Genomic DNA, 57389 nt, shown 5'->3' on the forward strand with positions numbered 1-57389 from the left:
CCATCAACATCGAGAACGCCGTCAGCGCGGCATTCCAGGCAATCGCGTCGGCGGCGGCGCTGCTGGCGACGGCGTCGACCAGCCGGCCGGAATAGAGCGGCGTCAGCACATCGGCCAGCGTCGACAGCAGGAAGCTGGCCATGATGAGCGAAAGCCGCCACGGCTGGCGCCGCCAATGGGTAAGCGTGAAGCCAAGAACGCTGCGAAAGGCGCTCGCGCGCAAATCGATCTTGAAACGAGCCATGATGTCATTCGGGCACAAACGAGCCCGATCCCAGTAGGTCGAAAATTGAAGAAGCCGCGCAAGGGCCAATGATTGCCCGGAAGCGGAGTGGCATATTTGGCGTATCGCCCATAACCGGGCGGCGATCGGCATCGGCATAAGCCTGTGCTCGATCCGGCATCGGCACGAAGGGCAAACCTTCGCGGAGCGCCGGATGAGACCTAGGCTTCGCGGCCTCGCATTACCATGTGAAATACTGCCATTCGGACCTCCCGCAAGACAATTGCGGAGCGGTTCTTATAGAGACGCTCCGATGCACCGCCAAGACGGGCTGACGCCAAAAGCGTATCTGGTCCAACCACTGCGATTATTTTGCAACAATGGCGGGCAAGCCGCGCCTCATTCAGGAACGCGATCCAAGCGCATGTAGCGGCCATCGGTCGATGGCTTGAACCCGAGCTTTTCATACATGCCATGGGCATCGCTGGTCGACAGGCTCCAATGGAAAACGGTCCTGACCTCCGGATGATCGATCAGGGCCTGGACGAGCCGGCTTCCTATGCCCTGCCCGCGATTCTCCGGCCAGATGATGATATCGGCGAGATAGGCGAATACGGTGCGGTCGGTGATCGCCCGGCCGAAGCCGACTTGCCTGCCATCGACATAGGCGCCGACGCAAAGCGAGTTGGCAAAGGCGCGGCGATGGACTTCGTCAGTGCGTCCGGCGCCCCAATAGCTTGCCATCAACAGGTCCGATGTCGCACGGAAATCGATCCGTGACATGTCGAAGCTGATCTCACAATCGGGCATGGTTGTCTCCGGCCGCGCCGCGTGCGCTTTCGGTACCTAGCTGCGATCCCTGAAACGATTGGTGATGGGGTAGCGGCGGTCGCGGCCAAAATTCTTTTTCGTGATCTTCACGCCTGGCGCCGCCTGCCGTCGCTTGTATTCTGCGATGTAGAGCAGGTGCTCGATGCGCGTCACCGTCGCCCGGTCATGGCCGCGCGCTACGATGTCGTCGACACCCATCTCATTCTCGACCAGGCATTCGAGGATATCGTCCAGCACCGGATAGGGCGGCAGCGAATCCTGATCGGTCTGGTTCTCGCGCAATTCCGCCGACGGTGCCTTGTCGATGATGTTCTTCGGGATCACCTCGCCCGAGGGGCCCAGCGCACCCGGCGGCACGTGGCTGTTGCGCCAGCGCGACAGCGCGTAGACCTGCATCTTGTAGAGGTCCTTGATCGGATTGAAGCCGCCATTCATGTCGCCATAGAGCGTGGCATAACCGACCGACATCTCGCTCTTGTTGCCGGTGGTGACGACCATTGAGCCGAACTTGTTGGAGATCGCCATCAGGATGGTGCCGCGTGCGCGGCTCTGCAAATTCTCCTCGGTGATACCTTCCTTGGTGCCTTCGAACATCTGCGTCAGCGCGTGCAGGAAGCCCTCGACCGGCTCGAAGATGGGCACGATGTCATAGCGGCAGCCGAGAGCGCGGGCGCAATCCTCGGCATCTTTGAGCGAATCCTTCGAGGTATAGCGGTAGGGCATCATCACCGCGCGCAGCCGTTCCTCGCCGAGCGCATCGACGGCCAGCGCCGCGCAGATCGCCGAATCGATGCCGCCGGACAGACCAAGCACGACGTTCTTGAAGCCGTTCTTGTTGACGTAGTCGCGCAGGCCCAGCATGCAGGCGCGATAGTCAGCCTCCTCCCGGTCCGGGATTTTCGACATCGGCCCTTCCGAGCAGACCCAGTGATCGCCTTGTCTCTTCCAGGTGGTGACGTCGACCGCTTCCTCGAACTGGCTCATCTGGAAGGCAAGCGTCTTGTCGGCGCCAATGGCAAACGAAGCGCCGTCGAAGATCAGCTCGTCCTGGCCGCCGAGCTGGTTGGCATAGATCATCGGCAGCCCGCATTCGATGACCTGGCGGATGACGACCTGGTGGCGGACATCGATCTTGGCGCGATAATAGGGTGAGCCGTTCGGCACCAGCAGGATTTCCGCCCCGCTTTCGGCCAGCGTCTCGCAGATATCGACATCGCCCCAGATGTCCTCGCAGATCGGAATTCCGATGCGCACGCCGCGGAAATTGACCGGCCCCTGGATCTCGGGTCCGGCCTGGAAGACGCGCTTCTCGTCGAACTCGCCGTAGTTCGGCAGATCGAGCTTGTAGCGTTCGGCGATGATCTTGCCGCCGTCGGCGAAGATGATCGAATTGTGCGTGCCGCTCTTGCGCTTCAACGGCGTGCCGATGATGACGCCGGGACCGCCATCCGCGGTGTCGGCGGCAAAGTCCTGTGCCGCCTTTTCGCAGGCTTTCAAAAAGGCCGGCTTCAGCACCAGATCCTCCGGCGGGTAGCCGGCGAGGAAAAGCTCGGTATAGAGCACGAGATCGGCGCCCTGACGTGCGGCATCCGCCCTCGCCTCGCGGGCTTTGGCGAGATTGCCTGATATGTCGCCGACAGTCGGATTGAGCTGGGCGACGGCGATGCGCAGGATGTCGAGCTTCTTGGTCATGCCTGCTGACTTAGCGCGGCAAAATTGCTCGGGCAATGGCGTTCGTTTGGACCAATTCGGAGCAAATGACGAATGTCATTCGTGTCCGGACCGATCGATTCGATCGTGTTGACCGATCGACGAATGCCGATCGTGGCAAGCGACCACGTTTCAGTCGTCGCCCATATATTCGCGCAGCGCTTGCGGCGAATGGTTCTCGCCGATCGACATCGCCAGGATGCGTGAAATATGGCGGCGCGGCAGATGCGTCTCCGCTGCCCATTGATTGATTTGCCTCTGGATCTTGTCCAGGTCCTTCTTCGAAGTCGGGCTTTCGGCGATGTCGAGGCCGGCGTCGCGCAACGCCGCGGCCATATCGCCCGAGATGACGAACGCATCCCACCCCAGCCAGCGCAGGAAATACTGGCCCGTGTTGCCGCCCAGCCGGCTGCCATGCTTGCCGAGCCAGGCCATCAGCCCGACCTGGTCATCATCAGGCCATTCCGCAAGGAATTTGCCGAAACCGCCATATTCCTTCGACACACGCTCGACAAAGGCAGCATTGTCGCGAACGGATCTGATCTTCTGCGGGTTGCGTACGATGCGCTGGTCGGCCGTCAGATCGTGCCAGAAATCATCGGGCTGGAACAACAGCCGCTTCGGCTCGAAGCGCAGAAACGCCTCCTCGAAGCCAGGCCATTTCTGCTCGATGACGCGCCAGACGAAACCGGCGGCGAAGACGCGCTCAGCCATAATGGAGAGAATGCGGTCATCGGGGATGTCAGCCACGGCGGCATTGTCAGGCGCCGGACCAAGCAGCGACGTCAGTTCCTCTTCGCCGCCCTTACGTTTTGCGGCGCGAGCGCGAATTTTCTTGAAATCGGCCATTGGTCCCTCGGCAACTGGAATCAATCTAACACTTCCCGTGTGAGCCGGCAGCCTCTACCTCTTACGGCAAGCCTAAGACCCTGGAGATGGCCATGAACAAGACGATCGACGATCTGGCGAACCGCTGGCTCAAGCGGCGGCCGGACGGCCTCAGCCAGCTCGAAAGCCGGGTGCTGCAATCGACGCTCGAACGCACCACCATCTCGCGCGACACCAACAAGGCCGTTGCCTTCCACCAGACCTTCGGCGACCGGCTTGCCGATACGATCGCCCGCATCGGCGGGTCATGGTCCTTCATCCTGACCTTCATCGCCTTTCTGGTCTTATGGACGGCGGGCAATGTCTGGCTGCTGTCGCGTGACGCCTTCGATCCCTACCCGTTCATCTTCCTCAATCTCGTTTTGTCGATGGTAGCCGCCTTGCAGGCGCCTGTGATCATGATGGCGCAGAACCGCCAGACCGAACGCGACCGCATCGACGCCGCCCACGATTACGAGGTCAACCTGAAAGCCGAGATCGAGATCATGGCGCTGCATGAAAAGCTGGATGAACTGCGCCACGGCCAGATTCTCGGCATGCGCGACGAGATCGTGCAACTGACCGAGATGATCAAGCGGATCGACGAAAGGCTGTCTTCGCAGCAGTCGGCTTCATGACCGACGCGATCCACCATTTCATCGAACAATACGGGCTGCTCGCGGTCTTTGTCGGTTGCATCGCGGAGGGCGAAAGTGCTGCCATTCTCGGCGGCTTCTTCGCCCACCAGCAGGTCTTCGTGCTGTGGCACGCCGTCCTTGCGGCCGGCCTCGGCGCCTTTGTCGGCGACACTTTCTTCTTCATCCTCGGACGAAGCTTTGCCGACCATCCCTATGTCGTCAGATTGCGCAAGCGGCCCGGCTTTCGCCGCGCCTTTCGCCTGCTCAACACCCATCCCGACATTTTCGTGCTGTCGAACCGCTATATCTACGGCATGCGTCTCGTCGGCGGCATTGCAGCCGGGCTCTCCAATATCACAGCGCCGCGCTTCGTCATCCTCAACGCGCTTTCATCGGCGGTCTGGGCGGTGCTGTTCGGTACGATCGGTTATGTCTTTGGACTTGGCGCAGAGCACTTCATCGGCCAGGCGCTGATGCATCACGAACGGTTGCTGATCGGTCTTGGCATCGGCCTGACCGTGGCCGTTGTGGCATGGCTCGTCGCCCGTCACATCGCCAGGAGGGAACGCGCCAGGGAAGGCTGATCGTCAATCCACGCCGAGCGCCTGATCCCCCCGATCGAGGATAAGCGGGACGATCAGGTCTTCCTCGTCGGCAAGATGTCTTGTCAGCATGGCGATCAGCCGGCTGTTTTCGTCGGCATAGGCGTCGGCTGCAAAGCGCTGTCTGTCCTCGCTCTCCTGAAGCGTCTTAATGAAGGCATTGGCCGCCTCGGCATTGCGCTCCAGCCCTTCATGGATGGTGTGGTGGTCGGCATCGAGAATCTCGAAGCCGCGCTTCAAACGGGGCTCGGCCTTGGCGAAGATCGGGAAATATTGATAATCCTCGACATTGTGGTGACCGTCGAGATGCCCAAGAAAATGATTGAGGCGCGGCGCGAACCAGCGCGCGAAATCAGGCGCCGTCAGCCGTCCCTCACGGAAGTCGTCAATGCCGTTGGCCAGCATGCCGCCAAGTTCGCGGAACATGTCGTGCCGCTGCAGCCACATATTGGCGATGCCGTGGACGTTGGCATGGTCCTGCCAGTTTTCACGCGGGTATTTTTCGACGAGCCAGCGCAGATCGTCTGGCAGGCCCACGCGTTCGAGAAGCAGAAAATTGGCGGCCCCGGCCATGACAGTCTCCTTTGGTGACTGCCATATAGGCATCGAAAGGCTAGATCGGTAGCCCAGTGATCCGCTCGATAATGGCGATGCCCCAGACACCGGCGACGATGAGCACCGAAATCAGCACCGCCAGCGAACCGCAATCCTTGGCCAACTGGATGTCGACATTGAACTCGCGGCTGAAAGCGTCGCATGCCGCCTCGATGCCGGTGTTAAGCACCTCGACCATGATCAAGAGCAGCACCGCGCCGATCAGCAAGGCATAACCGCGCCACGAGATCGAAACGAACCAGCCGAGCGGCAGTGCCAGCGCCAGCAGCATCAGCTCCTGCTGGAAAGCCTTCTCGCTGGCGGCCAGCTTGCGAAACGCCCGCACCGAATTGAAATAAGCGTCGATCAGCCGCTGCATGCCAAACCCCTTTGCGAATCACCGGCACGGGATAATGCAATGGCTGGCCAGATCAATGGAATAAGGTGACTTGTCCAAGATTCATTCAGCAACCGGTATGGACGGTGTCGACTTTTCAAACTGCGGCAGCCCGTCGTCGATCGAATAATAGTCGCCCTTGTCACCAACGAAGATATGGCATTCCCCCTCAAGACCTGTCGGCTTGTCGAACGATCCCGCCATGACTGAAACGTAGTCCTGGTCTCGCGGCTTCCAGAACAGCACCGACCCGCATGCCTTGCAGAACCCACGCCTGGCGAAGGTAGAGGCTTCGTACCAGGTGATACTTTCCACGCCATCGATCACGATGTCGACATTGGCAACATTGGTCGCGGCATAGAAATGTCCGCTCTGCTTGCGGCATTGCGAGCAATGACAATAGACGACGCCACGCAACGCTCCGTTCGTTCTGAAGCGGACGGCTCCACACAGACACGATCCCTGGTGACCACCACTCACGTCGATCCTCCTTGAAAGAAAAGTGCCTGGCATCGCCTTCAGGATTCCAGCTTTGCGGCGCACGCACGCAAGCAAATGCGACATGTACTGGCGTGGAGAATGGAGCCGCGGACCTGGCGCATCCGGCTTGGTGCGTTCGGCGTGCAGGCGATCTGCGAGTTTCCGGAAAAGCGCATCGAGTTTTCAAGGGCGGCGTTTGCTGACCCCAGACTCGCCGGCCTGCGCTGGGAACGCGGGCACTGAACCAACCAAAAGAAAAGCGCCGGATTTCTCCAGCGCTTTTTCCGTCAGCCGTTCAGGCCGAAATCGAGCTTAACCGTTCGCAACCTGCTTGTGCTGCACCGGGTGGCTCTTCTTGAGCAGGTCTGACACCAGGAACGCCAGTTCGATCGCCTGGTCGGCGTTGAGGCGCGGGTCGCAATGGGTGTGGTAGCGGTCCTGCAACTCCTCGGCGGTGATGGCGCGCGCGCCACCGGTGCATTCGGTGACGTTCTTACCGGTCATCTCGACATGGATGCCGCCCGGATGCGTGCCTTCGGCGCGGTGCACTTCGAAGAAGGTCTGAACCTCCTTCAGGATGCGGTCGAACGGCCGCGTCTTGTAGCCGGCGGCCTCGATCGTGTTGCCGTGCATCGGGTCCGACGACCACACCACGGAGCGGCCTTCCTTCTGCACCGCGCGAACCAGCTTCGGCAGATGGTCGGCGACCTTGTCGGAGCCGAAACGTGCAATCAGCGTCAGCCGGCCGGGTTCATTTTCGGGGTTGAGCAAGTCGATCAGCTCCAGCAAGCCGTCCGGCGTCAGCGACGGACCGCATTTCAGGCCGAGCGGGTTCTTGATGCCGCGGCAATATTCGACATGCGCATGGTCCGGCTGGCGGGTGCGGTCGCCGATCCAGATCATATGGCCCGAGGTAGCGTACCAGTCGCCGGAGGTCGAATCGACACGCGTCAGCGCCTCCTCGTAGCCGAGCAGCAGCGCCTCATGGCTGGTATAGAAATCGGTCTCGCGCAGCGCGTAGTTGGTTTCCGAAGTGATGCCGACGGCCTTCATGAAGTCCATCGTCTCGGTGATGCGGTTGGCGAGCGACTCGTATTTCTCGCCCTGCGGGCTGTCGGACACGAAGCCGAGCATCCAGCGGTGCACATTCTCCAGGCTGGCATAGCCGCCTTGCGCGAAGGCGCGCAGAAGGTTGAGCGTCGCCGCCGACTGGCGGTACGCCATCTCCTGGCGAGCGGGATCCGGAATGCGCGACTTCGGGTCGAATTCGATGCCGTTGATGATGTCGCCGCGATAGCTGGGCAACGTCACCTCGCCCTTGGTCTCGTTGTCGGACGAGCGCGGCTTGGCGAACTGGCCGGCAACGCGGCCGACCTTGACCACCGGCTGCGCGCCGGCGAAGGTCAGCACCACCGACATCTGCAGGAAGACGCGGAAGAAGTCGCGGATGTTGTCTGCGCCATGCTCGGCGAAGCTCTCGGCGCAATCGCCCCCCTGAAGGAGGAATGCGTCACCGGCAGCGACCGAAGCGAGCTGCTTCTTGAGCTTGCGCGCCTCACCGGCAAAAACCAGCGGCGGAAAGGTTGCGAGCTGGGCCTCCGTGTTCTTCAGCGCTGCAAGGTCCGGATAAGCAGGAACCTGCTTGATCGGCTTTGCTCTCCACGAATTCGGCGACCATTTCGTCATCGCTGCACCCAACGCTCTTTCCAGCGGCCTATACTCCGCCATTCCCGGCCCCAATTGGGGATCGCGGCTCCATACACGAAGCCAATTTCCTATTCTAGACCGGAATTTCAGCGCTGGCGAATGGTCCGAGGCTAGCTACGCCGCCTTCTCCACCAGCCGTGCCAACTGCGTCATGACGACCGCCGAGCCCGCCAGCCTCTTCTCGGCTGTCGGCCAGTCGCGCACGAAGACGACACTGTGGTCCGGCCGGATCTTGGCCAACGATCCCTGTTCGCCAATGAACTTGACCAGCCCGACCGGGTTGGAGAATTCGCGCTTGCGGAAATGGATGACGACGCCCTTCGGCCCGGCGTCGAGTTTTTCGACATTGGCCTTGCGGCAGAGCGCCTTGATGAAGACGATCTTCAACAGATGCTTCACCTCCTCCGGCAGCGGGCCGAAGCGGTCGATCAGCTCGGCGCCGAAAGCGTCGATTTCCTCGGTGTTTTCGAGATCGCCGAGACGGCGATAAAGCGCCAGCCGGAGCTGCAGGTCCGGAACATAGCTTTCCGGGATCATCACCGCCGTGCCGACGGCAATCTGCGGCGACCAGCCGCCATCCTGCACCTCGCCCGAATCCTTCACCTCGGCGACGGCTTCTTCCAGCATCTGCTGGTAGAGTTCGAAGCCGACCTCCTTGATGTGTCCGGACTGCTCCTCGCCGAGAAGATTGCCGGCGCCTCTGATATCGAGGTCGTGGCTGGCCAGTTGGAAGCCGGCGCCCAGAGTGTCGAGCGATTGCAGCACCTTGAGCCTCCGCTCGGCGGTGTCGGTCAGCTTGCGGTTGGCCGGCAGCGTGAACAGCGCGTAGGCCCGCACCTTCGAACGGCCGACGCGGCCGCGCAATTGGTAGAGCTGCGACAGGCCGAACATGTCGGCGCGGTGGATGATCAGCGTGTTGGCGGTCGGAATATCAAGGCCGGATTCGACGATGGTGGTCGACAACAGCACGTCGTACTGGCCGTCATAAAAGGCATTCATGATGTCGTCGAGTTCGCCCGGCGGCATCTGGCCATGAGCCACCGCCACCTTCAACTCCGGCACGGATTCCTTCAGGAAATCATGTATTTCCGAGAGATCGCTTATGCGCGGCACCACATAGAAGGAATGGCCACCGCGATAGCGTTCGCGCAGCAGCGTCTCGCGGATCACCAGCGGATCGAAGGGCGATATGAAGGTGCGCACCGCCATCCGATCGACCGGCGGCGTGGCGATCAGCGACAGCTCGCGCACCCCGGTCAACGCCAGTTGCAGCGTTCGCGGGATCGGCGTCGCCGACAGCGTCAGCACGTGCACGTCGGTCTTCAGGTCCTTCAGCCGTTCCTTGTGCTTGACGCCAAAATGCTGCTCTTCGTCGATGATCAGCAGACCAAGGTTCTTGAACGAGATCGCGGAACCGAGCAGCGCGTGCGTGCCGATGACGATGTCGACCTGGCCTTCGGCGATGCCTTTCTTGGTCTCGGCCAGTTCCTTGGCGCCGACCAGCCGCGACGCCTGGGCGACGCGGATCGGCAGGCCGGAAAACCGCTGCGAAAACGTCTTGAAATGCTGGCGTGACAGCAATGTCGTCGGCACCACCACCGCCACCTGAAAACCTTCCATCGCCGCGATGAAGGCGGCACGCAGCGCCACTTCGGTCTTGCCGAAACCGACATCGCCGCAGATCAGCCGGTCCATCGGCTTGCCGGCAGCAAGATCGTCGCGCACCGAATCGATGGCCGTCTGTTGGTCGTCGGTCTCTTCATAGGGAAAGCGGGCGGCGAACTCGCCATAGAGGCCTTCTGCCGGCACCAGTGGCGGCGCCGAGCGCATCTGCCGCTCGGCGGCGATGCGGATCAACTGACCGGCCATGTCGAGCAGGCGCTTCCTCAGCCGCGCTTTGCGCGACTGCCAGGCGCCGCCGCCAAGCTTGTCCAGCGTCGCCTCGGCCGTGTCAGAACCGTAGCGCGACAGGAGTTCGATGTTTTCCACCGGCAGGAACAGCCGGTCGTCGCCGGCATAGTGGATTTCCAGGCAGTCATGCGGCGCGCCGACCGCTTCGATGGTGCGCAGGCCAATGAAACGGCCAATGCCGTGGTCGGCATGGACGACAATGTCGCCGGCCGACAGCGCCGAGGCCTCGGCAATGAAATCCGAGGGACGTTTCTTGCGTTTCGAGCGCCGGATCAGCCGGTCGCCCAAAATGTCCTGTTCGGCGACGACGACCAGTTTTTCGGTCTCGAAGCCGGATTCGAGCGGCAGCACGGCCAGGGCCGCCTGCCCCGGCTCGAGCTTTTCGGCTTCCGCCAGCGTCACGACCTGCTTGAGGTTGCCGAGATGGTGTTCGGCGAGGATCTGGCCAAGCCGGTCGAGCGAGCCTTCGGTCCAGCCGGCGATGACGACGCGGCGGCGCGCCGCGCGCTCATCGGCGATGTGTTTGACGACGACATCGAACACGTTGGCGTTCGGATCGGCGCGCTCCTCGACGAAGCTGCGGCCGTGGCGCGAACCGGCGTGATAGACCTTCTTGGCGCCAATGTCGGGCGCGTCGAATGGCGTAAAGTCGATCGCTTCGCGCGGCCCGAGCGAGGTGATCAGGTTTTCCGGGGAGAGATAGAGCAGGTCCGGCGCGACTGGCTTATAGGGCACCGCATCCTTCAGCGCGCCATCGGCCTGCTTCCTGCGCGCCTCGTAGTGATCGAGGATCAGCGTGTGGCGCTCGGCCAGCGCCTCATGCGCCAGATGGTCGAAGATGACGGGCGTGTCAGGCAGATAGTCGAACACCGTCTCCAGCCGTTCGTAAAAGAACGGCAGCCAGTGCTCCATGCCAGCGAAGCGACGCCCTTCGCTGACCGCCGCATAGAGCCCGTCGTCGCGCTGCGGTGCGCCGAAGGCTTCGATATAGGAGCGGCGGAAGCGGCTGATGGTTTCCGGCGTCAGCGCCACTTCGCTCATCGCTTGCAGCGCCATCGACTTGCGTTGACCGGTGGTGCGCTGCGTGGCGGCGTCGAACACACGGATCGATTCCAGCGTGTCGCCGAAGAAATCGAGCCTGAGCGCCTCGGTCCAGCCGGGGGCGAACAGGTCGAGAATGCCGCCGCGCACCGCGAACTCGCCGATGCCGCGCACTGTCGGCACACGCTCGAAACCGGACGTTTCCAGCCGCGAGACCAGTGCGTTCATGTCGATCTGGTTGCCGGGCCTGGCATGAAAAGTCTGCGCCTCGACCAACTCGGACGGCGGAATGCGCTGCAGCAGCGCATTGGCGGTGGTGAGGATGACGGCGCGGTGCGGCTTCTTCGCCAGAGCGATCATGGCGGTCAGCGCATCGAGGCGCTTGGCGGCCGCATCGGAGCCGGGCGAGACGCGGTCGTAGGGCAAGCAATCCCAGGCCGGCAGTTCCAGCACCGGCAGGCCGGGGGCCGCGAAGGACAATGCCTCGATGATCGCCGGCAGGCGCTGACCGTCGCGCGCGACGAACAGAACCGGCTTGTCGGGCGCGATCTCGAGCGCCGCCTGCACCAGCGCAAAGGCTTCGTAGCCGTCGGCGACGCCATCGACGATGAACTGACCGGCGCGGCCTTTCGGCAGACCGATGGTGGGAATGAGGCTCATGAAATCACGGTCTTGTTTCATCGCAATTCCGAACGGAAAACCGCTTCGTTACTTTTCCTGGAATTGCTTGTGTTCAGAATGTCAGAGAGCGGCGGAAAGCCAGGATCTTTCGCAGGACGGCACAATCGATATCGGCCGGAACCGGGCGTTCGCCGGTGACCATGGGCAGGAATTCGGTATCGGGAATGTCGAGGAGCCTCTCATATTGGTCGATTTCCTCGTTGGTCAAGACGCCGATCTCAGCGTCGGCGAAAGTGCCGAGGATCAGGTCCATCTCGCGCATGCCGCGATGCCAGGAGCGAAACAGAAGCTTGCGGCGGCGCACGTCCAGCCCCTCGCTTGATCTCGTCGTTCCGGTCATCGTACCGCATCCTTGCTTGCTGCGGCGCATATAGCGTGGATAGAAGGGGCTGTCAGCCTTGCGCTGCCGCCGTCGCAACATAAGCTGACATCATGCGCCCGACCATCCTCGATCCCTTGTTTGTCCCGATTACGTCGCTTGCAGGCGTCGGACCGAAAGTCGGCGCGCTGATCGAGAAGGTTGTTCCGGCCGATCTCGGCGACCGCGCGGCGCGTGCCGGCGATCTTCTGTTCGTGCTGCCGCACACCGTCATCGACCGGCGCAGTCGGCCTGGTATCGCGGGATCCGCGGAAGGCCAGATCGTCACGCTCGATGTGCGCATCGACCGCCACCAGCCGCCACCGCGTGGCAACAGGTCGGTGCCCTACCGGGTCTTCGCCCATGACGATACCGGAGAGATCGCGCTGACCTTCTTCCATGCTCACGCCTCCTATCTCGAAAAGGCGATGCCCGAGGGCGAGCATGTCGTGGTCTCGGGCCGCATGGAATGGTTCAACGGCCGCCCGAGCATGGTCCACCCCGACCATATTGCGCTGGCCAGCGAAGCGGAAAACCTGCCGCTGGTCGAACCGGTCTATCCTCTGACAGCCGGGCTCTCGGGCAAGGTGCTGCGCCGGGCGATCGGCCAGGCGCTGACGCGCGTGCCTGAATTTCCCGAATGGCAGGACGGCGCCTTCATGCGGCGGCACACCTTTGCGGCCTTTGGCGATGCGCTTGCCCGCATCCACAATCCGGCCGACCCGATTGACGTCTCCATCGATGGTGCCGCCTGGCGGCGGCTCGCCTATGACGAGTTGCTGGCGGGCCAGGTCTCGCTGGCGCTGGTGCGAGCGAAAGTCCGCAGGCTGTCCGGGCGACCCCTGGTCGGCGACGGCCGCATCGTCGAAAAACTGCGGGCCGCACTGTCCTATTCGCTGACATCAAGCCAGGAGTTTGCGCTGGCCGAAATCAATGCCGACCTCGCCGACCCAGAGCGCATGCTGCGGCTTCTGCAGGGCGATGTCGGTTCCGGCAAGACTGTCGTCGCGCTGCTGGCCATGGCGCGTGCCGTCGAGGCCGGCGGCCAGGCAGCCTTGATGGCACCGACCGAAATCCTGGCGCGCCAGCATCTTGCGACCATCACGCCGCTTGCCGCCAAGGTAGGGCTTCGCATCGCCATCCTCACCGGTCGCGAGAAGGGCCGCGAACGCGCGGATACGCTGGTCGGCCTGGCAACCGGCGAGATCGACATCGTCGTCGGCACCCACGCGCTGTTCCAGGAGACCGTCACCTTCAAAGACCTCGTCTTCGCCGTCATCGACGAGCAGCATCGTTTCGGCGTCCATCAGCGGCTTGCCATCACCGCCAAGGGCGACGCGCCAGACATGTTGGTGATGACGGCCACTCCTATCCCGCGCACCCTGGTGCTGACCGCTTTCGGTGACATGGACGTGTCGAAACTGACGGAAAAACCGGCCGGCCGCCAGCCGATCCGTACCGTTACGCTGCCGCTCGAGCGGCTCGACGAACTGGTCGCCCGCATGGTGGACGCCGTCGCCGGCGGCCAGAAGATCTACTGGATCTGTCCGCTGGTCGAGGAATCCGAAGAGATCAAACTGATGTCGGCCGAAGACCGCTTCGCCTCGCTGAAACCATTGTTCGGCGATCGCATCGGTCTCGTTCACGGCCGCATGAAGGGTGCCGAGAAGGACGAGGCGATGCGCGCCTTCAAGCAGGGCGAGACACGCATCCTGATCGCCACCACCGTCATCGAGGTCGGCGTCGATGTGCCGGACGCCACCGTCATGGTCATCGAGCATGCAGAGCGCTTCGGCCTGGCCCAGTTGCACCAGCTGCGCGGCCGGGTCGGACGCGGTGACAAGCCCTCCTCATGCGTGCTGCTCTACAAGGACCCGCTCGGCGAGACCGCAAAACGCCGGCTGTCGGTGATGCGCGAGACCGAGGATGGGTTCCTGATCGCCGAGGAGGACCTGAAGCTGCGCGGCGAAGGCGAATTGCTGGGCACCCGCCAGTCGGGCACGCCGGGCTTCCAGGTGGCTCGCATCGAGGCGCATGCCGACCTTCTGGAGGCCGCCCGCGACGATGCCAGGCTGATCCTGTCACGCGATCCGGAGCTGCAATCGCAGCGTGGTGAGGCGTTGCGCCTGCTGCTTTACTTGTTCGGTCGCGACGAAGCCGTGCGGCTTCTGCGCGCCGGCTGAGCCAGGGCGGCAACCGAAGGGTTGGCGAGCATCCCTTCGATCGGCTCGCCATTCACGACAACCATTTGCTTTACTTCGGGCGCCACCAGACCGGCGGAGACGATCAGCTTGGCGCCATCCTCGATCGTCATGTCGAGCGGCACGATGTCCGACTTCGGCACATACATCAGGAAGCCCGTGGTCGGGTTTGGCGTGCACGGCATGAATACGGCGATCAGCGGATCGCCTTCCTGGTCGAGCTTCTGGTTGATCTCGGTTTCCTTTTCACTGGCGACGAACACCAGCGACCACACGCCCTTGCGCGGATATTCGACCAGCCCGACCTGGCGGAACATGTCACCCTTGTTCGACAGCACGGTCTCGAAAATCTGTTTCAGCGAGCCGTAGATGCCGCGCACCAGCGGCATGCGGCCAAGCAGGCGCTCGCCGAAATTGACGATGGCGCGGCCGACGATGTTTGCCGTCAGGAAACCGATCAGCGTGATCAGGATAAGCGCCACGATCAGTCCGAACCCCGGCACCGGAAACGACAGGTAGGTGTCAGGGCTGTAGCGGGCCGGAATATAAGGCTTCACCCAGGAATCGACCCAGCCGATGAACGACCAGGCAATGTAGGCGGTGATCGCCAAGGGCGCGCAGACGATGAAGCCCGTGAGGAAATAGTTCCTCAGCCGGGTCATGCCGGAGGTCTTGGGAGCGTCGGACATGGTTCACCGGAGCGCGGGTTGCAGCGCAACATTAGTGAACCGGACGAAGCTTTGGAACTGCGAAGTTTTTAAAGAGCCGATTATGCCGCTACTTCCAACGGCTCAATCTTCTCGAGCTCCGGCGCCAGCTTTCTGGCTTCGGTTTCAAGCTCATAGGCCTGTTGAAAATTCATCCAGAATTCGGGCGTGGTGTTGAAAAATCTGGCGAGGCGAAGAGCGGTATCGGGAGTCAGGCCGATCTCTTCCTTGGCAATGCGTTCGATACGGGTGCGCGGAAGGTTGAGCTTTTTCGCCAGCGCGCCTGCACTCATGCCGAGCGGGACGAGATATTCTTCACGCAGGAATTCTCCAGGATGAACTGGACGTGCGAACTTCGATGCCATTCGGCCCAACCTCCGGTCTGGAAGGCAAAACCTATTCCACCGTCACCGATTTCGCCAGATTGCGTGGCTGGTCGACGTCGGTGCCCATGAACACGGCGGTGAAATAGGCCAGCATCTGGATCGGCAGCGCATAGATGATCGGCGAGATGATTTCGGGCACATCCGGCAGCACGATTGTTTCCATCGTCTTCACGCTCACCTGCGCCGCGCCCTTGCTGTCGGTGATCAGGATGATCTTGCCGCCGCGCGCCGCCACTTCCTGCATGTTGGAAACGGTTTTCTCGAAGATCCGGTCATGCGGCGCGATGACGATGACAGGCATGTTCTCGTCGATCAGCGCGATCGGCCCATGCTTCAGTTCGCCGGCTGCATAGCCTTCGGCGTGGATGTAGGAGATTTCCTTGAGTTTCAACGCGCCTTCCATGGCCAGCGGGAAATTGGTGTCGCGGCCGAGATAGAGCACGTCCTTGTAGCGCGAGAGTTCGCGCGCGATCCGCTCGATCTGCTCTTCAAGCTTGAGCACCTGGTTGGCGTAGCGCGGCGCTTCCGAAAGCGCGCGCACCAGGGTTTTCTCCTGTTCCTTCGAAATCATACCGCGCGCCACGCCGGCGCGCACCGCAAGCGCGGCCAGCACGGAAAGCTGGCAGGTGAAGGCCTTGGTCGAGGCGACGCCGATCTCGGGTCCGGCAAGCGTCGGCAGCACGACGTCGGATTCGCGCGCCATGGTCGATTCGCGCACATTGACGATCGCGCCGATCTTCATGCCGGCTTTGCGGCAATAACGCAGCGAGGCCAGCGTGTCGGCGGTCTCGCCCGATTGCGAGATGAAAAACGCCGCATCGTTCTTCGACAGCGGCATTTCGCGGTAACGGAATTCGGAGGCGACATCGATGTCGACGGGCAGGCGCGCGTAGCGCTCGAACCAGTACTTGCCGATCAGGCCGGCCAGATACGCCGTGCCGCAGGCCGAGATCGCCAGCCGACCAATTTTGGCGAAGTCGAACGGCAGGTCGAGCGGCTTCGACACTCCGGAGACGAAATCCACGTAATGCGCCAAGGTGTGCGAGATCACCTCGGGCTGCTCATGGATTTCCTTTTCCATGAAATGGCGTCGGTTGCCCTTGTCGACCATGAAGCTGGTCGACAGCGACTGCTGGCGTTTGCGGTCGACCTTTGTGCCGTCAATGTCGAAGATGGTGACACCGCCACGGCGCACCACCGCCCAGTCGCCATCTTCCAGATAGGTGATCGAATTGGTGAACGGGGCGAGCGCGATGGCGTCGGAGCCCAGGAACATCTCGCCATCGCCATGGCCGACGGCCAAAGGCGGACCGTTGCGGGCGCCGACGATCAAATCCTCGTCGCCTTTGAACATGATCGCCAGCGCAAAGGCGCCTTCCAGCCGCTTCAGCGCCTGGTGCGCGGCTTCGACCGGCTTCAGCCCCTTGGCGAGTTCGCGGGCCACCAGATGCGCCACGACCTCGGTGTCGGTCTGCGACGAAAAAGAATAGCCGTCGCGGACCAGTTCGTCGCGCAGTTCGGCGAAATTCTCGATGATGCCGTTGTGGACGATGGCGACGCCGTCGGAAAAATGCGGATGCGCATTGCTCTCGTTGGGCACGCCATGCGTCGCCCAGCGCGTGTGGCCGATGCCGATCGTGCCATCGAGCGGCTCGTCCTTGAGCCGGCGCTCCAGGTTGATCAACTTGCCTTCGGCGCGGCGGCGGGCGAGTTCGCCACGCTCGATGGTCGCGACGCCGGCCGAATCATAGCCACGGTACTCCAACCGCTTCAGCGCATCGACGATGAGCGGCGCAACCTGCGAGTGGCCGACGATTCCAACGATACCGCACATGCAGAAAGCCCCCGATTCCCCGGAAAACCAGCGCTATTTAGGGATGGCCAGCCTGCCGTGGAAAGTCACATTGCATTTCGTCCCGTATAACGGAACGCTCATTCTGTCGATGCACCATGACAGGCCGCTCTTGCAATCCGGTTACTGCAATCGTTCGGTTTGCGGGCTGGTCTTACTTTTTCTTCGCCGCCGCCGCCGAAGCAAAGCGCTCGCGCAACTCCTTGCCCTTGCCTGGAATGGTCTTCTGGCGGGCGCGGCCGAAGGCCAGCGCGTCGTCGGGCACGCTTTCGGTGATCACGCTGCCTGAGGCGATGTAGCCGCCCTTGCCGATGGTGACAGGCGCCACCAGCGACGAATTGGAGCCGACAAAAGCGCCCTCGCCGATGTCGGTGAAGAATTTCGAATAGCCGTCATAATTGCAGGTAATGGTGCCGGCGCCGATATTGGCCCCAGCACCGACACGGGCGTCGCCGATATAGGTCAAATGGTTGACCTTGGCGCCCTCTTCGATAACCGCCTGCTTGACCTCGCAGAAATTGCCGACCTTGGCCTTGTTCCTGAGATCGGCGCCCGGCCGCAGCCGCGCGTACGGCCCGACATCGCAATTGGACGCAATGGTGGCGCCCTCGATATGGCTAAAGGCATGGACCTTGGCGCCCGTGGCAATCTTCACGCCCGGACCGAACCAGACATGGGGCTCGACGATCGTGTCAGTGCCGATCTCGGTGTCGTGCGAGAAATACACCGTCTCCGGCGCGATCAGCGTCACGCCCGACAGCATCGCCTCATGCCGCCGGCGCGCCTGCCAGATGGCTTCGGCTTGCGCCAGTTCGGCGCGGTTGTTGATGCCGAGCGCGCTTTCGAAACTGGCTTCGGTGGCCACGACATCGAGGCCTCGCGCACTGGCGATCTCGACAATGTCGGTGAGATAATACTCGCCCTTGGCATTCTTGTTGCCGACCTGATCGAGCAGCGCCAGCGCATGGGCGCCGGCCACCGCCATCATGCCGGCATTGCAGAAGGTTATTTTCCTCTCCTCCTCGGAGCAGTCCTTCTCCTCGCGGATGGCAATCAGCTTGCCGTCCTTTTCGATCAACCGGCCATAACCAGTCGGACTGGGCGGACGGAATCCGATCACGACGACGGCAGCGCCTTCAGCCAGTTTCAGCCGCGCCACGGTCAGCGCATCTGCGTCGATCAGCGGCGTGTCCCCAAACATCACGAGAATATCGTCATAACCCTTTGATATCGCATCGCGCGCGGCAAGCACGGCGTGCGCGGTGCCAAGGCGCTTTTCCTGCACGAAAGTCTCGGCCTTGGGCGCGAACTTTGCCGCCGCCTTGCGCATCTCGTCGGCGCCATGGCCGATCACCAGCGCCTGGCTGCCGGCACCCGCCTCTTCCGCTGCCTTCACCACATGGGCGACCATCGGCAGCCCGGCAATCTGGTGCAGCACCTTCGGCAGCACGCTCTTCATGCGCGTGCCTTCGCCGGCGGCGAGGATGACGGACAGGCAGGATCTCTGGCTCATGGAAAGGACAACCATATGAAAAGGGATCAGGAATCGAAGATAGGTAGCATCTGGCGCCATGCTGCACCAATGCGGTTAAATTCCGGTGAGGTGGGTCGAGCAGCTGGTCGATATTGCCACTAGCGAGACGTAAGATAGTCCGGATCCTTGGCTGCGAGCAGTCGTTCGACCGAGGCTTGGAAAGCGGCCACGTCGCTTCCTTGTTTGGCAAGCAGACTCTCCATGTGCTTAATCCCGCCCTCATAATAGGGCCCGAACACCTTGGACAGTGCGATCGACTTAGCCTTGGCAGTCACGTCCGCATGTAGCAGCTCTATCATGGTTGGGGGGACCGTGCTGCTCGCCACGCCCGTCCGAAATGCCCCCCATCTCGGCCTTGCGTCGGCGCAATCTGATTCCATTCGATCAAGAATGGATCGCCCTTTCAATTTGAGGCCTTCCCGATCCGTCTCGCGGTCGGCCACCTCTGACCCTGCAGCACTTAGGTAGACGTAGACCTGCCACATTGCCTGTATGGTATCGGGAACCCCCGCTCCGCGAGGTTGCGGCATTTCAAGGTGAACTCGCTCGTCCAGGAAGCAAGCCAATAATTCTTCCTGCCGGCGATGGTCCGAAAACAGGAAAGCATCCGATTGCCCAAAGTTGAACAGTTTGTGGATCGCCTCTATCCGCAAGTCGGCCCATATCTCGACAACGCTTGCGCCCTCTCTGCGATGGGCAGGATAGGACAACTTCCCCGCTTTCACTGCATTGACGTAGTCGCGCACAGATGCGGCCAACGCTACAGCGAGCGATTGTGGCCGGACAAATTGCTCAGCCAGGGCCTTGAGTTCATGGTCAGGCTGGCTCGATTTCTTCCTCAACCAATTCCACATAGGCTGCCTCCCCAATTGCCTAAGTCGATTTCGCGTTTGCAACGACAGCGCTAGCTGTCAGGAGAGGGCAGAGCTGGCGGCTCCTGATAGGCCTCTAGCTGCCACGGCCCTTGATAGTCGGCAATCACGCCTTCGTCGGCCATTGGCATCTTGGCAATCGTAGCGATCTGCCCAAGGCACCGGTTCAGGTGCCCGCGGAGCACCTCCAGTGCATCAAAATAAGCCTGCCGGGTGTCAGGCGGTCGATAGAATTCTCCAAAGCGTGGATGCAGCGGGGCGTTCTCGTCGCGCCGGAGCAGTTCCTCGAACGTCATAAATTGGCGAATACCCAGAGCCATCGCGTCAAGCAGTAAGTACAGCGGCCCATCCTGCAAGTCGGCAAGCTCTACCCGTTTGTCCACGAGCGTTTGCCTGATTTCCCCAAGCGACTTGAGCGCATTGTCAATGCAGCCATCGCAGCACTCCCAAGCGGACAGAATCCTGCGATCCCGGAGCCGAATTACGAGCTCGCGGGCAACCTTACGCTCTCGATCATTCGGGCTGACAGCGATACTGATAAATGGGAGGTTAATCGTCACGTCACCCAAGCGACCATCCACTTGCCTCCGCGCTCGCGCCAGCAAGTCGGCAATATCGAATCTAAAAGGAATTTTTCCACTTCTCATGCTGCACAATATCAAGCTTTGAATTGATTGTGCGAGCTTTTGCAGGCTCACGTCAATATTGCAGTGTAAGACCAAATGGAGCGGGGAAATTCCGATCCGGAACTTACTACGCAAGTGAAACAATATCCGTAAGCCCGCTTGAGCTCGAACGCCTACCCCAACCGCCCCAGCAGCGGAAAATTCTCCAGCAGCCAGTAAGACACCGTCTGAACGCCGCCGGTGAGGAAAAACACGCCAGCGACAACCAGCAGCGCGCCTATTGCTTTTTCAACCCGGCCGAGATGAACGCGGAATTTGCCGAGGAAGCGCATGAAGGCGCCGGAAAACAGCGCTGCGATCAGGAACGGGATGCCCAGCCCCAGCGAATAGGCGGCGAGCAGCAGCGCGCCCTCGCCCACCGTTTCACGGCCGCCGGCCAGCGTCAGGATCGGTCCCAGAACCGGGCCGATGCACGGCGTCCAGCCGAAGGCGAAAGCCAGCCCCATGACATAGGCCGCGATTGCACTTGCCGGCTTCCCTTGCGACTGGAAGCGTGCCTCGCGTGACAGCAGCGGAATGCGCAGGACGCCGAGGAAATTCAGGCCCATGAGGATGATCAGCACGCCTGCGCCCATGGCCAGCGGCTCCTGCCAGACGCGCAGCAGCCGGCCGATGGTCGAGGCGCCGGCGCCGAGCGCGACAAAGACGGTCGAGAAGCCGAGCACGAAGGCGATCGAAGAATAGATCAGCGCGCCGCGTGCGCCTTCACGCGCTGTCGCACCCGCATTGCCACGGAAATCGTCGACCGAGACGCCGGCCATATAACAGAGATAAGGCGGCACCAGCGGCAGCACGCAAGGCGACAGGAACGAAATCGCCCCAGCCCCGACCGCGCTGACATAGCCGATGTCCAATGCCATTTCCAAGAACTCCAATGTCGTGACGCCGATATAGCGACGCGCAGCCTTGTCCACCAATCACCATTGTGTTGGCAAGATCATCCATTGCCCGACGCACTTGCCAGGAAGAAACGACAGCCCGCAGGCGTTGATGCTGTGAGGCCGCGATTTCCCGCGCGTCTCCAGATATCAGTCAGGAGATTTCCATGAAAACCATAACCGCAGGACTGGCAGCGCTTCTGCTCAGCACCGCCGCATCCTTCGCTGCCGACGCGTGGAAGGAAGCCGAGGTCAATGGCGCCAAGATCTACACCGACGCCAATGGCATGACGCTTTACACCTATGACAAGGACGAGAAGGGCAAGAGCAACTGCTACGACAAATGCGCCACCAACTGGCCGCCGCTGAAAGCCGAAGCCGGCGCCAAGGCGGATGACGAGTGGAGCGTCGTCGACCGCACCGACGGCACCAAGATGTGGGCCTATGACGGCAAGCCGGTCTACACCTTCATAAAGGACAAGAAGCCCGGCGATGTGACCGGCGACGGCGTCGGCGAAGTCTGGCATATCGTCAAGGCCGACTAAGCACGCCATTCCCGCTGCTGGCGGGACAAGGGCTGGTCGCCGGGCATCTCCATGCCATCCGGCGGCCGGCATCGAACAGCCCGTTATAATGTCGCCCGTCCTGGTTTGGGCAGCATTTCAACGACTCGGCGGAAAAATGAATCGGGTCGTTTCCGCTGACTCAGACCCACCATCTGCCTTTCCCAAATTCTGTGATTTTCTCCATACACTCTAAGAGTGTATTGCTGCGGACCGGCCCGCAATTTGGGCGCTTCCCCTTGACCGGATGCAAAAGCGCGGCCATGTGAGCGACAAATAGAACGAGATTTCGTCGCGCGCAGCGGAATTCTTCTGCCGCACCACAGCTGATATGAGACCTCATGGACGTCGTCGTCGTCGAATCGCCGGCCAAGGCGAAGACAATCAACAAATACCTCGGCAAGAACTACAAGGTTCTGGCCTCGTTCGGCCATATCAGGGACTTGCCGGCCAAGGATGGCTCGGTGCGTCCGGATGAGGATTTCGCCATGTCCTGGGCGGTCGACACCGCCTCCGGCAAGCGCCTCGCCGACATCGCCAAGGCGGTCAAGGACGCCGACGGCCTGATCCTCGCCACCGATCCGGATCGCGAAGGCGAAGCGATTTCCTGGCATGTGCTGGAAGTTCTGAAGCAGAAGCGCGCGCTGAAGGACAAGCCGGTCAGCCGCGTCGTCTTCAACGCCATCACCAAATCGTCGGTGCTGGAAGCGATGGCCAATCCGCGCCAGATCGATGCGCCGCTGGTCGATGCCTATCTCGCCCGCCGGGCGCTGGATTATCTCGTCGGCTTCACGCTGTCGCCGGTGCTGTGGCGCAAACTGCCGGGCGCCCGTTCGGCCGGACGCGTCCAGTCGGTTGCGCTGCGTCTCGTCTGCGACCGCGAATCCGAGATCGAGCGCTTCATCCGCGAGGAATACTGGCAGATCGCTGCACTGCTGGGCACGCCGCGCAACGAGAATTTCGAAGCGCGGCTGACCGCCTTCGATCGCAAGAAGCTGCAAAAGCTCGACATTTCCAACAAGGCGCAGGCCGACGACATCAAGTCGATGCTCGAAGGCGCGACCTTCAAGGCGGTGTCGGTGGAAGCCAAGCCGACCAAGCGCAATCCCGGCCCGCCCTTCACCACCTCGACGCTGCAGCAGGCCGCCTCGTCGGGTCTCGGCTTCTCGGCCAGCCGCACCATGCAGGTGGCGCAACGCCTCTATGAAGGCATGGAGATCGGCGGCGAGACCACCGGTCTGATCACCTATATGCGAACCGACGGCGTGCAGATGGCACCCGAGGCGATCGACGCCGCACGCGATGCCATTGCCAAGGAATTCGGTCCGAAATACCTGCCGGAAAAGCCGCGCCAATATACGGCCAAAGCCAAGAACGCCCAGGAAGCGCACGAAGCGATCCGCCCGACGGATTTCATGCGTACCCCGGCATCGGTCAGGCAATATCTCGATTCCGACCAGATGCGGCTCTATGAGCTGATCTGGAAGCGCGCCATCGCCAGCCAGATGCAGCCGGCCGAAATCGAGCGCACCACCGCCGAGATCGAGGCGGTCAATGGATCGCGCACCGCGGAGCTGCGTGCCATCGGTTCGGTCGTTCGGTTCGACGGTTTCATCGCCGCATACACCGACCAGAAGGACGACGATGCGGAAGACGAGGAAAATCGTCGCCTGCCCGAGATCCGTGCCGGCGAGCAGCTTGCCCGCCAGGCGATCAACGCCACCCAGCACACCACCGAGCCGCCGCCGCGTTACTCCGAAGCGTCGCTGATCAAGAAGCTGGAAGAGCTCGGCATCGGCCGGCCTTCTACCTATACGGCGATCCTGAAGACGCTCGAGGACCGCGACTATGTCACCATCGACAAGCGCCGGCTGGTGCCGCAGGCCAAGGGCCGGCTGCTGTCGGCTTTCCTCGAAAGCTTCTTCAAGCGCTATGTCGAGTACGACTTCACCGCGTCCCTCGAGGAAAAGCTCGACGAGATTTCGGACGGCAAGCTCGCCTGGAAGGACGTGCTGCGCGATTTCTGGAAGGATTTTTCCGGCGCCGTCGCCGACATCAAGGAACTGCGCGTCACCGACGTGCTGGATGCGCTCAATGAAGAGCTGGCGCCGCTGGTGTTCCCCGCGCGCGAAGACGGTTCGAATCCACGCATCTGCCCGAAATGCGGCACCGGCAATCTGTCGCTGAAGCTCGGCAAGTTCGGCGCCTTTGTCGGCTGCTCCAACTATCCCGAATGCTCCTTCACCCGCCAGCTCGGCGATGCCGCCAACTCCAATGGCGAGAATGGCGGCGGCGAAGACGGCACCAAGGTCATCGGCAAGGACCCCTATACGTCAGAGGAAATCACGCTGCGCAGCGGCCGCTTCGGCCCCTATCTGCAACGCGGCGACGGCAAGGAAGCCAAGCGCTCCAGCCTGCCCAAGGGCTGGACGGCAGAGTCGATCGACCACGAAAAGGCGCTGGCGCTGCTGTCGCTGCCGCGCGATGTCGGCCAGCATCCGGAAACGGCCAAGATGATCTCGGCCGGGCTCGGCCGTTACGGTCCGTTCGTGCTGCATGACGGCACCTATGCCAATCTCGAAAGCATCGAGGACGTGTTCTCGATCGGCCTCAACCGCGCCGTGTCGGTGATCGCCGAGAAGCAGCTGAAGGGCAAGGGTGGCCGCAATGGCGGCACGGCCGCTGCGCTCAAGGAGCTCGGCGACCACCCCGATGGCGGCGGCAAGATCGTCGTGCGCGACGGCAAATACGGGCCTTACGTGAATTTCGGCAAGGTCAATGCTACGCTGCCCAAGGGCAAGGATCCCCAGTCGGTGACGATGGAGGATGCGCTGGCGCTGATTGCCGAGAAGGAAGCCAAGGGCGGCGGCGGCAAGAAGCCGTTCCGCAAGGCGGCCGCGGCCAAAGCTCCGGCAACCAAGAAAGTAGCCGCCAAGAAGCCGGCTGCGAAGAAGCCGGCCGCGAAGAAAAAAGGGTAGGACAGCGTGGCGCGCAAGATCACCGGCAGAACCCACGGCGATCCGCGCACCGCCGACACCAGGGCCAAGGTCAAGGACGACTATCGGCCGTCGCGTGACGAAATCCTGCGCTACATTGCCGAAAATCCCGATCGCGCCGGCAAGCGCGACATCGCGAAGGCGTTCGCGCTGCGCGGCGACGACCGCATCTGGCTGAAGGATATTTTGCGCGACCTGCAGGACGAAGGCGTCCTCACCAAGGAGCGCAAGGGGCTGGCCCGCGTCGGTGCCCTGCCCCATGTCACGGTCCTCGATATTTTCGACCGCGATGCCGATGGCGTGCTCTTGGCGCGCCCAACCGAACACACAGCCAATGGGCCGCCGCCCATCGTTTCCATCCGCCTGTCGCGCAGTGGCAGTGGACCGGCGCCCGGCATTGGCGACCGCGTGCTGGCCAAGACCTTTCCCGCCGACGACACGAACGTCGCCCTGGGCGGCCCCGCCTACACCGGGCGGGTGGTGAAGATTTTCGAAAAGCGCACCGATGCCGTGCTCGGTATCTTTCGCATCCTGCAGGACGGCACCTTCCGTATCGAACCGGTGGAACGGCGCCAGCCCGAACTGATCGTCGACAAGGAATTCCAGAACGGCGCCAAGAATGGCGACCTGGTCGAGGTCGAGCCGGCGCGAGCCTCCCGTTTCGGCTTGCCGAGAGCCAAGGTGCTCAACGTGCTGGGCTCTCTGACCAGCGAAAAGGCGGTCTCTATGATCGCCATCCATGCGCACGACATTCCGCATATCTTCCCGGCCGACGTCATCGCAGAATCCGAAGCGATCAAGCCGGCGACGCTGGATCACCGCGAGGATTGGCGCGACCTGCCGCTGATCACCATCGATCCGGCCGACGCCAAGGACCATGACGACGCCGTCTTCGCCACGCCGGATCTCGACGAGAAGAACCCCGGCGGCGTGGTTGCCACCGTGGCGATCGCCGACGTCGCCGCCTATGTGCGCTATGGCACTGCACTCGACCGCGAAGCGCTGAAGCGCGGCAACTCGGTCTATTTCCCGGATCGTGTCGTGCCGATGCTGCCCGAGCGCATCTCCAACGATCTCTGCTCGCTGCGCGAGGGCCAGGACCGGCCGGCATTGGCAGTGCGCATGATCTTTTCGGCCGAGGGCCGCAAGCTCAGGCACACCTTCCATCGCGTCATGATGAAGTCGGCGGCAAAGCTCGCCTACCAACAGGCTCAGGCGGCGATCGACGGTGCGCCAGACGACAAGACAGGCCCGATCCTCGAAACCGTGCTGAAGCCACTGTGGGACGCCTATGCGATCCTGAAGCGCGGCCGCGATGGCCGCCAGCCGCTCGAACTCGATCTGCCGGAGCGCAAGATCGTACTCAAGCCGGACGGCACCGTCGACCGCGTCATCGTGCCGGAGCGGCTCGATGCCCACAAGCTCATCGAAGAATTCATGATCCAGGCCAATGTCGCCGCGGCCGAGACGCTGGAGGCGAAGAAGCAGGAGCTGGTCTATCGCGTCCACGACGCGCCGTCGCTCGCCAAGCAGGAATCGCTGCGCGAGTTCCTGCAGACATTGGGCCTGTCACTGGCGCGCGGCGCGCAGATGCAGCCAAGCCAGTTCAACGGCATTTTGGAGCGCGTGCGCGGCGCCGACAATGAAGGCCTTGTCAACGAAGTGGTGCTGCGCTCGCAGAGCCAGGCCGAATACTCGCCAAAGAACATCGGCCATTTCGGTCTCAACCTCCGCCGCTACGCCCATTTCACCTCGCCGATCCGCCGCTATGCCGATTTGATCGTGCATCGCGGACTTATTGCCGCACTCGGACTGGGTCCGGGTGGGCTGACGCAGGACGAAGCGGCACGGCTCGAAGATGTCGCGGTGCAGATCTCCGGCACGGAACGCCGCGCAATGGCGGCCGAGCGGGACACGGTCGACCGTCTGATCGCCGCCTATCTCGCCGAACGCGTCGATGACCGGTTCGATGCCCGCATCTCCGGCGTCACCAAATCAGGACTATTTGTCCAATTGCCGCAGTACGGCGCGGATGGTTTCATCCCGGTGTCAACTCTGGGCGGCGATTACTATATATACGATGAAACGGCTCGCTCCCTGTTCGGAGAACGCTCTGGCAAAGGCTACCAACTCGCGGACCGCGTCGAGGTCCGGCTTATCGAGGTGGCGCCGATGGCCGGCGCGATGCGCTTCGAGATGTTGACCGACCCAAAGCCTCTGCCGGGCTCCAAGCGGTCGTTTCACAAGGCCAAGGGCCGCGCCCGCGCGTCGCAATCGCGACCGGGTTCGCGCGGCAGGAGACGATGATGACAACAGCCATGGAAGAACAGGTTTTCGGCGGAGAACATCACTCGGGCCGGGCCGCACGCCCGCTGTGGACGGCGATGAAGCGCGGCCTGCTCGGCCGCTGCCCGCATTGCGGCGAAGGCAAGCTGTTTCGCGCTTTTACCAAGACCGTCGACACATGCGGCGTCTGCGGCGAGGAATTGCATCACCACCGGGCCGACGACCTGCCGGCCTACCTCGTCATCGTCATCGTCGGCCACATCGTGCTGGGCGCCTTCATGGGCGTGGAGGCGACGTCGACTTTGTCCATATGGCAGCACATCGCCATCTGGGTGCCGCTGACCATCCTTTTGTCGGTTGCGCTGCTGCAGCCGGTCAAGGGTGCCGTCATCGGACTGCAATGGGCCTTCTATATGCACGGCTTCGGCGGCGAGCACGACGTGATCGAGCCGCATCCCGGAGCCTAGGCCGCAGCCAAGAATGCTGCCTGGCGCAACATACCGACCGTGAAAGGCCACTTTCGCTTGCCAGAAGTTTCCGCTAGGTCCTGCGCATGGACGGTATGACCAAGGCGGAAGTCGACAGGATCGAGCGGAGCATGATCGCTCATAGCGGCCGGCCAATTCGCCCGCGCGACGCGGCAACCCTCATCCTGCTCGACCGCAAGGACGACGACGTACTGGTTCTGATGGGTCGCCGCCATGCCGGCCACGCCTTCATGCCGGGCAAGTTCGTCTTTCCCGGCGGCCGCACCGATCCGGCCGATAGCCGCATACCGGTCGTCGCCGCCCTGCACCCGAAGCAGGAAGCCAAGCTGATCGCCGGGCCGGGGCGCACAAGCGCCGCACGAGCCCGCGCCATCGCCCTGTCGGCCATCCGAGAGACCTATGAGGAAGCCGGGCTGCTGATCGGCCGCAAGGGTGCTTTCGCAACCCCCAGATCCGACTGGCAAGGCTTTGCCGAACACGGCGTGCAACCCTCTCTCGACATGCTGCGCTTCGTCGCGCGCGCCATCACGCCGCCCAACCGGGTGCGCCGCTTCGACACCCGTTTCTTCAGCGCCTGGCGTGACGACGTCGCGGTCGAGCTGCCCGGTGGCGGTCCGACCAACGAACTGGAAGAGCTGGTCTGGCTGCCGCTTGCCAAGGCCAGGGAAGCCGACATACCCGACATCACCCGAATGATCCTGGACGAGTTGGAAAAGCGCCTCGCCCATGATCCGCTGTTGCGTCCAGGCGGTCCCGTGCCCTTCTACCGGCTGGTCCGCAGGCGCTTCATCCGCGAACTTCTCTAGAGCAATTCCAGGAAAGTGTGACGCGGTTTTCCGTCCGAATTGCGTAAGATCAAACAGACAGAGTATTCAGCATCCATGACGGTCGATACCCAACCAAAGGGCGACGAGCGCGTACACTGGCTGCCGATGGTGGCGGCGATCTCGTCGATCAGCGTCGTCGGCATCGCCATCGGCCTCGGCATGCCGCTGCTCAGCGTCATCCTTGAAACACGCGGCCACTCGGCTTCGATGATCGGCCTCAACACCGCCGTCGCCGGCCTCGCCTCGATCGCCGGTGCGCCGCTGGCGACCCCGCTCGCCATGCGCTTCGGCGTTGCCTGGACCATGATCGCCATGATCGCCGCCGGCGCGCTGGCCTTTGTCGGCTTCCATTTCGCACCCGATTTCTGGATGTGGTTTCCACTGCGCATCGTGCTGCACATTGCGCTGACGGTGCTGTTCATCCTGTCTGAATTCTGGATCAGCACCTCGGCGCCGCCGCACCGGCGCGGCCTTGTCCTTGGCATCTACGCCACTGTCCTGTCGCTCGGCTTTGCCGCCGGACCGTGGCTGTTCGCTCATCTCGGCAGTTCCGGCTTCAGGCCGTTCGGCGTCATCATCGCGTTGGTGACGCTGGCGGCCATACCCGTGCTGGCAGCACGCAACGAGAGCCCGTCGATCGCCTCGGATGGCGAAACCAGCAATTTCCTGCGCTACATCTGGCTGGTGCCGTCGGCGACCGCTGCCGTGCTGGTGTTCGGCGCGGTGGAAACCGGCGGCTTTGCGCTGTTCCCGATCTACGGCAGCCGAATCGGCTATTCCGAGGCCGATGCGGCCCTTCTGCTGACCATGATCGGCCTCGGCAATGTGTTGTTGCAGATCCCGATCGGCATGATCAGCGACCGCGTCAGCGATCGCCGCTACCTGCTGATTGCCTGCGCGACGGTCGGTCTTATCGGCACCGTGTTCATGCCCTTCTTCGCCCAGAATTGGCATTTGATGGCCGCGCTTCTGTTCGTCTGGGGCGGCGTCGTCGCTGCCATGTACACGATCGGCCTTGCCCATCTCGGCTCGCAGCTTTCCGGCCATGAACTGGCGTCGGCCAATGCCGCCTTCGTGCTGTGCTACGGCGTCGGCATGGTGCTCGGGCCGCAGGCGATCGGCATCGGCATGGATGCGTTCGGCCCGTCCGGCTTCGGCTGGTCGCTCGGCCTGTTCTTCGCCGCCTATATCGCTTTGGTCGCCGTCAGGTTGGTTCGCAAGATCCTGCTGTAGCGCGACTGCGGCCTGCCATGCATTTGGCACGGCACGGTGACAGGCTGCTGACAGAACCGTGTCAGGAGCACAGGGCTAAAAAGGTGTCCCAAAACACTTGAGGACACTTCCATGATCGACAGCGGCTTTGAAACCACATCGCTACGAATGACACTGCTTCTGCTCGTGACCTTCCAGGCTCCGGCCGCCGACGTCGACCGCATCATGGATGCCGTGGTGGCGATCGCGCCGCTGGCCATGGGCAAATATGACCGCAATGCCTATCAGTCGGCGCACGGCATCGAACGCTACAGGCCGCTTGACGGTGCGGCCGCCGGCGCCGAAACCGAATTGCGGCGGCGCCCCGGCACGGTCGAGGTTTCCTTCGAACTGCCGGACGACCAGGCGCTGGCCGCCCGCGTCGTCGAGGCGATTTTCCAGGCGCACTCCTACCAGGAACCGGTGATCCGCATTCAGCCGATTCTCGCCAGCCGTTCCAAGGGGCTGGACGACCGCGCCAATCCGAATCGCTGGTGGAACACGACCGGAGACTGGAAGAAGGTTGCGGCATCGGCGACGGAAACCGCATGATTTCCGCTCCCGAGCCGGCTCTGGTGGGTCGCACAAGGCCTACCGGGCTTGACTTTCCGGGCGCGTTCTTTATGTGTCGCGCCAAGTTTCCCGCGTCCGGGTGTTTCCCCGTGCTCCAGCGGCCAAAACCCCACGAACAAACGGACTGATATCATGGCCAAAGCCGCAAACATCAAGATCAAGCTTCTGTCGACCGCCGACACCGGTTTCTTCTACGTGACCAGCAAGAACAGCCGCACCAAGACCGACAAGCTGTCGTTCCGCAAGTACGACCCGGTCGCCAAGAAGCACGTCGAGTTCAAGGAAACCAAGATCAAGTAATCCGGGTTTCCCGCCGCAATGCCGAAACGCCGCCCAATGGGCGGCGTTTTTCGTTTGTAACAGTTGATTTCGTTGCATCCGAGCAGAGACTCCAGCCAAAGGATTGACCCTTAGCCATGGTTGCGGCACCCTTGGCCGTGGGTTGGGTGTCACGAATAAGGCGCCTATGGATGTCGAAGAAGTTGAAAGCTGCAATCATTGCAGCCCTTGTCGCTCTGGCTGCTGGCTTTGCCGTCAGCAACGGGCTGATAAGCCAGCAGACGGCCGATGAGATCAAGGCCAGGACTGACCAGGTTCTGACTGAGGAAGAGGCCGCACCGCCTGCACCTCAGCCTGACAGCCCCGCCACGCCTTCCACGGAACCCGCACCGCAGGCTCCGACACCTCCCGCCGCGGCACCCCCGCAAGGATCACAACAGGGTCAATGAAGAAGCCTCGCCAGGATGGGCTCCTCTCGTGCGATCGCACCATCTGAGTGTATCGTTTTAATACAATCGCCAATTGGTAGACTTGCACCACGGATAAGTAGTTAGTTTCAGCGTCAGGCAAAAAGGGGGGAAATGCCTCGCACTGGGAGAAAACGATGTCCGTACAAAAAGGCGACTTTCGAACCAACAGAGCCGACTACGTGATTGCCGCGATGCATGGCGGAGTGACCGCCGAAGACAGCGTTCGAGACGAGAACCTGGCAAGGAGAAAGAAGTCCCTGTGGCTGAAGGAGCGGCGATCGGCCAAATCGGCTGAAAACCCGTTGGACAGCTCGCCGCTGTCCAAAAGAAGCCCTCGCGGTTAGCGGTCTACAATCGCCTTCCGCGATCACACCATATCCGCACACAACCCACTCGCCCATATTGCAGGGGCCACCGTCGGTGTTGACTAACTCCGACGGTGGCCTAGTTCGCGGCGAAATGACCTCCGTTCTTTTGAGAAGACGGCGGGACTAAGGTCTTGCGCCCTAGACGCAAAGGTCCGAGCGATCCTGTTAGGTTCCGGAAATGTCTCTTGGACGTTCCGCTATTTTATCCAATTGAAATGTAGCGTTACCGTGTATGTCCCGCCCGATAGCGGCGCCTGATCCGGCTGCCCGCATCCGACCCGGCTGCGTCCCCTCAGCCGATGCGCTCGCCGCTTTTCGCATCGAACAGATGCAGCTGGTCCGGTTCGGCCGCCAACCGCACCACGTCGCCGGACTTGACGCCGGCACGGCCCATGGCAAAGACGCACAGCTGCTGGCTGGCTAGCTTGACGTAGAACTGCGTCGAAAGGCCGAGCGGCTCGACCACACCCACCTCGCCCTTCAACGCACCGTCGTCCGCCAGCTTGATATGCTCGGGCCGCAAACCGACGGTGATGGCGTCACCGTGGGTCAGTGGCAAGTCTTCCGGCAGCCGCAGCGCCTGGCCGTCGGCCAGTACGGCCTCCAACGTAGCGCCCTTGCGAACCGTCGCCGGCAGAAAATTCATGCCGGGCGAACCGATGAAACCTGCAACGAACATGTTGGCCGGCCGGTCGTAGAGATCGAGCGGCGCGCCGACCTGCTGGATCAGCCCGTCATGCATGACGACGATCCGGTCGGCCATGGTCATCGCCTCGATCTGGTCGTGCGTGACATAGACCGATGTCGTCTTCAGTTGCTGGTGCAGCGCCTTGATCTCGGCGCGCATATGGACGCGCAGCTTGGCGTCGAGGTTCGACAGCGGCTCGTCGAACAGGAAGACCTTGGGGTCGCGCACGATCGCCCGGCCCATGGCGACGCGCTGGCGCTGGCCGCCGGACAATTGCCGCGGCAGGCGCTGCAGGAAGGTATCGAGCCCGAGCCGCTTGGCGGCGCCGTCCACCCTGGAGTCGATCGTCGCCTTCTCCGCCTTCTTCAGGAGCAGGCTGAAGCCCATGTTCTTCGACACGTCCATATGCGGATAAAGCGCGTAGGACTGGAACACCATGGCGATGTCGCGGTCCTTGGGTGCTACGTCATTGACCAGCCGCTCGCCAATGCGGATCTCGCCGCCGGAAGCCTCCTCCAGCCCGGCGATCATGCGCAAAAGCGTGGACTTGCCGCAGCCCGACGGGCCGACCAGGACGACGAACTCGCCATCGGCGATTTCAAGGTCGACCGCGTGCAGGACGCGGACGGCGCCATAATCCTTGCGGACCTTATCGAGCGTAACAGAGGCCATCGATCTATCCTTTGACGGCGCCGGCGGTCAGGCCGGTGACGAGATAGCGTTGCAGGAAGGCGAAGAAGATGCAGACCGGGATCAACGCCAGGATGGATGCCGCCATCATCTGTCCCCAATCGACGGCGAACTTGCCGATGAAGGTGAGCAAGCCGACGGCGAAGGTCTTCTGGTCGTCGCTGGAAATCAGCATTAGCGCGAACAGAAGCTCGCTCCAGGCGGCGGTGAAGACGAAACCGAGCGTCGCGCCCATGCCCGGCAGCGTCAGCGGTACAATCACCTTGCGCATCGCCTGCGCACGCGTGCAGCCGTCGATCATCGCCGCTTCCTCCAGATCCTTGGGGATGCCGTCGAAAAAGGACTGCATGAGGAAGGTGGCAAAAGCCGTGTTGAAGGCGGTGTAGATGATGATCAGCCCGGTCAGGCTGTTGATCAGTCCGATCTGACCCATCACGCGGTAGATCGGCGGAATGACCATCACCAGCGGAAAGGTCTGGGTCAAAAGCAACATCAGCGCCAGTGCTGCCTTGCCGCGAAAGGTGAAGCGCGACATGGCATAACCGGCAAGCGTGGCGATGATTGTCACCAGTGCCGCCGTCGATACCGAGACGATGACGCTGTTGAGGAAATAGCGGGGGAAATCGGTGGCCTCGAGCACGGTGACGAAGTTCTGCAGCGTCATGTGCGACGGCCAGAAGGTGATGCCTTCGGAATAAAGCAGCCGCTCCGGCGTGACCGAGATCTTCAGCGTCCAGTAGATCGGGAACAAGGCAAAGAGCACGTAAGCCGCGATTGCCGCGTAGAGGCCGATGCCGCCGAAGAAGCGCTGCGAGGCTGTGCGTCCTGCGATCATCAGACGTGCCTCACCAGGGTGCGGCGGATACCGATCAGCGCAATCGCATAGGCAATGAGCAGGACCAATAGCAGCACGGCCACCGCCGAGGCATAGCCCTTGTCCAGCGATTTGAAGGCGCTGACATAGATGTAGACCGGCACAGTGTTGGTCGAGCCGGCCGGTCCGCCTTCGGTCATGACGAAGATCAGGTCGGCGAAGGTGGCGATCCAGATGGTGCGCAACATCACGGTGATGGCGATGGTCGGCGCCAGAAACGGCAGCGTCACCTTGGTGAAGCGCTGCCAGGGCGAGGCTCCATCGATGGCCGCAGCCTCATGCAGTTCCGACGGGATCGACTTCAGCGCCGCCAGGAGCGTGATGGCGAAGAACGGAATGCCGAACCAGATATTGGCGACGATCGGCCCCCACATGGCGGTTGACGGATCGGACAGCACATTGGTCGGCTCGGCCTTCAGACCCAATGCAAACAGCCAGTGCGGCAGCGGGCCGATGATCGGATTGAACAGCCAGGCCCAAGTCAGGCCCGACAGGAAGGACGGCACCGCCCAGGGCAGGAACACCAGGGCTTGTACAGCCTTGCGGCCGCGAAACGGCTTGTCGAGCAGAAGCGCCAGGCCAAGGCCGAGGAAGAACTGGAAGAAAAGGCTGGCGACCGTCCACCACAACGTGTTGACCAGCGCCTGGCCCAGCACCTGATCCGACAGCATCGCCTGATACTGGCCGAGCCCGACATATTCGGACTTGAAGGCGGAGAACTTGCGGAAGGAGTAGCTGATGCCGATGACCAGCGGCACCAGAAGCACCACGACCAGCAGGATGATCGCCGGGCTGAGATAGAGCCATGGCTCGATAGCGGCATGCGACAGCCGCTTCTTTCGAGGCTTGCCGACGGATCGTATTTCGGACACGGCATAGGTCATTGGGTGAGGATCGGCTCCCTGGAGCAGCGGATGGACAATGAGCGGGGAGAAGTGCCGGTTCACCCTCCGAAGCTGCAGCGCAGCGGCTGCGAAGGATGGGCAGGCAGATGAGGGGCAGCGCAAAGTAGGCAAAACTACCGCCGCCCCTCATCCGTCACTTCGTGACACCTTCTCCCCGTGAACGGGAGAAGGAAAGAACGCGCTTATTTCTTGTTCTTCGCCATCCAGTCCTGCTGTTCCTTGGTCAGGAAGGCAGCCCACTGGTCGGCGACGTCCTTGGCCGTCTTCTGGCCAAGCAGCACTTCCTGAAAATTCTTGATCGCCACCTGGTCGACGAAATTGCCGAGGTTCTCCAGATGCGTCGGCGGGGTGACCATTTCATATTTGGAGCTGTCGCTGAGCTCTGTGAACCAGCCCTTGAACTGCTCGGTCTTGAAATGGGGATCCTGGTCGGCACCGTTGTGGATCGGGACGACGCCGACTTCCTTGGCCCATTCCAGATTGTCCTTCGGCGACAAAAGGGTCGCCATCAGCTTCCAGGCGTCGTCCTTGTGCTGCGAGTTGGCGAACATGGCCCAACCGGCATAGCCGAGTGTCGGATAGGATTTGCCGCTCGGCCCGACCGGCAATGGCGCTACCGCGAAATCGTCGGCGCTCATCTTGTCGGCGATGCCGAGCAGCGCGTCCGGATCCTGGTTGAGCATAGCGCAGGTGCCGGAATAGAAGCCGGTGACCGTTTCGTTGAAACCCCAGCTCACCGCATCCTTCGGCGCCAGGCCGTCCTTGTACATATCGGCCAGCATCTGCAGGCCCTTGACCGAGCCCTCCTCGTTGATCGTCGAAGTGCCGTCCTCGTTGAAGTAGCCACCCTTGCCCTGAGCGATGTTCATGAACATGTGCATGCCGTTGAAGGCACCCGGCCCGCCGCGCAGGCAGTAGCCGTATTTGCCCGGAATGGCGGAGATTTTCTTGGAGTCGGCGACGAACTCGTCGAGCGTGGCCGGCGGGCCGTCCAGACCTGCCTCCTTGAACAGCTTCTTGTTCCAGAACAGCGCGTTCACATAGTAGCCGTAGGGGATCATGAACTGGGTGTTGTTGACGGTCGAGCCGAACTGCTTGGCGCGGTCGCCCAGCGTCTTGGCGTCGTCCCATTTGGCCATATACGGGCCGAGATCCTCGAGCTGGGCATTGTTGGCATAGAGGCCCATCCAGCGTTCCGGCATCTCGACCACGTCGGGCGTGTCGCCGGCCTGCACCATGGTCAGGAATTTCTCGAACGCCTGCCCCCAGGGCAGCGAGATCAGCTCGACCTTGATGCCTGGATTGGCCGTTTCGAACTCGGCGATCTGCTTCTTCAGGAATTCGGTGCGTGGCGGGCTGGTGATGACTTCGACCATTTTCAGGGTCGAATCGGCCACAGCATTTCCGGCGGAAATCGCCAGTCCCGCAACGGTGGCAAGCATGACGGTCAGTTTTTTCATGTTCAAGACTCCCATTTTGAACCCGCTTGTTATTTTCTGGCTTTTTCGAAGGCTTGGGCGACATCCGCCCACAGGTCTTCGACACTCTCCAATCCGACATTGAAGCGGATGGTTCGGGGGCTGACGCCGAAGCGCGCCATCGAATTCAGGCCCGGCGTCTGCTCCAGCGACGCCTTGGCCGGCACGACCAGGCTTTCATGCCCGCCCCAACTGACGCCGATGCGGAAATATTTCAGCGCGTCGACGAAGACGGGGATGTCAATCTCGTCCGTAACCTCGAAGGAGAACAGCCCGGCATAGCCGGCCAGCGTCGCCTTGCCCGGGTGGTTCGAATAGACGGGATGGTTGACCCGCTCGACAGCGGCATGCGCCTTCAGCCGTTCGGCGATGGTCAGGCCGCTCTTCATGTGGTGCGGCAGGCGCAGCGGCAGCGTGCGCAGGCCGCGCAGCAAAAGCCACGCTTCGAACGGTGACAGCTTGCCGCCGAGATAGGAATAGGTCTGCTCGTTGATGTGCTTGATGTGGGCAGCCGAACCCGCCACGACGCCCGCGACCGTATCGCTGTGGCCGCCAAGGTATTTCGAGGCCGAATGCAGCACCAGGTCGACGCCATGCGTGATCGGCTTCTGGAACACCGGCGTCGCCCAGGAATTGTCGATCGTGGTGACGATGCCCTGTTCCTTGGCCAACCGTGTCAGATGCGCGATGTCCTGCAGCTCGAACATCATCGAGGTCGGGCTTTCCAGATAAAGCAGCTTGGCGCCGGGAAGTGCCGCCGCGACCGCATCCGGGTCGGAGCCGTCGACATAGTCGACCTTGATGTTGAGGCGCGGCAACAGCCGCTCGAACAAACGGTAGGCATCGCCATAGCAATTGCGCACCGCCACGATGCGCTCGCCCGCACCGACGAACGCAAGCACTGTGGCGCTGATCGCCGCCATGCCACTGGAAAAGCCGCGCGCGGCTTCTGCGCCCTCGAGCGCTGCCACGCGCGCCTCGAACTCCATCACCGTGGGATTGTCGCCGCGCGAGTAGATCGGCTGCCTTCGTTTGCCGGCAAAGGTATCGGCCATCTCGGCATAGTTGGCGAAGGTGAACAGCGAGGTCTGGTAGATCGGCGGCACCACCGCACCGCCGGGGAACGGTTCGTCATGCGCCAAAAGCGTGGCCGCTTCGGTGAGATAGTCGTAATCGAAACCTGATGGATGCTCGTTCATGTCTGGCTCGAGAGTTTGAGTTTGGCCGCGCCGCGCTTGAGGTCGTCCTCGACGGTGGCGATCAGCTTGAGCGCCTCGGCGCGAGCGCCCTGCGGATCGCGGGCAGCAATGCGTTCGTAGATGGTCCGGTGATAGGGAAAGCTGGCGTGGCCGAAGTCACGCACGCCGAGCGGATGCTCCCAGAAGCGGTGAAACAGCTCATGCATGGCGGCGATGATCTGCTCGAACAGCGGATTGCCCGAGACCCGGTAGATCGCCTGGTGGAACTCCCAATCCTCTTCCGACGACATGCCCTCGCGCGTGCGGAACGCCTGTTCCATGATGTCGAGCTTGCGTGCGATCTCGGCAATATCGGCTTGGCTGGCGCGTTCGGCGCAAAGGGCTGCTGCCTCCGCCTCCAGCGCGCGGCGGATCTCCAGCGTCTGCATCAGGCTGGTGAAATCATTGCCGCCGGCCAGTGTCAGCGGCATGTGCAGCATATCAGGCGAAACAGCCGCCTTGAGATAGGTGCCGCTGCCTTGCCGGCGTTCGACGAGGCCGAGCCCTTCCCAGCGTGTCAGAGCCTCGCGCACGGTGTTGCGGCTGACCTTCAGCCGCTCGGCGAGAATGCGTTCGGTTGGGAGTCTGTCGCCCAGCTGCAGGGCTTCGGCGCGAACAAATCCCACCAACGCCTTCAACACGGCGTCGTCGCGCGCCGTGATTTGAATGGGTGGCAGGCTGTTCTGGTCCACATTTCCTCCGAGTGGTCCAATGGTCCAACCAATTCTGCACAGTTGAAAACTCCTGTCAACAAACTGTCAGGAGCACTGTCGGAGGAAGCGACGCAATATTCTCAAGGCGGTCGCGCGATCGCGTCTGCTAACCTGCGGCAGCAGGCGGCCCGAACCAGGTGGTCAGCGCGCCCACAAGGCCCCGTTGGGTTCCCGCCCCGGCCCAAGCCACATAACCATCGGGCCGGATCAAGACCGCGTCGGGCGCAACGACACTCCCGAGAGCCGGCAGGTCCCAGATACCGGCGTAACCGGCGTCGATCTGCCGAACCCGTTCTGCCCAGGGCGCGATGTCCAGTCTGCCGGGCTCACCGAGGTTGAGCAGCACGGGCCGCGCGTCGTGCAGCAAGGTGAAGACCCGCAACGGTCCGCCGGCGGTGGTCAGATCGAGATCGGGCATTCGCCGCCCAAGCAGCGGGTGCCCCTCTTCGAGGTCGTAGTGGACACACAGGCCGGACATCTCGGCTGCGATCTTTTTGCGGGGTTCATCCATGCCGAGCAACTCGGCAACGGTGTCGGCCAAGGCCTTGCTGCGGTCATCCGTGCGGCGAAGCGCGACCTGCGCCATCGTGTTACGCAACACGCGGGCGGCAACCGGATGGCGCTCGGCGTGATAGCTGTCGAGAAGGCTTTCCGGCGATATCCCCTTGATGACCTGGGCCAGCTTCCATCCAAGGTTCACCGCATCCTGCACGCCGATGTTGAGGCCCTGTCCACCCATCGGCGGATGGACGTGGGCGGCATCGCCGGCCAGCAGCACGCGTCTGTCGCGATATGCGGCAGCCTGGCGCGTCATGTCGGTGAAGCGGGAGAGCCAGGTCGGGCTGTGGACCCCAAAATCGGTGCCATAGATGGCGGCCAGCGCCTCGCTGAGCTCGCGTAGCGTCGGTTCGCCGCGCGCCTCCAGGCGGGGCTCCGTCAGCACGACGCCAACCTTCTTGCCGTCCTCGATCTTACCCAGGGCATGAATTCCGGAGGCGTTGCTGCGGAAGCCCCATGCCGGTTCTTCCGACATTTCGACCTCGGCAATCATCCAGCTCATCGTCGGATCCCATCCGGTGAACTCGATACCGGCCGCCTTGCGAATGGTGCTGCGGCCTCCGTCGCAGCCGACCAGATATGCGGCCCTCAGGCGGTGACCGGTGGACAGTTCGACGTCGACGCCGCTGTCGTCCTGGATAAACCCCGCAACCTCGTGTTCACGATAGATCGGCACCTTCAACTCGCCGACCCAGTCGGCCAGGATGCGCTCGATGTGGTTCTGCCGCAGCGCCAACAGGTAATTGTGCCGGGTTGGGAAGTCGCTGATGTCCAGGCGGATCATGTGAAAACCTACGGCCGGGCTCACTTGGCCCTGCGAGAGGAACCGATCAGCAATTCCGCGCTGGTCGAGCACCTCGATGGTGCGTGCATGGAGGCCACCTGCGCGCAGGCCGGCAAGTTTCTGATCCGGCCGCCTTTCGACAATGGCAACGTCGACGCCTGCTAGCGCCAGTTCGCCCGCCAGCATCAATCCCGCCGGACCACCCCCGGCGATCACCACCGCATGATCTGAAACCATTGTCATCACTCCCGTTTTCCGCACCTTGGTTCGGGTCGGTTTTACGGGAGGAGCCGGGTCTTGCCGCAAGCCCCTTGTGCGCCATATGTATGAAATGGAAGGGAACGGTATTGTTTCCCCTGTTGGTTGCCGCGGAACAAGCGCTCGGGGCAATTTCCCCTAACGATATCCAGATTTTCAGGCGCAAAAACCCAGAGTCTTCCGTGCTTTGGCACGGAGCTCTGATGTTCATTGGAAAGAAGGGGGCCGGTCGGCGTTTGGCAGCGGTACGAGGAGGCCACTATGTGCCAGCGCCGGCCGGCCGACCCCACGGACCCAGGAGATGCGGCGGACCTGAGCATCATGGGGTATTCCCAGGGACCGGAGCCGGCGGTCTATCCTCGTGCCGGCTTCGTCTTGGCCTGCACAGTCGCGCAAGAGCTTATAAAAATCAACAGTTTCTTAACCAAGGCTCGCGAATCGCTTGGATTAAGGTAAACGGGTAACCCTGTCGGGTTGACTGGATAATCGGGGCTGGGTCACTACGCCGCCTTGGCGACGACCCGATTGCGGCCGCCGCTTTTGGCTTCGTAGAGCGCGAGATCGGCACGCTTCATGAGCGCCGCCACCGTGTCCACGCCCTTCAGCACCGACGACACGCCGACGCTGACCGTGACTTCGATCGCCTTGCCGTCCTGGCCAATGGCGAAAGCCGCCTGGGCGATTTCGGCGCGAATGCGCTCGGCCACCTTCTCGGCCACCGCGCCCTCGGTATCCGGCATCACCACGACGAACTCCTCGCCGCCAAAGCGGCAGGCAAGGTCGATACCCCTGACATTCTTGCGCAGCCGCCGTGCGAATTCCCGCAGCACCTCGTCGCCGCCATCATGACCGTGCGCGTCGTTGATCGCCTTGAAGCGATCGAGGTCGGTGATCATCACCGACAGCGGCCGGCGCCGTGCCACGGCGCGATCGAACAGCGTCTGCAGATGGCTGTCCAGATAGCGGCGATTGTGCAGCCCGGTCAGACCGTCGGTCACCGCCATTTCGATTGTCTGGGTGACGCTGGCCCGTAGCTGGTCGTTGTAGCGCTTACGGCGCACCTGCGTGCGCAGCCGTGCCGTCAGTTCCTGCTGGTCGATCGGCCGCATGAGATAGTCGTTGATGCCGAGTTCCAGGCCGCGAATGATGCGTTCCTCCTCGCCCTCCTCCGCCAGCAGGATAATCGGCACGAAGCGGGTGCGATCGAGCGAGCGCAACTGCGAACAGAGCCTCAGCGGATCGAAATCGGCGAACGCGGTCGAGATCATCACGCATTCATAGGATGTCTCGGCGGCCTGGAAGAAACCGGCATGCGGATCATGTGTGACGTCGAGGTCGGCCCGATCACGCAGCATCTTCTGGATGCGCTCGACGGATGTTTTGCGCTCGTCGATCAAAAGCACTTTCGGCGTCGTGTCCTCGGATGCGAAATTGCGGCTGAGCAACTCCTCGATGCCGATATTGCGCGTCGTCGAGGCGCGCAGCCGCAACTCGTCGGTCAGCGACTTCAGCCGAACAAGGCTCTTGACGCGCGTCATCAGCTGCAGGTCGTTGACCGGCTTGGTCAGGAAGTCGTCGGCGCCAGCCTCAAGCCCGCGGACGCGGTCGGAAACCTGGTCCAGCGCGGTGATCATCACCACCGGAATGTGCGATGTCGCCGGATCGCTCTTCAGCCGCCGACAGACCTCCAAGCCGTCCATATCGGGCATCATCACATCGAGCAGCACGACATCGACCTTGCCGTTCTCGCAGGTCTCGATCGCATCCGGCCCGTTGGTGGCGGTCAACACTTCGAAATATTCGGCCAGCAGCCGCACTTCCAGCAGCCGCACATTGGCAGGGATATCGTCGACGACGAGGATCCGCGCAGTCATTTCATAACGCTCCGGCTCGGCTGAAGGGGCACATCACGCATCGCCCAGATAGGATTTGATGGTTTCGATGAAACGCGGCACCGAGATCGGCTTCGAAATATAAGCCTCGCAGCCACCCTGGCGGATACGTTCCTCGTCGCCTTTCATGGCGAAGGCGGTCACGGCAATGACGGGGATGACGTGCAGTTCGTCGTCCTCCTTCAGCCATTTGGTCACTTCAAGCCCCGACACCTCAGGCAACTGGATATCCATCAAGATGAGATCCGGCCGGTGCTGGCGTGCCAGATCGAGCGCTTCCAGACCGTTGCGGGTGCGCACGGTCTCGTAACCGCTTGCCTCGATGAGGTCCCGAAAGAGCTTCATGTTGAGCTCATTGTCCTCGACGATCATAACCTTCTTCGGCATCGATATCCCGTCCCGGCCGCCCTTCCGCTTCGAAGGCGACCGTCATGCGCCCATATCTGAACGCACCAAACCCTGCTTCACTTTACGGCAATATGATTGACGAAACGGAAATCCGCGGCTGGAAAACAGCGCGAATTCTACCTCGTCGCCTGCGCGTCCAAAGGGCGCGCCACGCTCTAATGGCTTGCCGCAAGCAACTCTTGCCATTACTGCGGGAGAGACTCATTCCACACACCGAAGGTAGTGATGGCAAACGCAGCGTCAATGCGCGAAGAAGCGGAATCGATTGCCGTGAAGGCCCTGGGCTTTGTCGCCTCCGATCCGGAGCTTTTGCCGCGCTTTCTGGCTATCACCGGCATAGAGGTCCATTCGATCCGCAAAGCCGCCAGTGAGCCGGGTTTCCTGGCTGGTGTCCTGCAATTCATCCTCGCCCACGAGCCGACGCTGATGCGCTTTGCCGAGGAAACCGGCACCCCGCCGGCTGCTGTCGGCAAGGCCCTGCGGTCGCTGCCGCTGGGCGATGACAATCACGAGCATTCCATATGAGCGATGATCCAGAAACAGCGCGCCAGATCGAAGAACTGGCAGCCGACAACCGGCCGTTGCTGGTGCTCGATGTCGACGATGTCGTGCTCGAATTCATCCGCCCGTTTCCGAATTTCCTCAAGACGCGTGGCTATGGCCTGACGCTGGCCTCGTTCCGGCTGACCGGCAACATCGCAGAGACGGCCAGCGGCCGCCTGATCGAACAGCCCGAAGTCACGGCACTGCTGGGCGATTTCTTTGACACGCAAGCCGATTGGCAAAACATTACGGACGGCGCGGCAGAGGCCCTGGCAGGGCTTGGCGACCGCGCGGAAATCATCTTGCTGACGGCCATGCCGCACAAACACCGTGCCGTGCGTCGTGTCCATCTCGACGCGCTTGGACTGAGCTACCCGCTTCTGACCACTGAAATGGCCAAAGGACCGGCAGTGGCCAAGCTTCGCGGCAAGGCCGGCCGACCGGTGGTCTTCGTCGACGATCAGCCGCACAATCTGGCGTCGGTGCGGGAATCGGTCGCCGACGCCGAACTGTTCCACCTGATGGCCGACAATTCACTGCGCGCATTCCTGCCCCCGGTGACGGACGATGTGGTCGTCGTCCAGGACTGGCACGAAGCCGCGCCGAAGATCGCAAGCGCGCTGGGGCTCTAAACTCCAGCCTTCAAGGGTTCAGTTTCGCACCTGCGCCGCCGCTGTCGTCCCCGCTGTCATCGTCGCCGTCACCATCGTCCACGCTGTCGTCCACGGCCGGATCGGCAGGCTTCAGCATGACGCCATTGACGGTGACCGAACCGTCGGCCTTGGCGTTGACGATCCATTCCAGCCGTCCATCGGACAGCGTCTTGCCAAAGCCCTTCGCCATGAGAGCGACTGGCACGTATTGGGCCACCTCCGGTTCCGACTTTGCCGCTTCCTGCAGGCCTTCGACAAGCTTGTCGAAGCCGGCGACATCGACGGTCACGCTACCTTCGGGCTTTTCGCCCGGGAATGTCATCTCGCCTTCCAGGGCGATCTCCGTATCCTTGTTCTTCACGGTGCTGTGGCCAAGCACGACCTTCGGCGTCTTGGCCATGAAGTCGGCCTTAAGCTGCTCGCCGAATTCGGCAGACAGCGGCGGATTCTTATTGAGATCAAAGGCTTCGATCGCCTTCTTCGCCATGCTGTCGAGATCGATATTGGCGCCGCCAAAGTTCAAATCGACATCGGTGGGCAACAACCCCACGCTCCAGCTCGGGAGAAGCTGGGTCGGCACGGTCAGTCCCGATGCCTTGATGCCGTAGGTGATCGTGCCGTTTTGGGCGACGCCGTCGGAGCCGAACACGGTGCTGAGCTGGGTGGCGCCGAAATTGCCGACCGGGCTTTCCACCGCGAAATCCTTGAAACCATAGGTCCCGTCGATACGCTGCCAAAGCGGTAAGGCGGCGAACAAAAGCGATTTGAGCTGCGCCTGGTTGGCCTTCAGCGTCGCCTCGTCCTCGTTGGCCACAGCAAATGCCAGGAGATCGAGCAATGGCTTGGTCTGCACGCCCTTGCCGCTGGCTTCGACCGACAATTCCGGCGACCTGACGGTGACCGGGAATTTCAGCCCGCTCTCGGGGTCATCGAAATTGATCGCTTCGACAAAACTCGACACCTTCTGCGAGGTTGTGAAATCGACGCCCCCGGTCGCCGACTTGGTCGCGGCAACGGTCGCGATGCCAGCGCCGGCGCTGGCCTCCATGTGCTGCTTGGCATCCTTCGACGCCATCGTCATGCCGGCCATCGAACTGGTGCCGCTGGTGAAGGCCGCCAGATTTGGATCGTAGACGCCCGAGCCCTTGCCGTCCTTGATCGAAAACTGAGTGCTTTGCAGGCCTTCGGGTCCGTTGAACTCGAAGGAGGCGCTCTGGGAGAAATCCATCGAGACATCCCAGGATCCGTCGCTGCGCGGCTTGACCATCAGGGCATAGGGCGCGAAGTCGAACTTCAGCAGTTTCTGGTCCGGAAATGATGCGGCAAGTGCCTTGAAATCGAACAGGATCTTGTAAGCACCACCTTCCAGCGAAACCTTCAAAATGCCTTTGTCGATCGCCTGCTTGCCGACATAGCGGGACAAGTCGTCGGACAATTGCTTCGCACCCTGACTGTCGACGGTCTGACTGAGAGCAGGGGCACTCAACGCAAGAAGGAACACGAATGGCAGGGCACGGTTCACGCGAATTCTCCGTTTGACCGAGAAGAAAGGCTTTGTCCGTCTGGTATGAAATTACCGCTGCAACCGCAAGGTGAGATCGACAACGGCATCCGGGCAGGCAATCTCGATCAAAGCACCAGCCGCATCAGCGGCCGACCGGCCTTGCGTTCCAACAGCCTCTCGAAACCAGCCTTCTCGAAGACCCGCGACGAGCCGACGAACAGGCCGATCGAACGCGAATCGCGAGACAGATCTATCGGACAAGCCTCGAGCAGCCGTGCACCGTTCTGGCGGGCAAAATCGATGCCGCCTTCGACGAGGCGATGCGTGATGCCCCTGCCGCGCGCCTTGCCGCGGATGAAAAAGCAGGAGATCGCCCAGACGGCCGGATCCGTGGCGTCGGCAGGATCGACCGGTGCCGACCCCCTGCCCTGGTTGTTCCATTCGGGCACGTCGGCGCGCGGTCCGATCTGCATCCAGCCAACCGCCTGACCGTCCTCGAATGCCAGCAGGCCCGGCGGCGGGCCGGCCTCGATGCGCGCCTTGATGTGGTCCTTGTTGCGTTCCCGGCTGCTCTCGCGACGCATCGCCGGCGCCAGCCGGAAGTGCGTGCACCAGCAGCCGTAGCAGGCACCTTGCTTGCCGAAGAGGTCCTCGAATTCAGCCCAAAGCTCGGGCGCAAGCGGCGCTATGGTCGTGCTCATGCGTTCTCCCCAGGCCAGCCTTGTCGCTGGCCTTGCACTGTCGTACCATTGCCTCTGTTCTCTTTATGTTCGCAGCGATGGCGGCCCCTGTCAACAATCCCGATCACGGTTTTTGCCGCGACTGCCTGATGCTTCAGCGCAGCCAGACGCGCCGCTGCGAGCGCTGCGGCAGCCCCCGGCTTGCGCGTCATCCCGAGCTTTACCGGCTGCATCTGGCCCATATCGATTGCGACGCCTTCTATGCGGCAATCGAAAAGCGCGACAATCCGGCGCTCAAGGACAAACCGTTGATCATCGGCGGCGGCAAGCGCGGCGTGGTCTCCACCGCCTGCTACATCGCCCGCATCCAGGGCGTCCGCTCGGCCATGCCGATGTTCAAGGCGCTCGAAGCCTGCCCGGAGGCGGTGGTCATCAGCCCCAACATGGAAAAATACGTCCGCGTCGGCCGCGAAGTGCGCGCCATGATGCAGGCGCTGACGCCGCTGGTCGAGCCACTGTCGATCGACGAGGCGTTTCTCGACCTCGCCGGCACCGAACGACTGCACGGCCTGCCACCCGCTGTGGTGCTGGCGCGCTTTGCGCTGGCGGTCGAGAAGGAGATCGGCATCACCGTTTCGGCCGGCCTGTCCTACTGCAAGTTCCTCGCCAAGATAGCGTCGGACTTCCGTAAACCGCGCGGCTTCTCGGTCATCGGCGAAGCCGAGGCGGTCGGCTTCCTGGCGGCGCAGCCGGTGACCATGATCTGGGGTGTCGGCAAGGCGTTCAACGCAACGCTGGAGCGTGACGGCATCCGCACCATCGGCCAGCTGCAGCAGATGGATCGCGGCGACCTCATGCGCCGCTATGGCACGATGGGCGACCGGCTCTACCACCTTTCGCGCGGCGAGGATGTCCGCCGCGTCGATCCCGATCAGGACGCCAAGAGCGTATCGGCCGAAACCACCTTCGACACCGACATCGCGTCGCTGGAGGAACTGATCGCGGTTCTCAGGGGTCTTTCGGAAAAGGTTTCGGCACGGCTGAAAAAGTCAGGCATTGCCGGGCGCACCGTGGTGCTGAAACTGAAGAGCCAGGATTTCAAGCTGCGCACGCGCAATCGCCAGCTCGGCGACCCGACCCGGCTCGCCGACCGCATCTTTCAGACTGGGGTGGAGCTTCTGCGCAAGGAAACCGACGGCACGAAGTATCGGCTGCTCGGCATCGGCGTCAGCGACCTCTCGGACGACGACAAGGCCGACCCGCCCGATCTGGTCGACATCCAGTCGCGCAAGCGCGCCATGGCCGAGGGCGCCATCGATGCCTTGCGCGACAAGTTCGGCCGCAAGGCGGTGGAAACCGGCTACACATTCGGCAAGGGCCGCGATGCCCATCCGCCGGAGCCGCTCGAGGATTAGGTGCGCTGCAAGTCTATCCTGCTCGTCACCACGCTCTTGCCGGTTTTCGGGTCGGTGTCGATGACGGTCAGCCGCATGCCGTTCTCGCCGCGTTTCTCGACCTTCATCTGCGCCCTTCGGTCGCCATTGACCTCCTTGGCCCAGCGAATGCCCAGGTTGATCGCATTGCCCGAACGGCTGCCGTTGAGTTGCGCCGGTCCCGTGCGAGAGCCGACATAGGTGCCGCTGTATTTGGCACCTGTAACTTTCAGATTGGCGCTGATGGCCCGCGACACCACAATGAGACCGCGGCAATTTCCATCCAGCGATAGCGAGGTTGAGGTCGCATTCGACTTGAAGCTGCACGATACGCTGACGTTCGGAGCATCCGTGGTTACCTGGACAGTGCCCTTGCCGGCGAAATTGCCCTTGAACGACTGAAGAAATTGGGTCTCGTCGGCATGTGCTGCGCCTGCCGCAACCAATAGACCGCCGGTAAGCGCGAATTGCGCGAAGGATCTCATCGAAGCTCTCCTTGTCGTTTTCGAAAAAAGGCGGGGCGATCCACGAGCACGGCTGACCATCGGGACTCAACGCCACCTACCATTTCAGGTTCCGTCCGCCACATGACTGTTTTACAACATCGAGCCAGTCGCGACTGGCCCAGAAGAATGCCTTGGCTAGCGGTTGCGGCAGAGGTGCTGGCCTGCGACATAGCGCGAATGGCACCCACCCCCTCGATCCCCAAGGCCGCGTTCTGGATGGCGCTGTCTATCGCCTCGTTCCTTGGCATGACGGTCGCCGGCCGGGCCACGACAGCGGAGCTCAACGTCTTCCAAGTGCTGGAGTTGCGCTCCGTGATCGGCTTCTTCATCCTGCTGCCGCTGGTGATGATGAGTGGCGGCTTTCAAGCCATGCGCACGCAGCGCCCGGTTGCCCATATCGCCCGCAACGTCATCCATTACACGGGCCAGGCGGCATGGCTCTACGCCCTCACCTTGATTCCGCTGGCCGTGTTGATCTCGATCGAATTCACCACTCCGATCTGGACAGCTATCCTGGCGGTGATCTTTCTGGGCGAAAGGCTGAACCGGCCCAAGTTGGCAGCGATCGCGCTGGGGCTGATCGGCGTGGTGATCATCGTGCGCCCCGGTGTCGGCTCGGTCGATCCTGGACATCTCGTCGTGCTGGGCGCCGCGGCCTGCTTCGGCATCTCGGTGGTCACCGTCAAGTCGCTGACCCGGACAGACAGCGTCGTACGCATCATCTGCTGGATGCTGATTGTCCAGTCGGTGGTCGGTCTCATCCCGGCGCTCTATACGTGGCGCAACCCGCCACTGGAGCTATGGCCATGGATCGTGCTGATCGCCTTCACCGGCATGTCGTCGCATTTCTGTATGGCCCGAGCGCTTGGCTATGCCGACGCGACCATCGTCTCGCCGATGGATTTTCTACGCGTGCCGCTATCGGCACTGATCGGCTGGCTGCTCTATAGCGAGCAGATCGACGCCTTCACCGCCGGCGGCGCGCTGCTGATCCTGATGGGCAATCTGCTCAATCTGCAGCGCAGGCAGATAAAGCCGGCCGAAGTGGCGGCGTCGTAGTCCCGCCGGCCGTCAGTTCCCTTCGTCGGGTATGTTGAGAAGATGGCCGCAGGCCTTGCAATGCACGGCGTCCGGCTCGTGCCGCCGCAAGCCGCACTGCGGACAGGGAAACAACACCTTGGCTGGCCGGAAGATCGCCTGAGCCAGTCTGACAAACAGCGATATGCCGATGATCATGGTGACGATTGCCGTCAGCTTGCCGGCCATGCCCGGCAGCACGATGTCGCCGAAGCCGGTCGTCGTCACCGTGGCGACAGTGAAATAAAGCGCGTCGATATAGTTTTCCAGGCCGGCGCCAGTGCGAAAGAAGAACGTGTAGACGAAGCCGGTGATGACGAACAGGAAGGTCAAAAGGTTGATGACCGCGTGGCTGGCCTCTCGCCACGGCCGCAGTCCTCGCATCTCGAAATGCCGCCAGAGCGAACCGCTGCGCGACAGCGACCACAGCCGCAGGATGCGCAGGAAGGCGAGATTGGCGAACGCCGTTGGCATCAGCAGCGTCAAGAGGATGAAGACATCGACCCACGAGGTCGGCTGCTTCATCAGCCGCAGCATGTTCTTGGAGGCAAGCAGGCGGGCAGCGAGGTCCGCGGCAACCAGCGCGGCCGCCGAATAGTCGAGCCAGAGGAAGGACGGCTTGTCCTGGAGAACCGGCGTCGCGATGAAGAAGGCGATGATGGCGAGGTCGATGACGACGGCCACCAGTTGGAACCGGAAAGCGGCCGGCGTGCGCCCATGATAAAGCCTGCGCAGCCGGTCACGCAGCCGCGCCAAGGCTGAAACCGCCTGCGACCCATTCCTCTGCGCCGGCTTCATGCTGACTGCGCCGGCGTTGGCCGCAGCGACCGCCCGGCTGATTGCCGCGCCCCGAAAAGAGCGGGGGTCACACCAATTCCACTTCGACCACGCCCGGCACCGCGCGCATCGCCGAGGCGATCTGCGGCGAGATACGGTAGCGGTTCGGCAGCTCTATCTCGATTTCACCCTCGCCTTCTTCCTTGATCAGCACGAAACTGACCTGGCCTTCGCCCCTGACGGTCAGTTGGCCGGCCAGCGTGTTGATCGGCGTGGCGTTGCGCACGAAGATACGCAGCGCCTTCTGGATGCGACTTGCCTCATCCTCCAGCGACTGCACCGAGTTGATGCGCAGATTGACGCCTTCCGGCCTGTCCTCGGCCGCAACGGTGATGACGACGGAGCGGCCGGCCTCGAGCAGGTCGCGATACTGTGCCAGTCCTTCCGAAAACAGCACGGCTTCGTACTGGCCTGACGTATCCGAAAAGGCGATGACGCCCATCTTGTTGCCGGTGCGCGTCTTGCGTTCCTGCTTGGATGTCACCGTGCCGGCCAGGCGGCCGGCGGCGGCACCGCGTTTGACGGCCGCCGAGAACTCGGCCCACGTTTGCACCCGCATCTTCTGCAGGGCCGCCTTGTACTCGTCGAGCGGGTGGGCCGAGAGGTAAAAGCCGACCACCTGGAATTCACGGTGCAGCCGGTCGGCGGCGAGCCACGGCTCTGTCGCCGGCAGATTGAGTGCCTGCGACTGGGCGCCGAGCGAGGCGCCGAAGATGTCGTGCTGTCCGGAAACCGCGTTCTGCTGCGCCAGCGACGCCAGCCCCATCATGCGTTCCACGCCCGCCATCATCGACGCGCGGTCGTGGCCGAAGCAGTCGAGCGCGCCGGCCATGATCAGGCTTTCGAAGACGCGCTTGCCGACGATCTTGGGATCGACCCGCTCGCAGAAATCGGCGAGGTTCTTGAACGGCTTTTCGCCACGCTGGGCAACGATGTGCTCGACCGCCGCGTCGCCGACGCCCTTGAGCGCTGCCAGCGAATAATAGATGCGGTTCTCACCGACCTCGAAGGGGCGAAAGCTCGATGTCACCGACGGCGCCAGAACCTCGATGCCGAGGCGCAGCGCGTCCTGGCGGAAATCGGCGAGCTTGTCGGTGTTGCCCATGTCGAGCGTCATCGACGCCGCCAGGAACTCGACCGGATAATGCGCCTTGAGATAGGCGGTCTGGTATGAAACCACCGCATAGGCGGCGGCGTGCGATTTGTTGAAACCATAGTCAGCGAACTTGGCCAGCAGGTCGAAAATGAAGTCGGCTTGCGGCTTGCCGACGCCACGCTCGACCGCGCCGGAGACGAAGCGCTCGCGCTGCTTGTCCATCTCGGCGCGAATCTTCTTGCCCATGGCGCGGCGCAGCAGATCGGCTTCGCCGAGCGAGTAGCCCGACAGCTCCTGCGCGATCTGCATCACCTGTTCCTGGTAGACGATGACGCCTTGCGTCTCCTTCACCAGATGGTCGATCTTGGGATGGATCGAGGCCATCTCCTCCTCGCCATGCTTGCGGGCGTTGTAGGTCGGGATGTTTTCCATCGGGCCGGGTCGATACAGTGCGACCAGCGCGATGATGTCCTCGATGCAGTCGGGCCGCATGCCGATCAGCGCCTTGCGCATGCCGGCACTTTCCACCTGGAACACGCCGACCACTTCGCCGCGCGACAGCATGGCGTAGGTCTCGGGATCGTCGAGCGGGATGGTTGCCAGGTCGATCTCGATGCCGCGCCGGCGGATCAGCTTCACCGCCGTCTCCAGCACGGTCAGCGTCTTCAGGCCGAGGAAGTCGAACTTCACCAGTCCGGCCTGCTCGACATATTTCATGTTGAACTGGGTGACGGGCATGTCCGAGCGCGGATCGCGGTACATCGGCACCAGCTCCGAGAGCGGCCGGTCGCCGATGACGATGCCGGCGGCGTGCGTCGAGGCATGGCGGTAGAGGCCTTCCAGCTTCTGCGCCATGTCGAGCAGCGTCTGAACGATCGGCTCCCTCTCGGCCTCTTCGGCAAAGCGCGGCTCGTTGGCGATGGCGTCGGCGAGCTTGACCGGATTGGCCGGGTTCTGCGGCACCATCTTGGAGAGCTTGTCGACCTGGCCATAGGGCATTTGCAGGACGCGGCCGACGTCGCGCAGCACGGCGCGCGCCTGCAGCGTACCGAAGGTGATGATCTGGCCGACCTGGTCGCGGCCGTATTTCTGCTGGACGTAGCGGATGACCTCCTCGCGCCGATCCTGGCAGAAGTCGATGTCGAAGTCGGGCATCGACACGCGGTCGGGATTGAGGAAGCGCTCGAACAGCAGCGAGAAGCGCAGCGGATCAATGTCGGTGATGGTGGTCGAATAGGCGACCAGCGAGCCTGCGCCCGAACCGCGGCCAGGCCCGACCGGAATGCCTTGCGCCTTGGCCCATTTGATGAAGTCGGCAACGATCAGGAAGTAGCCGGGAAACTTCATCTTGGTGATGATGCCAAGCTCGAAGTTCAACCGCTCGCGGTATTGCTCGACCGTATAGCCCGCGGTCGGGCCATGCATGGCAAGGCGCGCGTCGAGCCCCTCATGGGCCTGGCGGGCCAGTTCGTCGGCTTCCGCCTGCACGGCGGCGTCATTGTCGGCGACATCGCCGCCGGTGAAGCGCGGCAGGATCGGATTGCGGTTCTTCGGGTAATAGGAGCAGCGCAGCGCGATCTCGACAGTGTTGTCGATCGCCTCCGGCAGGTCGGCAAAGAGCCTTGCCATATCGGCCTGGCTGCGCAGGAAATTGTCGGGCGACAGCCGGCGGCGGTTGTCGGCGGCAACGACCGATCCCTCGGCAATGGCAATCAGCGCGTCATGTGCGTCATAGTCGTCGCGAGAGGAAAAGAACGCCTCGTTGGTGGCGACCAGCGGCAGTTCATGGGCATAGGCCAGATCGATCGAGGATTTTTCGATCACGCGATCATAACCGGAAACCCGATCAAGCTCGACATAGAGCCGGTCGCCGAACATCTCCTTGAGAGTCAGAAGCCGGGCTTCGGCCAGATCGCGGCGATCTTCCTTGAGCGCGGTGCCGATCGGTCCGCGCGGTCCGCCGCTGAGGCAGATCAACCCGTCACAATAGCCTTCCATCATTTCCGTGGTCAGGTGCACGGCTTCGCCCGGCGGCGTTTCGAGGTAGACGCGGCTGACCAGCCTGACCAGATTGGAATAGCCCGCCTCGGTCGCGGCAAGCAGAACGACCGGCCGCATATCGGGACCTTGCCGTCGGCGGTCGCGCTGGCCATCGCTGTTTTCGCCGGAAAAGGCGAGCGCCGTCTGGCAGCCGATGATCGGCTGGATGCCGTCCTTCACCGCCTTCTGCGCGAATTCGAGCGCGCCAAACAGGTTGTTGGTGTCGGTAACGGCGATGGCCGGGGCTTCGTCCTTGACCGCATGAGCCACCACCTTGCCGATCTGCAAGGCGCCTTCCAGCAGCGAATAGGCCGAATGCACGAGCAAATGGACGAAGGGCCGCGCCGGGGCCTCCGGCCGCGCCGCAGCAATCGCCGCTTCTCGCTTCAAGGGATCGCGGGGGAGTTTTTCGTCGGCCATGGTGCTGCGTGAAGGTCCTTGAGTCGATGGAGATGTATTGTCCGGGACCGCGCGATGCCAGTCCAGCACAAACCACTGCTGATCACAGGCTGCCTGCCCGGCTAGCCCTAAGCAAACTCCATGATCACAGCGTCGACAGCCAGGCTGTCGCCAGGCTTGGCGTTGAGTTTGGAGACGACAAGGTCGCGTTCGGCACGCAGCACGTTTTCCATCTTCATCGCTTCGACCACCGCCAATGTCTCGCCTGCCTTGACCTCCTGGCCTTCGGCAACGGCAATCGACACGACAAGGCCAGGCATCGGGCAAAGCAGCAGCTTCGACGTGTCCGGCGCCACCTTTTCGGGCATCAGCCTTTCCAGTTCGGCGGTGCGCGGCAGCATGGCGCGCGCGGTCACCGACATGCCTTTCCAGGCGATGCGAAAGCCATTGGCGACCGGCCTGACCTGAGCCGTAACCTTGCGCTTGCCGACCGTACCGCGCCAGACCAGATCGCCCGGCCGCCAGCCGGATGCAACGGTCAGCGCCTTGCCGCCCGCGATCGACAGATCGACTTCCATCGGAATGGAAATCATGCCCTCGATGATGGACGCCGACAGATAGTCATCATCGATCTTCACGACCCAGTCGCGCTTCAGCGCTCCCGAATGCGGCGCCAGGCGCCCGCCCAGCCGGTCAAGCCGATCACGTCGCAGCAGTTCCACTGCGGTCGCGATCGACGCCAGCACCGCTTTCTCGTCGTCGTTCGGCACGACCGGCGCGAAACCGTCGGGATATTCCTCCGATATGAAAGCGGTCGATATCCGCCCTTCCCGCCAACGCTGATGCTGCATCAAGGCAGCCAGGAACGGAATGTTGTGCTCGATTCCGTCGACGACGAAGCTGTCGAGCGCTTCCGACATGGCATCGATGGCTTCCAGACGCGTCGGCGCCCAGGTGCACAGCTTGGCGAGCATCGGATCGTAGAACATCGAGATTTCGGAGCCTTCGGTGACGCCGGTGTCGTTGCGGATGACGACATCGCCGAATTGTCCTTCCTCCGGCGGCCGGTAGCGGGTCAGCCGGCCGATCGAAGGCAGGAAATTGCGGTAAGGGTCTTCGGCATAGAGCCGGCTTTCCACCGCCCAGCCGTTCAGCTCGATGTCGCTTTGCTTCAGGCCAAGCTTTTCGCCGGCGGCGACGCGGATCATCTGCTCGACCAGATCGATGCCGGTGATGAGCTCCGTCACCGGGTGCTCGACCTGCAATCGTGTATTCATTTCAAGGAAATAGAAGTTCTTGTCCTTGTCGACGATGAATTCGACCGTGCCGGCGCTCTGGTAGTCGACGGCCTTGGCCAGCGCCACAGACTGCTCGCCCATGGCCTTGCGTGTCGCGGCGTCCAGGAATGGCGACGGCGCCTCTTCGGCGACCTTCTGGTTGCGTCGCTGGATCGAGCATTCGCGCTCGCCGAGATAGAGCGCGTTGCCATGCGCGTCGGCCAGCACCTGGATTTCGATGTGGCGCGGATCGACGACGAATTTCTCGATGAAGAGACGATCGTCGCCGAACGAACTCTTGGCTTCCGAGCGCGCGCGGTCGAAGCCATCGCGCACTTCGGCTTCGCTCCAGGCGATGCGCATGCCCTTGCCGCCGCCGCCGGCCGAAGCCTTGATCATCACGGGATAACCGATTTCGCCGGCGATCTTTTCGGCATGATCGGCATTCTCGATGACGCCGAGCCAGCCGGGCACGGTGGAAACCTTGGCGGCGTTGGCGAACTTCTTCGATTCGATCTTGTCACCCATCGCCTTGATCGCCTTGGGCTTCGGGCCGATGAAAATGATGCCTTCCGCTTCCAGCGCCTCACAGAAGGCCGCCCGCTCGGACAGGAATCCGTAGCCGGGGTGCACGGCCTGGGCTCCCGTCTCCTTGCACGCGGCGATGATCTTTTCAGGGACGAGATAGCTCAGCGCGGCTGGCGAAGGCCCGATATGCACCGCCTCGTCGGCCATCTCGACATGCACGGCGTCGCGATCGGCATCGGAATAGACCGCGACGGTGGCAATGCCCATCTTGCGCGCCGTCTTGATGACGCGGCAGGCAATTTCGCCGCGATTGGCGATCAGGATCTTGGTGAACATGCGAAATGTCATCCCTCGGGTCGGCCGTTCCTTTTATGGCCTGTGCTTGCAGGGTCAAGCCGACCATGCAATTCACTGCCTTTCAATCGACTTGCGATTCCAATTCATCGCTGTGGCCCAGTCGGGGAGCCAGCTGCCAGTTGATCGTGTCGGCAAAACCTGAAACCTTGGAAAAAAATTCGCATTGGAGGACGCCTGATGAAAACCCGCGCCGCTGTCGCTGTTGCCGCCGGAAAGCCGCTGGAGATCATGGAGGTCGACCTCGAGGGCCCGCGCGAGGGCGAAGTGCTGGTCGAGATCAAGGCGACAGGCATTTGCCACACCGACGAATTCACACTGTCGGGCGCCGATCCGGAAGGTCTGTTTCCGGCCATCCTCGGCCATGAGGGTGCCGGCGTCGTCGTCGATGTCGGCAAGGGTGTCACCTCGCTCAAGAAGGGCGACCACGTCATCCCGCTCTATACGCCGGAATGCCGCCAGTGCCCCTCCTGCCTGTCGAGAAAGACGAACCTCTGCACGGCGATCCGCGCCACGCAGGGCCAGGGCCTGATGCCCGATGGTTCGTCGCGCTTCTCGATCGGCAAGGACAAGATCTTTCACTATATGGGCTGCTCGACCTTCTCGAACTTCACCGTGCTGCCCGAGATCGCACTGGCCAAGGTCAATCCGGACGCGCCCTTCGACAAGATCTGCTACATCGGCTGCGGCGTCACCACCGGCATCGGTGCCGTGATCAACACCGCCAAGGTCGAGATCGGCGCCACCGCGGTCGTCTTCGGCCTCGGCGGCATCGGCCTCAATGTCATCCAGGGCCTGAAACTTGCCGGCGCCGGCATGATCATCGGCGTCGATTTGAACAACGACAAGAAGGAGTGGGGCGAGCGCTTCGGCATGACGCATTTCGTCAATCCGAAGGAGATCGACGGCGATGTCGTGCCCTACCTCGTCAACATGACCAAGCGTGGCGCCGACCAGATCGGCGGCGCCGACTACACATTCGACTGCACCGGCAGCACCAAGGTGATGCGTCAGGCGCTGGAAGCCTCGCATCGCGGCTGGGGCAAGTCGGTGGTCATCGGCGTGGCCGGCGCCGGCCAGGAGATCTCGACCAGGCCGTTCCAGCTGGTCACCGGCCGCACCTGGATGGGCACCGCCTTCGGCGGCGCGCGCGGCCGCACCGATGTGCCGAAGATCGTCGACTGGTACATGGACGGCAAGATCCAGATCGACCCGATGATCACCCACACGCTCAAGCTCGAGGACATCAACAAGGGTTTCGATCTCATGCATGCCGGGGAGAGCATTCGCAGCGTCGTGGTTTACTGACCGGCTCACACGACACGCTCGCGTCGAAGGCTCTGTGTTCCCAAAATACCGTGCCTCCCCGACATCGGGCGTTAGGCCGGCGGCGCGACTGACATTCCGGATGTCCGCGCCGCCGGTCGGTTCGACCCCACCTGATCCGCCCGGGTTGCCGCGATCATGGTCGATGCCGTAGACACCGGCCCATTGGCGTTTGAAATCCGTGGAGAGGGAATATGCCGGAACCCATGAAGACCATCTCCCAGGCAAAATCCCATGGCGGAGTGCAGGGCATCTATTCGCACCTGTCGACGAGTTGCTGCTGCGACATGACGTTTGCCGTTTTCGTGCCTCCACAGGCCCGGGAAACGCCTTGCCCCGTGGTGTGGTATTTGTCGGGACTGACCTGCACCCATCAAAATGTCATGGACAAAGGCGAATACAGGCGCATGGCCGCCGAACTTGGCCTGATCGTCGTCTGTCCAGACACCAGTCCGCGCGGCGCCGACATCCCTGATGACAAGGACAATTGGCAGTTTGGCGGCGGCGCCGGCTTTTATCTTGATGCAACGCAGGAGCCTTATGCGAAGAACTACCGGATGTATTCCTACCTCGTCGAGGAACTACCCACGCTGATCGCCGCTAATTTTCCGGCAGACATGTCGCGCCAAGCCATAACGGGCCATTCGATGGGCGGACACGGCGCGCTGACGATTGCTTTGAAAAACCCGCAGCGGTTCAGGAGTTGCTCGGCATTTGCGCCGATCGTGCAGCCAAGCGCTGCCGGCTGGTCAAGGCCGGCTTTCGAAAAATATCTCGGCACGGATGAGGCCTCGTGGCGGGCCTACGACGCTACTTCGCTTGTTGAAGACGGGCGCCGCTTCCCGGAATTTCTCGTCGATCAGGGAACATCGGACGGGTTCCTGAATGACGGGCTGAGACCCTGGCTTTTGGAGGCGGCCTGCGCCAAAGCCGGCATTCCGCTGACGTTGCGCATGCAGGACGGATACGACCATTCGTATTTCTTCATTTCGACATTCATGGACGACCATTTGAGATGGCATGCGGAATGGCTTGCATAGGTCGAGGTCCGAGCGATGCAATCGGATTAATCCTCGTCCAAGCGAGGAACGCGTTACTCTTTCTCGTCTCTACCGGGGCGAGGAACACGATGGCGCCGCATTGAAATTATTGAACAATTTCAACCGGAAGCGCTACCAACGCGTATAAATTTTTAGCCATTTCCATGGTTTAACTGGATTTTGGTAGCGGGAGAGGGACTTGAACCCCCGACCCCAGGATTATGATTCCCGTGCTCTAACCAACTGAGCTACCCCGCCAGGGCGGCGAAAGGCCCGAAATCCGCCTCAAATCGAAGGGCATGTCGGGGGCGTTCGCCAAGGTCGCGCGGATATAAGGTTGGGAAGGTGAGCCT

Annotated in this window: 51 protein-coding genes and 1 tRNA gene (1 of these 52 running past the window's edge); 19 read left to right on the forward strand and 33 right to left on the reverse strand. The window is 62.3% G+C overall.

Annotation, left to right across the window (positions count from 1 at the left end; genetic code table 11):
• The 4 genes from EOC83_RS07070 to EOC83_RS07085 form a co-directional block, all read right to left on the reverse strand.
• Positions 1 to 244, reverse strand: the 5' end (the start) of a protein-coding gene (locus tag EOC83_RS07070; protein ID WP_063170224.1) for an ABC transporter ATP-binding protein. Its footprint begins 1562 nt before the window's first position; 244 of the gene's 1806 nt are visible here — the first part of the coding sequence; its start codon is at positions 242 to 244; its stop codon lies beyond the left edge, outside the window.
• Positions 245 to 622: 378 nt separating this feature from the next.
• Positions 623 to 1033, reverse strand: coding sequence for a GNAT family N-acetyltransferase (locus EOC83_RS07075; RefSeq protein ID WP_063167907.1), 411 nt, complete (start codon positions 1031 to 1033; stop codon positions 623 to 625).
• Positions 1034 to 1069: 36 nt separating this feature from the next.
• Positions 1070 to 2746 (reverse strand): NAD+ synthase, encoded by a 1677-nt coding sequence (locus EOC83_RS07080; RefSeq protein WP_013531895.1) that lies wholly within the window; start codon positions 2744 to 2746, stop codon positions 1070 to 1072.
• Positions 2747 to 2896: 150 nt separating this feature from the next.
• The gene (locus tag EOC83_RS07085) at positions 2897 to 3613 is read right to left on the reverse strand and encodes a DNA-3-methyladenine glycosylase I (RefSeq protein ID WP_063167906.1); all 717 of its coding nucleotides are present in this window, start codon (positions 3611 to 3613) and stop codon (positions 2897 to 2899) included.
• Between the two features lie 92 nt (positions 3614 to 3705).
• Between EOC83_RS07085 and EOC83_RS07090 the strand changes: the two genes are divergently transcribed.
• Positions 3706 to 4269 (forward strand): DUF1003 domain-containing protein, encoded by a 564-nt coding sequence (locus EOC83_RS07090; RefSeq protein WP_024503559.1) that lies wholly within the window; start codon positions 3706 to 3708, stop codon positions 4267 to 4269.
• Entirely contained in the window at positions 4266 to 4853 is a 588-nt protein-coding gene (locus EOC83_RS07095; protein ID WP_024503560.1) for a DedA family protein, read from the forward strand. Before EOC83_RS07090 ends, EOC83_RS07095 begins: the two co-directional genes overlap by 4 nt.
• A gap of 3 nt (positions 4854 to 4856) precedes the next feature.
• On the opposite strand, the gene EOC83_RS07100 is transcribed toward EOC83_RS07095, so the two are convergent.
• The 3 genes from EOC83_RS07100 to EOC83_RS07110 all read right to left on the reverse strand — a co-directional run bounded on the left by EOC83_RS07100 (position 4857) and on the right by EOC83_RS07110 (position 6342).
• Positions 4857 to 5444, reverse strand: a complete 588-nt coding sequence (locus EOC83_RS07100; RefSeq protein ID WP_063167905.1) for a hemerythrin domain-containing protein — start codon at positions 5442 to 5444, stop codon at positions 4857 to 4859.
• A 40-nt stretch (positions 5445 to 5484) separates the two neighbouring features.
• Positions 5485 to 5844 carry a diacylglycerol kinase gene (locus EOC83_RS07105; protein ID WP_024503562.1) on the reverse strand — a complete coding sequence of 120 codons (360 nt, stop codon included), beginning with the start codon at positions 5842 to 5844 and terminating at the stop codon, positions 5485 to 5487.
• Between the two features lie 81 nt (positions 5845 to 5925).
• Complete coding sequence (locus EOC83_RS07110) at positions 5926 to 6342, reverse strand: GFA family protein (RefSeq protein WP_013531901.1); 417 nt, start codon at positions 6340 to 6342, stop codon at positions 5926 to 5928.
• A gap of 99 nt (positions 6343 to 6441) precedes the next feature.
• Between EOC83_RS07110 and EOC83_RS07115 the strand changes: the two genes are divergently transcribed.
• The gene (locus EOC83_RS07115) at positions 6442 to 6585 is read left to right on the forward strand and encodes a hypothetical protein (protein WP_335918377.1); all 144 of its coding nucleotides are present in this window, start codon (positions 6442 to 6444) and stop codon (positions 6583 to 6585) included.
• Positions 6586 to 6654: 69 nt separating this feature from the next.
• On the opposite strand, the gene EOC83_RS07120 is transcribed toward EOC83_RS07115, so the two are convergent.
• From EOC83_RS07120 to EOC83_RS07130, 3 genes are all read right to left on the reverse strand, one after another.
• Positions 6655 to 8028, reverse strand: coding sequence for a 3-deoxy-7-phosphoheptulonate synthase class II (locus tag EOC83_RS07120; RefSeq protein WP_013531905.1), 1374 nt, complete (start codon positions 8026 to 8028; stop codon positions 6655 to 6657).
• A 135-nt stretch (positions 8029 to 8163) separates the two neighbouring features.
• Positions 8164 to 11661, reverse strand: coding sequence for a transcription-repair coupling factor (gene mfd, locus EOC83_RS07125; RefSeq protein WP_013531906.1), 3498 nt, complete (start codon positions 11659 to 11661; stop codon positions 8164 to 8166).
• 73 nt (positions 11662 to 11734) lie between these two features.
• Complete coding sequence (locus EOC83_RS07130; RefSeq protein ID WP_013531907.1) at positions 11735 to 12022, reverse strand: succinate dehydrogenase assembly factor 2; 288 nt, start codon at positions 12020 to 12022, stop codon at positions 11735 to 11737.
• 92 nt (positions 12023 to 12114) lie between these two features.
• Between EOC83_RS07130 and recG the strand changes: the two genes are divergently transcribed.
• Positions 12115 to 14223: an ATP-dependent DNA helicase RecG gene (gene recG, locus EOC83_RS07135; RefSeq protein WP_024503566.1), complete on the forward strand. Its 2109-nt coding sequence runs from the start codon at positions 12115 to 12117 to the stop codon at positions 14221 to 14223.
• Here recG and EOC83_RS07140 read toward each other — a convergent pair.
• The 7 genes from EOC83_RS07140 to EOC83_RS07170 all read right to left on the reverse strand — a co-directional run bounded on the left by EOC83_RS07140 (position 14175) and on the right by EOC83_RS07170 (position 21138).
• Positions 14175 to 14930: a DUF502 domain-containing protein gene (locus tag EOC83_RS07140; protein WP_024503567.1), complete on the reverse strand. Its 756-nt coding sequence runs from the start codon at positions 14928 to 14930 to the stop codon at positions 14175 to 14177. The genes recG and EOC83_RS07140 overlap by 49 nt on opposite strands.
• Before the next feature lie 80 nt (positions 14931 to 15010).
• Complete coding sequence (locus EOC83_RS07145; RefSeq protein ID WP_027161478.1) at positions 15011 to 15313, reverse strand: HigA family addiction module antitoxin; 303 nt, start codon at positions 15311 to 15313, stop codon at positions 15011 to 15013.
• 31 nt (positions 15314 to 15344) lie between these two features.
• A complete protein-coding gene (gene glmS / locus EOC83_RS07150) occupies positions 15345 to 17168 on the reverse strand; it encodes a glutamine--fructose-6-phosphate transaminase (isomerizing) (RefSeq protein ID WP_063167904.1) in 1824 nt (607 codons plus the stop codon).
• Positions 17169 to 17340: 172 nt separating this feature from the next.
• Positions 17341 to 18699 (reverse strand): bifunctional UDP-N-acetylglucosamine diphosphorylase/glucosamine-1-phosphate N-acetyltransferase GlmU, encoded by a 1359-nt coding sequence (gene glmU, locus EOC83_RS07155; RefSeq protein ID WP_063170223.1) that lies wholly within the window; start codon positions 18697 to 18699, stop codon positions 17341 to 17343.
• 119 nt (positions 18700 to 18818) lie between these two features.
• A complete protein-coding gene (locus tag EOC83_RS07160; protein WP_063167903.1) occupies positions 18819 to 19574 on the reverse strand; it encodes a hypothetical protein in 756 nt (251 codons plus the stop codon).
• A 50-nt stretch (positions 19575 to 19624) separates the two neighbouring features.
• The gene (locus tag EOC83_RS07165; RefSeq protein WP_127224175.1) at positions 19625 to 20290 is read right to left on the reverse strand and encodes a hypothetical protein; all 666 of its coding nucleotides are present in this window, start codon (positions 20288 to 20290) and stop codon (positions 19625 to 19627) included.
• A 101-nt stretch (positions 20291 to 20391) separates the two neighbouring features.
• On the reverse strand, positions 20392 to 21138 hold the full coding sequence (locus EOC83_RS07170) for a cytochrome c biogenesis CcdA family protein (RefSeq protein WP_063170222.1): 747 nt from the start codon (positions 21136 to 21138) through the stop codon (positions 20392 to 20394).
• 185 nt (positions 21139 to 21323) lie between these two features.
• On the opposite strand from EOC83_RS07170, the gene EOC83_RS07175 reads away from it, so the two are divergent.
• The 9 genes from EOC83_RS07175 to EOC83_RS33015 all read left to right on the forward strand — a co-directional run bounded on the left by EOC83_RS07175 (position 21324) and on the right by EOC83_RS33015 (position 31233).
• Positions 21324 to 21701 (forward strand): hypothetical protein, encoded by a 378-nt coding sequence (locus tag EOC83_RS07175; RefSeq protein WP_024503571.1) that lies wholly within the window; start codon positions 21324 to 21326, stop codon positions 21699 to 21701.
• A gap of 359 nt (positions 21702 to 22060) precedes the next feature.
• Complete coding sequence (topA, locus tag EOC83_RS07180) at positions 22061 to 24697, forward strand: type I DNA topoisomerase (protein WP_063167901.1); 2637 nt, start codon at positions 22061 to 22063, stop codon at positions 24695 to 24697.
• A gap of 6 nt (positions 24698 to 24703) precedes the next feature.
• Complete coding sequence (rnr, locus tag EOC83_RS07185) at positions 24704 to 27022, forward strand: ribonuclease R (RefSeq protein WP_063167900.1); 2319 nt, start codon at positions 24704 to 24706, stop codon at positions 27020 to 27022.
• Between the two features lie 11 nt (positions 27023 to 27033).
• Positions 27034 to 27468, forward strand: a complete 435-nt coding sequence (locus EOC83_RS07190) for a DUF983 domain-containing protein (protein ID WP_024503574.1) — start codon at positions 27034 to 27036, stop codon at positions 27466 to 27468.
• A gap of 86 nt (positions 27469 to 27554) precedes the next feature.
• On the forward strand, positions 27555 to 28295 hold the full coding sequence (locus EOC83_RS07195; protein WP_063167899.1) for an NUDIX domain-containing protein: 741 nt from the start codon (positions 27555 to 27557) through the stop codon (positions 28293 to 28295).
• Positions 28296 to 28370: 75 nt separating this feature from the next.
• Positions 28371 to 29549 carry an MFS transporter gene (locus EOC83_RS07200; protein WP_024503576.1) on the forward strand — a complete coding sequence of 393 codons (1179 nt, stop codon included), beginning with the start codon at positions 28371 to 28373 and terminating at the stop codon, positions 29547 to 29549.
• A 111-nt stretch (positions 29550 to 29660) separates the two neighbouring features.
• Entirely contained in the window at positions 29661 to 30119 is a 459-nt protein-coding gene (locus EOC83_RS07205; protein WP_024503577.1) for a hypothetical protein, read from the forward strand.
• Between the two features lie 153 nt (positions 30120 to 30272).
• Positions 30273 to 30440, forward strand: coding sequence for a 50S ribosomal protein L33 (gene rpmG, locus EOC83_RS07210; RefSeq protein WP_006201775.1), 168 nt, complete (start codon positions 30273 to 30275; stop codon positions 30438 to 30440).
• A gap of 583 nt (positions 30441 to 31023) precedes the next feature.
• Positions 31024 to 31233: a hypothetical protein gene (locus EOC83_RS33015; RefSeq protein ID WP_013531922.1), complete on the forward strand. Its 210-nt coding sequence runs from the start codon at positions 31024 to 31026 to the stop codon at positions 31231 to 31233.
• Positions 31234 to 31549: 316 nt separating this feature from the next.
• Here EOC83_RS33015 and ugpC read toward each other — a convergent pair whose 3' ends face one another.
• The 9 genes from ugpC to EOC83_RS07270 all read right to left on the reverse strand — a co-directional run bounded on the left by ugpC (position 31550) and on the right by EOC83_RS07270 (position 41722).
• On the reverse strand, positions 31550 to 32617 hold the full coding sequence (ugpC, locus tag EOC83_RS07225) for a sn-glycerol-3-phosphate ABC transporter ATP-binding protein UgpC (RefSeq protein WP_063167898.1): 1068 nt from the start codon (positions 32615 to 32617) through the stop codon (positions 31550 to 31552).
• Between the two features lie 4 nt (positions 32618 to 32621).
• Positions 32622 to 33470, reverse strand: coding sequence for a carbohydrate ABC transporter permease (locus tag EOC83_RS07230; RefSeq protein ID WP_013531924.1), 849 nt, complete (start codon positions 33468 to 33470; stop codon positions 32622 to 32624).
• A complete protein-coding gene (locus EOC83_RS07235; RefSeq protein WP_063167897.1) occupies positions 33470 to 34393 on the reverse strand; it encodes a sugar ABC transporter permease in 924 nt (307 codons plus the stop codon). Before EOC83_RS07235 ends, EOC83_RS07230 begins: the two co-directional genes overlap by 1 nt.
• Positions 34394 to 34596: 203 nt before the next feature.
• Entirely contained in the window at positions 34597 to 35874 is a 1278-nt protein-coding gene (locus tag EOC83_RS07240) for a sugar ABC transporter substrate-binding protein (RefSeq protein ID WP_063167896.1), read from the reverse strand.
• Positions 35875 to 35903: 29 nt separating this feature from the next.
• A complete protein-coding gene (locus tag EOC83_RS07245) occupies positions 35904 to 37091 on the reverse strand; it encodes a PLP-dependent transferase (protein ID WP_063167895.1) in 1188 nt (395 codons plus the stop codon).
• Positions 37088 to 37822 (reverse strand): FadR/GntR family transcriptional regulator, encoded by a 735-nt coding sequence (locus tag EOC83_RS07250; protein WP_013531928.1) that lies wholly within the window; start codon positions 37820 to 37822, stop codon positions 37088 to 37090. The genes EOC83_RS07245 and EOC83_RS07250 overlap by 4 nt, the downstream gene beginning before the upstream one ends.
• 127 nt (positions 37823 to 37949) lie before the next feature.
• A complete protein-coding gene (locus EOC83_RS07255; RefSeq protein ID WP_063170221.1) occupies positions 37950 to 39422 on the reverse strand; it encodes an FAD-dependent monooxygenase in 1473 nt (490 codons plus the stop codon).
• Between the two features lie 521 nt (positions 39423 to 39943).
• The gene (locus tag EOC83_RS07265; RefSeq protein WP_063167894.1) at positions 39944 to 41317 is read right to left on the reverse strand and encodes a PleD family two-component system response regulator; all 1374 of its coding nucleotides are present in this window, start codon (positions 41315 to 41317) and stop codon (positions 39944 to 39946) included.
• Positions 41318 to 41350: 33 nt separating this feature from the next.
• A complete protein-coding gene (locus tag EOC83_RS07270) occupies positions 41351 to 41722 on the reverse strand; it encodes a response regulator (RefSeq protein WP_013531932.1) in 372 nt (123 codons plus the stop codon).
• 246 nt (positions 41723 to 41968) lie between these two features.
• Between EOC83_RS07270 and EOC83_RS07275 the strand changes: the two genes are divergently transcribed.
• Positions 41969 to 42268: a DUF3572 domain-containing protein gene (locus EOC83_RS07275; protein WP_024503583.1), complete on the forward strand. Its 300-nt coding sequence runs from the start codon at positions 41969 to 41971 to the stop codon at positions 42266 to 42268.
• A complete protein-coding gene (locus EOC83_RS07280) occupies positions 42265 to 42918 on the forward strand; it encodes a hypothetical protein (protein WP_013531934.1) in 654 nt (217 codons plus the stop codon). Before EOC83_RS07275 ends, EOC83_RS07280 begins: the two co-directional genes overlap by 4 nt.
• 10 nt (positions 42919 to 42928) lie before the next feature.
• Here EOC83_RS07280 and EOC83_RS07285 read toward each other — a convergent pair whose 3' ends face one another.
• A complete protein-coding gene (locus EOC83_RS07285; protein ID WP_063167893.1) occupies positions 42929 to 44461 on the reverse strand; it encodes a hypothetical protein in 1533 nt (510 codons plus the stop codon).
• 107 nt (positions 44462 to 44568) lie between these two features.
• A complete protein-coding gene (locus tag EOC83_RS07290) occupies positions 44569 to 45144 on the reverse strand; it encodes a GNAT family N-acetyltransferase (RefSeq protein WP_024503584.1) in 576 nt (191 codons plus the stop codon).
• 65 nt (positions 45145 to 45209) lie between these two features.
• On the opposite strand from EOC83_RS07290, the gene EOC83_RS07295 reads away from it, so the two are divergent.
• Positions 45210 to 46538 carry a DNA polymerase IV gene (locus EOC83_RS07295; protein ID WP_013531937.1) on the forward strand — a complete coding sequence of 443 codons (1329 nt, stop codon included), beginning with the start codon at positions 45210 to 45212 and terminating at the stop codon, positions 46536 to 46538.
• Here EOC83_RS07295 and EOC83_RS07300 read toward each other — a convergent pair.
• Positions 46535 to 47041, reverse strand: coding sequence for a hypothetical protein (locus tag EOC83_RS07300; protein ID WP_024503586.1), 507 nt, complete (start codon positions 47039 to 47041; stop codon positions 46535 to 46537). The genes EOC83_RS07295 and EOC83_RS07300 overlap by 4 nt on opposite strands.
• A 198-nt stretch (positions 47042 to 47239) precedes the next feature.
• On the opposite strand from EOC83_RS07300, the gene EOC83_RS07305 reads away from it, so the two are divergent.
• Positions 47240 to 48121 (forward strand): DMT family transporter, encoded by an 882-nt coding sequence (locus tag EOC83_RS07305; RefSeq protein ID WP_013531939.1) that lies wholly within the window; start codon positions 47240 to 47242, stop codon positions 48119 to 48121.
• Between the two features lie 12 nt (positions 48122 to 48133).
• On the opposite strand, the gene EOC83_RS07310 is transcribed toward EOC83_RS07305, so the two are convergent.
• The 3 genes from EOC83_RS07310 to EOC83_RS07320 form a co-directional block, all read right to left on the reverse strand.
• Positions 48134 to 48937, reverse strand: coding sequence for a potassium channel family protein (locus EOC83_RS07310; RefSeq protein WP_063167892.1), 804 nt, complete (start codon positions 48935 to 48937; stop codon positions 48134 to 48136).
• 67 nt (positions 48938 to 49004) lie between these two features.
• Entirely contained in the window at positions 49005 to 52532 is a 3528-nt protein-coding gene (gene dnaE / locus EOC83_RS07315; protein ID WP_063167891.1) for a DNA polymerase III subunit alpha, read from the reverse strand.
• A gap of 107 nt (positions 52533 to 52639) precedes the next feature.
• Positions 52640 to 54652 carry an acetyl/propionyl/methylcrotonyl-CoA carboxylase subunit alpha gene (locus EOC83_RS07320; protein ID WP_063170220.1) on the reverse strand — a complete coding sequence of 671 codons (2013 nt, stop codon included), beginning with the start codon at positions 54650 to 54652 and terminating at the stop codon, positions 52640 to 52642.
• Positions 54653 to 54850: 198 nt separating this feature from the next.
• Between EOC83_RS07320 and EOC83_RS07325 the strand changes: the two genes are divergently transcribed.
• Both EOC83_RS07325 and fghA read left to right on the forward strand, forming a co-directional pair.
• Entirely contained in the window at positions 54851 to 55978 is a 1128-nt protein-coding gene (locus EOC83_RS07325) for an S-(hydroxymethyl)glutathione dehydrogenase/class III alcohol dehydrogenase (protein ID WP_063168878.1), read from the forward strand.
• 212 nt (positions 55979 to 56190) lie between these two features.
• Positions 56191 to 57036 carry an S-formylglutathione hydrolase gene (fghA, locus tag EOC83_RS07330; RefSeq protein WP_063168877.1) on the forward strand — a complete coding sequence of 282 codons (846 nt, stop codon included), beginning with the start codon at positions 56191 to 56193 and terminating at the stop codon, positions 57034 to 57036.
• Between the two features lie 181 nt (positions 57037 to 57217).
• Here fghA and EOC83_RS07335 read toward each other — a convergent pair.
• A tRNA-Met gene (locus EOC83_RS07335) sits at positions 57218 to 57294 on the reverse strand.
• Positions 57295 to 57389: the final 95 nt, after the last annotated feature.

It is taken from the genome of Mesorhizobium sp. Primo-A, from assembly GCF_003997175.1.
GTDB lineage: Bacteria > Pseudomonadota > Alphaproteobacteria > Rhizobiales > Rhizobiaceae > Mesorhizobium > Mesorhizobium ciceri.

Excerpts from the sequence above, each read along its gene's own strand:
- EOC83_RS07195 (WP_063167899.1), top strand. The coding sequence starts at position 27,555 with ATGGACGGTATGACCAAGGCGGAAGTCGACAGGATCGAGCGGAGCATG.
- rpmG (WP_006201775.1), top strand. The coding sequence starts at position 30,273 with ATGGCCAAAGCCGCAAACATCAAGATCAAGCTTCTGTCGACCGCCGAC.
- EOC83_RS07305 (WP_013531939.1), top strand. The coding sequence starts at position 47,240 with ATGGCACCCACCCCCTCGATCCCCAAGGCCGCGTTCTGGATGGCGCTG.
- EOC83_RS07295 (WP_013531937.1), top strand. The coding sequence starts at position 45,210 with ATGTTCGCAGCGATGGCGGCCCCTGTCAACAATCCCGATCACGGTTTT.
- EOC83_RS07235 (WP_063167897.1), bottom strand. The coding sequence starts at position 34,393 with ATGACCTATGCCGTGTCCGAAATACGATCCGTCGGCAAGCCTCGAAAG.
- EOC83_RS07090 (WP_024503559.1), top strand. The coding sequence starts at position 3,706 with ATGAACAAGACGATCGACGATCTGGCGAACCGCTGGCTCAAGCGGCGG.
- ugpC (WP_063167898.1), bottom strand. The coding sequence starts at position 32,617 with ATGGCCTCTGTTACGCTCGATAAGGTCCGCAAGGATTATGGCGCCGTC.
- EOC83_RS07325 (WP_063168878.1), top strand. The coding sequence starts at position 54,851 with ATGAAAACCCGCGCCGCTGTCGCTGTTGCCGCCGGAAAGCCGCTGGAG.
- EOC83_RS33015 (WP_013531922.1), top strand. The coding sequence starts at position 31,024 with ATGTCCGTACAAAAAGGCGACTTTCGAACCAACAGAGCCGACTACGTG.
- EOC83_RS07175 (WP_024503571.1), top strand. The coding sequence starts at position 21,324 with ATGAAAACCATAACCGCAGGACTGGCAGCGCTTCTGCTCAGCACCGCC.
- EOC83_RS07075 (WP_063167907.1), bottom strand. The coding sequence starts at position 1,033 with ATGCCCGATTGTGAGATCAGCTTCGACATGTCACGGATCGATTTCCGT.
- EOC83_RS07290 (WP_024503584.1), bottom strand. The coding sequence starts at position 45,144 with ATGAGCACGACCATAGCGCCGCTTGCGCCCGAGCTTTGGGCTGAATTC.
- EOC83_RS07140 (WP_024503567.1), bottom strand. The coding sequence starts at position 14,930 with ATGTCCGACGCTCCCAAGACCTCCGGCATGACCCGGCTGAGGAACTAT.
- EOC83_RS07190 (WP_024503574.1), top strand. The coding sequence starts at position 27,034 with ATGGAAGAACAGGTTTTCGGCGGAGAACATCACTCGGGCCGGGCCGCA.
- EOC83_RS07100 (WP_063167905.1), bottom strand. The coding sequence starts at position 5,444 with ATGGCCGGGGCCGCCAATTTTCTGCTTCTCGAACGCGTGGGCCTGCCA.
- EOC83_RS07170 (WP_063170222.1), bottom strand. The coding sequence starts at position 21,138 with ATGGCATTGGACATCGGCTATGTCAGCGCGGTCGGGGCTGGGGCGATT.
- EOC83_RS07230 (WP_013531924.1), bottom strand. The coding sequence starts at position 33,470 with ATGATCGCAGGACGCACAGCCTCGCAGCGCTTCTTCGGCGGCATCGGC.
- EOC83_RS07280 (WP_013531934.1), top strand. The coding sequence starts at position 42,265 with ATGAGCGATGATCCAGAAACAGCGCGCCAGATCGAAGAACTGGCAGCC.
- EOC83_RS07200 (WP_024503576.1), top strand. The coding sequence starts at position 28,371 with ATGACGGTCGATACCCAACCAAAGGGCGACGAGCGCGTACACTGGCTG.
- EOC83_RS07310 (WP_063167892.1), bottom strand. The coding sequence starts at position 48,937 with ATGAAGCCGGCGCAGAGGAATGGGTCGCAGGCGGTTTCAGCCTTGGCG.
- EOC83_RS07115 (WP_335918377.1), top strand. The coding sequence starts at position 6,442 with ATGGAGCCGCGGACCTGGCGCATCCGGCTTGGTGCGTTCGGCGTGCAG.
- EOC83_RS07320 (WP_063170220.1), bottom strand. The coding sequence starts at position 54,652 with ATGTTCACCAAGATCCTGATCGCCAATCGCGGCGAAATTGCCTGCCGC.
- EOC83_RS07105 (WP_024503562.1), bottom strand. The coding sequence starts at position 5,844 with ATGCAGCGGCTGATCGACGCTTATTTCAATTCGGTGCGGGCGTTTCGC.
- fghA (WP_063168877.1), top strand. The coding sequence starts at position 56,191 with ATGCCGGAACCCATGAAGACCATCTCCCAGGCAAAATCCCATGGCGGA.
- glmS (WP_063167904.1), bottom strand. The coding sequence starts at position 17,168 with ATGTGCGGTATCGTTGGAATCGTCGGCCACTCGCAGGTTGCGCCGCTC.
- glmU (WP_063170223.1), bottom strand. The coding sequence starts at position 18,699 with ATGAGCCAGAGATCCTGCCTGTCCGTCATCCTCGCCGCCGGCGAAGGC.
- EOC83_RS07205 (WP_024503577.1), top strand. The coding sequence starts at position 29,661 with ATGATCGACAGCGGCTTTGAAACCACATCGCTACGAATGACACTGCTT.
- EOC83_RS07255 (WP_063170221.1), bottom strand. The coding sequence starts at position 39,422 with ATGGTTTCAGATCATGCGGTGGTGATCGCCGGGGGTGGTCCGGCGGGA.
- EOC83_RS07265 (WP_063167894.1), bottom strand. The coding sequence starts at position 41,317 with ATGACTGCGCGGATCCTCGTCGTCGACGATATCCCTGCCAATGTGCGG.
- EOC83_RS07300 (WP_024503586.1), bottom strand. The coding sequence starts at position 47,041 with ATGAGATCCTTCGCGCAATTCGCGCTTACCGGCGGTCTATTGGTTGCG.
- EOC83_RS07095 (WP_024503560.1), top strand. The coding sequence starts at position 4,266 with ATGACCGACGCGATCCACCATTTCATCGAACAATACGGGCTGCTCGCG.
- EOC83_RS07145 (WP_027161478.1), bottom strand. The coding sequence starts at position 15,313 with ATGGCATCGAAGTTCGCACGTCCAGTTCATCCTGGAGAATTCCTGCGT.
- mfd (WP_013531906.1), bottom strand. The coding sequence starts at position 11,661 with ATGAGCCTCATTCCCACCATCGGTCTGCCGAAAGGCCGCGCCGGTCAG.
- dnaE (WP_063167891.1), bottom strand. The coding sequence starts at position 52,532 with ATGGCCGACGAAAAACTCCCCCGCGATCCCTTGAAGCGAGAAGCGGCG.
- EOC83_RS07275 (WP_024503583.1), top strand. The coding sequence starts at position 41,969 with ATGGCAAACGCAGCGTCAATGCGCGAAGAAGCGGAATCGATTGCCGTG.
- topA (WP_063167901.1), top strand. The coding sequence starts at position 22,061 with ATGGACGTCGTCGTCGTCGAATCGCCGGCCAAGGCGAAGACAATCAAC.
- EOC83_RS07245 (WP_063167895.1), bottom strand. The coding sequence starts at position 37,091 with ATGAACGAGCATCCATCAGGTTTCGATTACGACTATCTCACCGAAGCG.
- EOC83_RS07160 (WP_063167903.1), bottom strand. The coding sequence starts at position 19,574 with ATGTGGAATTGGTTGAGGAAGAAATCGAGCCAGCCTGACCATGAACTC.
- EOC83_RS07085 (WP_063167906.1), bottom strand. The coding sequence starts at position 3,613 with ATGGCCGATTTCAAGAAAATTCGCGCTCGCGCCGCAAAACGTAAGGGC.
- EOC83_RS07130 (WP_013531907.1), bottom strand. The coding sequence starts at position 12,022 with ATGACCGGAACGACGAGATCAAGCGAGGGGCTGGACGTGCGCCGCCGC.
- EOC83_RS07120 (WP_013531905.1), bottom strand. The coding sequence starts at position 8,028 with ATGACGAAATGGTCGCCGAATTCGTGGAGAGCAAAGCCGATCAAGCAG.
- EOC83_RS07240 (WP_063167896.1), bottom strand. The coding sequence starts at position 35,874 with ATGAAAAAACTGACCGTCATGCTTGCCACCGTTGCGGGACTGGCGATT.
- EOC83_RS07080 (WP_013531895.1), bottom strand. The coding sequence starts at position 2,746 with ATGACCAAGAAGCTCGACATCCTGCGCATCGCCGTCGCCCAGCTCAAT.
- EOC83_RS07270 (WP_013531932.1), bottom strand. The coding sequence starts at position 41,722 with ATGCCGAAGAAGGTTATGATCGTCGAGGACAATGAGCTCAACATGAAG.
- recG (WP_024503566.1), top strand. The coding sequence starts at position 12,115 with ATGCGCCCGACCATCCTCGATCCCTTGTTTGTCCCGATTACGTCGCTT.